This window comes from Streptomyces canarius (genome assembly GCF_014650735.1).
In the GTDB taxonomy this organism is placed as follows: Bacteria; Actinomycetota; Actinomycetes; order Streptomycetales; family Streptomycetaceae; genus Streptomyces; species Streptomyces olivaceoviridis.
On record NZ_BMVN01000005.1, the window covers coordinates 1 to 56,405 of the forward strand.

General features: G+C 71.3%; 48 protein-coding genes and 7 pseudogenes. 22 read left to right on the forward strand and 33 right to left on the reverse strand.

Translation table 11 applies throughout. The features are described from left to right. Positions 1-173: 173 nt before the first annotated feature. Positions 174-1,178, forward strand: a pseudogene (locus IE294_RS08935) (IS110 family RNA-guided transposase); the annotation flags it as partial. Positions 1,179-1,257: 79 nt separating this feature from the next. Here the strand turns inward: IE294_RS08935 and IE294_RS08940 are convergent. After that, complete coding sequence (locus IE294_RS08940; RefSeq protein ID WP_189884119.1) at positions 1,258-1,689, reverse strand: DUF5958 family protein; 432 nt, start codon at positions 1,687-1,689, stop codon at positions 1,258-1,260. Positions 1,690-1,718: 29 nt separating this feature from the next. Beyond that, positions 1,719-2,091: pseudogene (locus IE294_RS08945) on the reverse strand (transposase); the annotation flags it as partial. Positions 2,092-3,651: 1,560 nt separating this feature from the next. Between IE294_RS08945 and snpA the strand changes: the two are divergent. From snpA to IE294_RS08970, 5 genes are all read left to right on the forward strand, one after another. Next, a complete protein-coding gene (gene snpA, locus IE294_RS08950) occupies positions 3,652-4,416 on the forward strand; it encodes a snapalysin (protein WP_189884121.1) in 765 nt (254 codons plus the stop codon). A gap of 1,033 nt (positions 4,417-5,449) precedes the next feature. Beyond that, positions 5,450-5,728, forward strand: a complete 279-nt coding sequence (locus IE294_RS08955) for a GlsB/YeaQ/YmgE family stress response membrane protein (RefSeq protein ID WP_189884122.1) — start codon at positions 5,450-5,452, stop codon at positions 5,726-5,728. 296 nt (positions 5,729-6,024) lie between these two features. Next, positions 6,025-6,561 carry a cysteine hydrolase family protein gene (locus IE294_RS08960; RefSeq protein WP_189884124.1) on the forward strand — a complete coding sequence of 179 codons (537 nt, stop codon included), beginning with the start codon at positions 6,025-6,027 and terminating at the stop codon, positions 6,559-6,561. Positions 6,562-7,099: 538 nt separating this feature from the next. Then, positions 7,100-8,326: an MFS transporter gene (locus tag IE294_RS08965; RefSeq protein ID WP_189884126.1), complete on the forward strand. Its 1,227-nt coding sequence runs from the start codon at positions 7,100-7,102 to the stop codon at positions 8,324-8,326. A 49-nt stretch (positions 8,327-8,375) separates the two neighbouring features. Further along, the gene (locus IE294_RS08970) at positions 8,376-8,957 is read left to right on the forward strand and encodes a TetR/AcrR family transcriptional regulator (RefSeq protein WP_229917059.1); all 582 of its coding nucleotides are present in this window, start codon (positions 8,376-8,378) and stop codon (positions 8,955-8,957) included. Between the two features lie 144 nt (positions 8,958-9,101). Here the strand turns inward: IE294_RS08970 and IE294_RS49600 are convergent, their stop codons facing one another. The 4 genes and pseudogenes from IE294_RS49600 to IE294_RS08990 form a co-directional block, all read right to left on the reverse strand. Further along, positions 9,102-9,299 carry a lipocalin-like domain-containing protein gene (locus IE294_RS49600; protein WP_189884128.1) on the reverse strand — a complete coding sequence of 66 codons (198 nt, stop codon included), beginning with the start codon at positions 9,297-9,299 and terminating at the stop codon, positions 9,102-9,104. Between the two features lie 115 nt (positions 9,300-9,414). Next, positions 9,415-9,618: pseudogene (locus tag IE294_RS49605) on the reverse strand (lipocalin-like domain-containing protein); the annotation flags it as partial. Continuing rightward, entirely contained in the window at positions 9,615-9,824 is a 210-nt protein-coding gene (locus IE294_RS47390) for a hypothetical protein (RefSeq protein ID WP_229917060.1), read from the reverse strand. The pseudogene IE294_RS49605 and the gene IE294_RS47390, both read right to left, overlap by 4 nt. A gap of 67 nt (positions 9,825-9,891) precedes the next feature. Then, positions 9,892-10,070: pseudogene (locus tag IE294_RS08990) on the reverse strand (preprotein translocase subunit SecY); the annotation flags it as partial. Positions 10,071-10,370: 300 nt separating this feature from the next. On the opposite strand from IE294_RS08990, the gene IE294_RS08995 reads away from it, so the two are divergent. Both IE294_RS08995 and IE294_RS09000 read left to right on the forward strand, forming a co-directional pair. Further along, the gene (locus IE294_RS08995; RefSeq protein ID WP_189884130.1) at positions 10,371-11,054 is read left to right on the forward strand and encodes a hypothetical protein; all 684 of its coding nucleotides are present in this window, start codon (positions 10,371-10,373) and stop codon (positions 11,052-11,054) included. 120 nt (positions 11,055-11,174) lie between these two features. Beyond that, positions 11,175-11,789: a TetR/AcrR family transcriptional regulator gene (locus IE294_RS09000; protein ID WP_189884132.1), complete on the forward strand. Its 615-nt coding sequence runs from the start codon at positions 11,175-11,177 to the stop codon at positions 11,787-11,789. A gap of 292 nt (positions 11,790-12,081) precedes the next feature. Here the strand turns inward: IE294_RS09000 and msrA are convergent, their stop codons facing one another. From msrA to wrbA, 4 genes are all read right to left on the reverse strand, one after another. Further along, positions 12,082-12,597 carry a peptide-methionine (S)-S-oxide reductase MsrA gene (msrA, locus tag IE294_RS09005; RefSeq protein WP_189884134.1) on the reverse strand — a complete coding sequence of 172 codons (516 nt, stop codon included), beginning with the start codon at positions 12,595-12,597 and terminating at the stop codon, positions 12,082-12,084. A gap of 188 nt (positions 12,598-12,785) precedes the next feature. After that, entirely contained in the window at positions 12,786-13,157 is a 372-nt protein-coding gene (locus tag IE294_RS09010) for an SgcJ/EcaC family oxidoreductase (protein WP_189884136.1), read from the reverse strand. 51 nt (positions 13,158-13,208) lie between these two features. After that, complete coding sequence (locus IE294_RS09015) at positions 13,209-13,511, reverse strand: muconolactone Delta-isomerase family protein (protein ID WP_189884138.1); 303 nt, start codon at positions 13,509-13,511, stop codon at positions 13,209-13,211. A gap of 258 nt (positions 13,512-13,769) precedes the next feature. After that, entirely contained in the window at positions 13,770-14,381 is a 612-nt protein-coding gene (wrbA, locus tag IE294_RS09020; protein ID WP_189884140.1) for an NAD(P)H:quinone oxidoreductase, read from the reverse strand. A gap of 473 nt (positions 14,382-14,854) precedes the next feature. Here wrbA and IE294_RS09025 point away from each other — a divergent pair, with 473 nt between their 5' ends. Then, complete coding sequence (locus tag IE294_RS09025; RefSeq protein ID WP_189884142.1) at positions 14,855-15,268, forward strand: hypothetical protein; 414 nt, start codon at positions 14,855-14,857, stop codon at positions 15,266-15,268. Positions 15,269-15,754: 486 nt separating this feature from the next. Here IE294_RS09025 and IE294_RS09030 read toward each other — a convergent pair whose 3' ends face one another. Continuing rightward, complete coding sequence (locus IE294_RS09030) at positions 15,755-16,384, reverse strand: nucleotidyltransferase family protein (RefSeq protein ID WP_189884144.1); 630 nt, start codon at positions 16,382-16,384, stop codon at positions 15,755-15,757. Between the two features lie 102 nt (positions 16,385-16,486). After that, complete coding sequence (locus IE294_RS09035) at positions 16,487-17,266, reverse strand: hypothetical protein (protein ID WP_189884146.1); 780 nt, start codon at positions 17,264-17,266, stop codon at positions 16,487-16,489. A gap of 134 nt (positions 17,267-17,400) precedes the next feature. Between IE294_RS09035 and IE294_RS09040 the strand changes: the two genes are divergently transcribed. Continuing rightward, on the forward strand, positions 17,401-17,613 hold the full coding sequence (locus IE294_RS09040; RefSeq protein WP_189884721.1) for a hypothetical protein: 213 nt from the start codon (positions 17,401-17,403) through the stop codon (positions 17,611-17,613). Here IE294_RS09040 and IE294_RS09045 read toward each other — a convergent pair. Together IE294_RS09045 and IE294_RS49610 are read right to left on the reverse strand one after the other, a co-directional pair. Then, positions 17,594-17,734 (reverse strand): annotated as a pseudogene (locus IE294_RS09045) (IS5/IS1182 family transposase); the annotation flags it as partial. The gene IE294_RS09040 and the pseudogene IE294_RS09045 overlap by 20 nt on opposite strands. A gap of 85 nt (positions 17,735-17,819) precedes the next feature. After that, a pseudogene (locus tag IE294_RS49610) lies at positions 17,820-18,026 on the reverse strand (TetR family transcriptional regulator C-terminal domain-containing protein); the annotation flags it as partial. A 1,009-nt stretch (positions 18,027-19,035) separates the two neighbouring features. Between IE294_RS49610 and IE294_RS09055 the strand changes: the two are divergent. Beyond that, complete coding sequence (locus IE294_RS09055; protein WP_229917061.1) at positions 19,036-20,259, forward strand: aminotransferase class V-fold PLP-dependent enzyme; 1,224 nt, start codon at positions 19,036-19,038, stop codon at positions 20,257-20,259. 82 nt (positions 20,260-20,341) lie between these two features. Here the strand turns inward: IE294_RS09055 and IE294_RS09060 are convergent, their stop codons facing one another. Beyond that, positions 20,342-21,106, reverse strand: coding sequence for an SDR family NAD(P)-dependent oxidoreductase (locus IE294_RS09060; RefSeq protein WP_189884148.1), 765 nt, complete (start codon positions 21,104-21,106; stop codon positions 20,342-20,344). A 217-nt stretch (positions 21,107-21,323) separates the two neighbouring features. Here IE294_RS09060 and IE294_RS09065 point away from each other — a divergent pair, with 217 nt between their 5' ends. Then, the gene (locus tag IE294_RS09065; RefSeq protein ID WP_189884150.1) at positions 21,324-21,911 is read left to right on the forward strand and encodes a TetR/AcrR family transcriptional regulator; all 588 of its coding nucleotides are present in this window, start codon (positions 21,324-21,326) and stop codon (positions 21,909-21,911) included. Positions 21,912-22,624: 713 nt separating this feature from the next. On the opposite strand, the gene IE294_RS09070 is transcribed toward IE294_RS09065, so the two are convergent. Together IE294_RS09070 and IE294_RS09075 are read right to left on the reverse strand one after the other, a co-directional pair. Beyond that, the gene (locus IE294_RS09070) at positions 22,625-23,473 is read right to left on the reverse strand and encodes a class I SAM-dependent methyltransferase (protein ID WP_189884152.1); all 849 of its coding nucleotides are present in this window, start codon (positions 23,471-23,473) and stop codon (positions 22,625-22,627) included. Between the two features lie 66 nt (positions 23,474-23,539). Beyond that, positions 23,540-24,856: an arginine deiminase gene (locus IE294_RS09075; protein WP_229917062.1), complete on the reverse strand. Its 1,317-nt coding sequence runs from the start codon at positions 24,854-24,856 to the stop codon at positions 23,540-23,542. 456 nt (positions 24,857-25,312) lie between these two features. Here IE294_RS09075 and IE294_RS09080 point away from each other — a divergent pair, with 456 nt between their 5' ends. The 6 genes from IE294_RS09080 to IE294_RS09105 are packed head-to-tail and all read left to right on the forward strand — an operon-like array spanning position 25,313 to position 34,563. Continuing rightward, entirely contained in the window at positions 25,313-26,449 is a 1,137-nt protein-coding gene (locus IE294_RS09080; protein ID WP_229917063.1) for an acyl-CoA dehydrogenase family protein, read from the forward strand. Position 26,450: 1 nt separating this feature from the next. Further along, the gene (locus IE294_RS09085) at positions 26,451-29,399 is read left to right on the forward strand and encodes an amino acid adenylation domain-containing protein (RefSeq protein WP_189884154.1); all 2,949 of its coding nucleotides are present in this window, start codon (positions 26,451-26,453) and stop codon (positions 29,397-29,399) included. Beyond that, positions 29,392-30,219 carry a thioesterase II family protein gene (locus IE294_RS09090; protein ID WP_189884157.1) on the forward strand — a complete coding sequence of 276 codons (828 nt, stop codon included), beginning with the start codon at positions 29,392-29,394 and terminating at the stop codon, positions 30,217-30,219. The genes IE294_RS09085 and IE294_RS09090 overlap by 8 nt, the downstream gene beginning before the upstream one ends. Further along, positions 30,216-32,222: a primary-amine oxidase gene (locus tag IE294_RS09095; protein ID WP_189884159.1), complete on the forward strand. Its 2,007-nt coding sequence runs from the start codon at positions 30,216-30,218 to the stop codon at positions 32,220-32,222. Before IE294_RS09090 ends, IE294_RS09095 begins: the two co-directional genes overlap by 4 nt. Continuing rightward, entirely contained in the window at positions 32,219-33,130 is a 912-nt protein-coding gene (thpD, locus tag IE294_RS09100) for an ectoine hydroxylase (protein WP_189884161.1), read from the forward strand. Before IE294_RS09095 ends, thpD begins: the two co-directional genes overlap by 4 nt. Continuing rightward, positions 33,127-34,563, forward strand: a complete 1,437-nt coding sequence (locus tag IE294_RS09105; protein ID WP_189884163.1) for an aminobutyraldehyde dehydrogenase — start codon at positions 33,127-33,129, stop codon at positions 34,561-34,563. Before thpD ends, IE294_RS09105 begins: the two co-directional genes overlap by 4 nt. A gap of 23 nt (positions 34,564-34,586) precedes the next feature. Here the strand turns inward: IE294_RS09105 and IE294_RS09110 are convergent, their stop codons facing one another. From IE294_RS09110 to IE294_RS09120, 3 genes are all read right to left on the reverse strand, one after another. After that, positions 34,587-35,429, reverse strand: coding sequence for an EamA family transporter (locus tag IE294_RS09110; RefSeq protein WP_189884165.1), 843 nt, complete (start codon positions 35,427-35,429; stop codon positions 34,587-34,589). Positions 35,430-35,762: 333 nt separating this feature from the next. Continuing rightward, the gene (locus IE294_RS09115; protein ID WP_229917064.1) at positions 35,763-37,070 is read right to left on the reverse strand and encodes an aminotransferase class V-fold PLP-dependent enzyme; all 1,308 of its coding nucleotides are present in this window, start codon (positions 37,068-37,070) and stop codon (positions 35,763-35,765) included. Positions 37,071-37,168: 98 nt separating this feature from the next. Then, entirely contained in the window at positions 37,169-38,437 is a 1,269-nt protein-coding gene (locus tag IE294_RS09120) for an MFS transporter (RefSeq protein ID WP_189884167.1), read from the reverse strand. 88 nt (positions 38,438-38,525) lie between these two features. Here IE294_RS09120 and IE294_RS09125 point away from each other — a divergent pair, with 88 nt between their 5' ends. Then, positions 38,526-38,999, forward strand: a complete 474-nt coding sequence (locus IE294_RS09125; RefSeq protein ID WP_189884169.1) for a winged helix-turn-helix transcriptional regulator — start codon at positions 38,526-38,528, stop codon at positions 38,997-38,999. 20 nt (positions 39,000-39,019) lie between these two features. Here the strand turns inward: IE294_RS09125 and IE294_RS09130 are convergent, their stop codons facing one another. The 9 genes from IE294_RS09130 to IE294_RS09170 form a co-directional block, all read right to left on the reverse strand. Further along, on the reverse strand, positions 39,020-39,538 hold the full coding sequence (locus IE294_RS09130; RefSeq protein ID WP_189884171.1) for a hypothetical protein: 519 nt from the start codon (positions 39,536-39,538) through the stop codon (positions 39,020-39,022). Between the two features lie 16 nt (positions 39,539-39,554). After that, a complete protein-coding gene (locus IE294_RS09135; protein WP_189884173.1) occupies positions 39,555-41,261 on the reverse strand; it encodes a DUF885 domain-containing protein in 1,707 nt (568 codons plus the stop codon). A gap of 70 nt (positions 41,262-41,331) precedes the next feature. Next, positions 41,332-42,594: an ATP-grasp domain-containing protein gene (locus IE294_RS09140; RefSeq protein ID WP_189884175.1), complete on the reverse strand. Its 1,263-nt coding sequence runs from the start codon at positions 42,592-42,594 to the stop codon at positions 41,332-41,334. Further along, on the reverse strand, positions 42,591-43,916 hold the full coding sequence (locus tag IE294_RS09145; RefSeq protein WP_189884177.1) for an ATP-grasp domain-containing protein: 1,326 nt from the start codon (positions 43,914-43,916) through the stop codon (positions 42,591-42,593). Before IE294_RS09145 ends, IE294_RS09140 begins: the two co-directional genes overlap by 4 nt. Continuing rightward, complete coding sequence (locus tag IE294_RS09150) at positions 43,913-45,298, reverse strand: ATP-grasp domain-containing protein (protein ID WP_229917065.1); 1,386 nt, start codon at positions 45,296-45,298, stop codon at positions 43,913-43,915. The genes IE294_RS09145 and IE294_RS09150 overlap by 4 nt, the downstream gene beginning before the upstream one ends. A gap of 66 nt (positions 45,299-45,364) precedes the next feature. Beyond that, the gene (locus IE294_RS09155; RefSeq protein ID WP_014677206.1) at positions 45,365-46,117 is read right to left on the reverse strand and encodes a hypothetical protein; all 753 of its coding nucleotides are present in this window, start codon (positions 46,115-46,117) and stop codon (positions 45,365-45,367) included. A gap of 46 nt (positions 46,118-46,163) precedes the next feature. Beyond that, positions 46,164-46,466, reverse strand: a complete 303-nt coding sequence (locus IE294_RS09160) for a 2Fe-2S iron-sulfur cluster-binding protein (protein WP_189819445.1) — start codon at positions 46,464-46,466, stop codon at positions 46,164-46,166. Then, complete coding sequence (locus IE294_RS09165) at positions 46,463-47,491, reverse strand: NAD(P)/FAD-dependent oxidoreductase (protein WP_189884179.1); 1,029 nt, start codon at positions 47,489-47,491, stop codon at positions 46,463-46,465. The genes IE294_RS09160 and IE294_RS09165 overlap by 4 nt, the downstream gene beginning before the upstream one ends. Positions 47,492-47,757: 266 nt before the next feature. Further along, positions 47,758-48,828 (reverse strand): ParB/RepB/Spo0J family partition protein, encoded by a 1,071-nt coding sequence (locus tag IE294_RS09170; protein ID WP_229917066.1) that lies wholly within the window; start codon positions 48,826-48,828, stop codon positions 47,758-47,760. Between the two features lie 737 nt (positions 48,829-49,565). On the opposite strand from IE294_RS09170, the gene IE294_RS09175 reads away from it, so the two are divergent. Next, entirely contained in the window at positions 49,566-50,678 is a 1,113-nt protein-coding gene (locus tag IE294_RS09175) for an IS701 family transposase (protein WP_189884181.1), read from the forward strand. A 154-nt stretch (positions 50,679-50,832) separates the two neighbouring features. Here IE294_RS09175 and IE294_RS09180 read toward each other — a convergent pair whose 3' ends face one another. The 4 genes from IE294_RS09180 to IE294_RS09195 all read right to left on the reverse strand — a co-directional run bounded on the left by IE294_RS09180 (position 50,833) and on the right by IE294_RS09195 (position 54,138). Beyond that, positions 50,833-51,414 carry a TetR family transcriptional regulator gene (locus IE294_RS09180; protein ID WP_189884183.1) on the reverse strand — a complete coding sequence of 194 codons (582 nt, stop codon included), beginning with the start codon at positions 51,412-51,414 and terminating at the stop codon, positions 50,833-50,835. Between the two features lie 404 nt (positions 51,415-51,818). Then, positions 51,819-52,586: an SDR family NAD(P)-dependent oxidoreductase gene (locus IE294_RS09185; protein ID WP_189884185.1), complete on the reverse strand. Its 768-nt coding sequence runs from the start codon at positions 52,584-52,586 to the stop codon at positions 51,819-51,821. 62 nt (positions 52,587-52,648) lie between these two features. Next, positions 52,649-53,518: an NAD(P)H-binding protein gene (locus tag IE294_RS09190; protein ID WP_189884187.1), complete on the reverse strand. Its 870-nt coding sequence runs from the start codon at positions 53,516-53,518 to the stop codon at positions 52,649-52,651. Continuing rightward, on the reverse strand, positions 53,515-54,138 hold the full coding sequence (locus IE294_RS09195) for a ScbR family autoregulator-binding transcription factor (RefSeq protein ID WP_189884189.1): 624 nt from the start codon (positions 54,136-54,138) through the stop codon (positions 53,515-53,517). Before IE294_RS09195 ends, IE294_RS09190 begins: the two co-directional genes overlap by 4 nt. 91 nt (positions 54,139-54,229) lie before the next feature. Here IE294_RS09195 and IE294_RS09200 point away from each other — a divergent pair, with 91 nt between their 5' ends. Continuing rightward, on the forward strand, positions 54,230-55,240 hold the full coding sequence (locus tag IE294_RS09200) for a ScbA/BarX family gamma-butyrolactone biosynthesis protein (RefSeq protein WP_189884191.1): 1,011 nt from the start codon (positions 54,230-54,232) through the stop codon (positions 55,238-55,240). Between the two features lie 35 nt (positions 55,241-55,275). Beyond that, a pseudogene (locus IE294_RS47395) lies at positions 55,276-55,473 on the forward strand (MerR family transcriptional regulator); the annotation flags it as partial. Between the last annotated feature and the right edge of the window lie 932 nt (positions 55,474-56,405).

The window sequence follows — 56,405 nt, forward strand, 5'->3', positions numbered from 1 at the left end:
GCCGCTCAACGATCCCCACACTCGCAGACTACCGAACGAGCCAAATGAGATGGCGTCTTAGGGGCATGACCGCCGAACCCGTCCCGGGCGAGGCAGGCTCCTCGTAACGTGGATGCTGGCACGCTGATGCCGCAGGTGAGGCCGGGGAGAGCACGACCATTGCGGAGAGGCACGTGATCGACACCAGCGACATCGACGTCTATCTCGGTCTGGACGTCGGCAAGGGCGAGCATCACGCGACCGTCCTGACCCCGGCTGGCAAGCGGGTCTTCGACAAGCGCCTACCGAACACCGAGCCGAAGCTGCGCGAGCTCTTCGGCAAACTGCAGGCCAAGCACGGAACCGTGCTGATGGTGGTCGACCAGCCCGCCTCGATCGGCGCGCTTCCGCTCGCCGTAGCCAGGGAGACCGGCTGCCATATCGCCTACCTGCCCGGACTGACGATGCGTCGGATCGCCGACCTCTACGCCGGCGAATCGAAGACCGACGCCCGCGACGCCGCGATCATCGCGGACGCCGCCCGCGCGATGCCGCACACCCTGCGGAGTCTGGCCCCGTCCGACGAGATCGTCGCCGAGCTGGAGATGATCGCCGGCTTTGACGACGACCTCGCAGGTGAGGTGACCAGGATCAAGAACCGCCTGCGCGGCCTGCTCACCCAGATCCACCCGCCCCTGGAGCGGGTCCTGGGCCCGCGACTGGACCATTCGGCCGTCCTCACACTGCTCGAACGTTTCGGCTCCCCAAGCCAGTTGCGGAAAGCCGGTCGGCGACGACTGGTGACACTGCTGCGGCCGAAGGCGCCCAGGATGGCCGAGCGTCTGGTCGAGGACATCTTCGCCGCCCTGGACGAACAGACCGTCGTCGTGCCGGGCACCGACGCCGCCGCGCTGATCATCCCGAGCCTCACCTCCTCGCTCAGCGCGATACTCGACCAGCGCAAGGCCCTGGCCGCCCGCATCGAGGAACTGCTGGAGGCACACCCTCTTTCCCCGGTCCTGACCTCCATGCCCGGCATCGGGGTCAGGACCGCAGCCCGCATCCTCATCGACGTCGGCGACGCCACAGCCTTCCCGACCGCCGCCCACCTGGCCGCCTACGCGGGCCTGGCCCCGGTCACCCGAAGCTCCGGCTCCTCCATCCGCGGCGAACACCCCTCCCGTCGGGGTAACAAGCAGAAGATCAAGTTAGCCGAGCGTTTTGCGTGGGCGGGTCATTGAGTTCTGACCAGTCCAGCCAGAGCCGCAATGGCCGGCGCTACGGCTGCTCGGTTGCCGCCGGCAGGTTGTGCCATGTGTGTCCGCAGGCGCCTTTGCAGTACGTCTCGCGGCGACGAGTGTCAGCAACGGCGAACACGGAGACGAGGACGCGGAACGCCTTGACGTATTCGGCTGAGGGAAGACCCGCGAACCCGTAGCGGGGCGGATCCATGCAGATCATTACCGAGGGGTTGACCGTGGGTTTCACACCGGACCGCGCCACCCCGGCACGGCCGTCGGCAGCTGTGATGTGCGCCTGCATCGCATAGCCGGCGACTTCCCGCAAAACCTCCTGCTGGCGTGTCGGGGTGAGGCCGGAGAACCAGCCCACACCAGCGTCCAACGTGCGCAGCCCCTGGGCGATCTCGTTGACCACCCGCTCGGTCTCGCGCCGGAAAGTGCGGCCGTCGTCGCTGCTCGGTTCGGTCACCGCTGGATGATTTCACGAGACCAGTCGCGGGCGAAGGACCCGTAATCCCCCGTCGCCAGTGCCGTTTCAGGAGGTCCCCTACTCAGTCCCCTGTCGTCCACGACCACAACGGCGTCCGGATCGCCGAGGTTGTCTACGACGTACCGGCGCACGTCATCGAGGGCCTCATCGGCGTTCCACTCGATCCCGTTCCACATCCGCTGAATACGGTCCGGACCCGCATCGCCGGTCTACTCCGCGAGCGTCAAGCCGTTCCTGCGCTGCGGCGGAGCGACCAGCCCCCGCAGATAAGCCAGAGCCGACTCCCTCCGCTCCGACCTGCTGAAACGGTGCACGAACCGCTCATGCACCGCACCCAGCTCACGCGCCCACAACCTGACGCGCAGCGAGGTCCCCACCCACAACGACACCAACGGCCGACCTGGCCACCAGTCACGGCAAGCACCGTTGCAGTACTGGCCCACAGCCGGACGGGCGGCACCGGGACGGTGCCGCCGCGCCAGGTGAACGAGGACGCTGATACTGCCGTCGGCGCAGGTGAGGGTTGTGAAGGTGAGGTCGAACAGGTAGGGCTGGATGTGGTTGCGAACCCACTGGACGTACTGCTCGATGCTCACCTTGTCGGGGTCGATGCCGACCAGCTCGCACGTGATGTCCCGCATGCCGCACGCGGTGCGCTCGTATCCGGTGCGGTCCTTGTCGAACACCTGAAGTCGGGCGAGCACGTCCTTCACAGGCAGGGTGACGATTACGCCTGGCGCGGCGGCCGGGGCGGCGCACGCGGCCGCGAGGGCGCGTGCGGCAACGAGGCTGGCGTGTTCCCGGGCCGGGCGCAGCCACACCCACCCTCCGACGCGAGGGGAAGCGGGTCCCACGCGGAGGCCACGGCACGCCTCGGGCCCTGGCGTGTCTGCTACGGGAGGCGTGTGCCGGACGCTCAGCGACCCTGGCTCTGGCGTCGGGGACGGGTGCGCTGCGGGGCGCGGCGGGAGCGTCGTGCAGGCCTGCGCCGGCTTTCGGTCTCGGTGGGGCCGGCAGCGGGTGAGGAGAAGCCGCTGGGAACGATCGGAGGGGCGGCGGGCACGGCCGGGGCGGCTGGGGGTGGGGCGGCGCGGGCGAGGACGGTGACGTGCGCCAGGAGCGTCGCAGACTTCTTCGGCGTTCCAGACGCGGCCGACGGTGGGGTCGTGGCGCAGGATGAACAGCACCGTGCCCGCGCAGTGGGCTGGGGTGTCGGGACGGGCGGCGCAGTGCTGCGAGCCGCAGTGGCACCAGGCGTGGGGGCGGACGGTGGCGGCCTTGGCGTGGGCGGCTGGGTGCCGGGCGGCGAAGGCGCGCAGGGCCGCGCGGTCTTTGGAGCGCGGTGGCATCCAGCAGGTAGCAGTGCCGCCAGGAGACGCTGGCGGAGCGGTCACTGTGTCCGGTGCTCCGGACGGTCCAGCTCCGGACGGTCCAGCTCCGGACGGTCCAGCTCCGCCCGGGGACGCGCTCGGTGGAAGTGTCGCTGAAGGCCGGTCGTCACGGCCGTCCGTTCTCGTCGGTCGATGGATGTCGATCCGTGACGTCGGTCACGGCGATCCGCCAATCAACCAGCGTTCTTAGTAGACGTGGCGTGGACGATATTTTCGGTTTTGTTCACTTTGGCCTAGATGTGCATCCTGTCGCGCGTCCTGGAACTCCGCCCGGTCGACCCACATGCCAGCTACGCCGTCCTGTACGGCTTCTGACGTCGTGACAGCTTGTCCTCCTGTCGCCATGTCCTGACCGGGGGGCCTACGCACCGCCCTGGCGAGATCCTGGGCCTACGAGGCGACGTAGTGGCGGGACCCCGTTGCGCACCCTGTTGAGCCGTTCTAAGAATGACGGCCCACAGGACGTCGCCGCAGTTGAGAACCGGTACTCAGGCCGACTCGACGGCGCACTGCGGCGATCGACGTCACCGAGTGAGCAGGAGCCCCCCGCGTGAAATTCTCCCGACCGTCCCCGAGACTCCTCTCCCTCGCTCTCGGCCTGGGTCTGGCCTCCAGCGCGCTGGGCGCGGCAGTGCCGGCGAGCGCAGAGCCGGCCGCCACCCCGCCCGCTTCAGCCGGTACCTCCGTGGCGCGGTATGACGGGTCGGCCGAGGAGGCCGTGAACAACAAGGCGTTTTTCGAGGCTGTGCTCAAGTCGGTCGCCGAGAAGCGCGCCGCCCAGCCCGGCGCGCAGGCAGTGACCCTCTACTACGACGCTTCAAAGGCGCCGAGTTTCCGTTCACAGATAGCGAGCGCGGCCTCGATCTGGAATAGCTCCGAATCCAACGTCAAGCTCGAAGAGGCTACGAGCGGTGCCGACTTCTCCTACTACGAGGGCAACGACCCGCGGGGGTCCCACGCCGACACCAATGGCCACGGAAGAGGCTACGTATTCCTCGACTACGCCCAGAACCAGCAGAACGACTCGATCCGCGTCGTCACCCACGAGACCGGACACGTGCTGGGACTGCCGGACGACTACAGCGGGCCGTGCAGTGAGCTGATGTCGGGCGGCAGCCCCGGCCCGTCCTGCACCAACCGATACCCGAATTCCACCGAACGCGCGCGTGTCGACCAGCTGTGGGCCACCGGACTCGCGCAGGCCCCGGGCACGGGCGACCAGCCTGCTGGGGACCCGAGCGCCGCACCGCCGGTACGGATTGTGACGCCGGGCAACGGTCCGTGGCGCCCGATCCACAGTACGCCCTGGAGTTGATCACGTTCCCAAGCGGGCAGCGGCCCGCCGTCAGACGGCTTCGGTCACATACCCAAGACGGTCGTCTGACTGTTCTTGTCGGCCGCGAAGAAATCCGCCCCGGCCGCCAGCGTCTCGTTGGCCCGCCTTCGGGTCGTCCTCGGCGGTGCTTGCCCCACCACGGCAGGATCGCAGGCCAGTCGTTGAGCCCGCGGTCTGGACGCTTCCGCATCCGCGGCCTCCCGTCATCCCAGCCCCATCCGCGTGCCACTCGTCGTCGATCTTGGCCATGCTGTTCGAGTCGCCATTGGCCGCAGTTGGCCGCTGAGAGGCATAATCTCCCCTCGGCGCTTGCCAGTTACGAGAGTTGGGACTCACGTCTGCCTCCGCGGTAGGACCTTGCGGGGCCCGGTGCGGTGGACGTGTCCTCGGCGAGCGGGGCCGGCCTCGGCTCGGACGGGACGGTCGGCGGCTCGGCGGCTCGGCGGGCTCCGGCGGCGGGGCCGGAGACTCGGGCACCGCCAACGTGGGCCTCTCCTGGTTCGGCGTGGAGGTGGCCGGCGGGTTCTGCGCGGCCGCCTGGGTGGACGACGTCGGTTGGGGCTCCGGCGGCGGGGCGTGGCGGAGTCCCACTGTCTGGCCGTCATCCACAGGGGTCGGGGGCGCCGGCGACGTCCCCGCTGGGGTGGGGCCACCCGGGTCGGCGGCTGGGGCGGACGGCTCCGCACAGGAGCACTACGGCGCCAAGACGCCGCCACGGGCAGGGCGAGGTGGTGTGCCGTGCGGGATGGGTGCTGGGACCGGTGAGCCAAGCCGCACGTCCGCGAAGATCCGCACCTCTCGGGGTTGTCATGGTGGACATGGCGCGAGGAGCACCGACTCCGGCCGATCAGCGAGTGATCCGTGAACCGGCCGCGAAGGGGTCGGTGGGCACGGCAAGCCAGCCGCGTCTTTCACTCCAGGAGCCGCAAACCGAGATTCCACGTTTGTATGAGCGCGGACGGTACAGACGAGGAGCTAACACAGTCTTTATGCAGCGAGACGGAGACACATCATGGGCATCCTCGCGTGGATCATCATCGGCCTGCTCGCCGGCGCCATCGCCAAGGCCCTCATGCCGGGCAAGGACCCCGGCGGCATCATCGTCACCATGCTCATCGGCATCGCCGGTGGCCTGCTCGGCGGCTGGCTCGGCAAGGTCGTCTTCGGCGTTGACTCCGTCGACGGGTTCTTCGAACTCTCCACCTGGATCGCCGCGATCGTCGGCTCCCTCATCCTGCTCGCTCTGTACCGCCTCATCGCCGGCAACCGCCACTCGCACCGACACGCGTGATCCACTGACGCCGCACCCGGTCGAGCCTCTCCAGATGGCTCCCCCGATCCGCAGGGGGAGCCATCGGCGTGTACGAGCCGGCCGGGCGACAGGAGGCCACGGGAGGGACACGGCAGTACGACCGGCCCACGGGCGTGGGCGGGGGATGCCGCTTCCCGCAGCGGGCCCTTCGCGCGGTCCGCTCTCACGACACTTCCGACGGCCACACTCTTCCACGGACCCAGGACGGTGAGCCGTCCGCCTCTTGCACGGTGTGCAGAAGTTGGCTCGCTGCCCATCGGTGGAACCCTGGTCGTATGAGCAAGACTGCGCTGATCGTCATCGACATGATCAACACCTACGACCACAAGGACGCCGACCAGCTCATCCGCTCGGCAGAACCGGTCGTACCGGTCTTGACCGATCTACTGCGGCGCGCACGTGGTCGCGGGGTACCGGTCATCTACGTCAATGACAACTTCGGTGAGTGGCGTTCACATCACGGCGAGTTGCTGGAGCGGGCTCTGGCCACTCCTCACGCCCATCTCGTCGAGCCTGTGAAGCCCGATGCGGACTCGCTCTTCGTCCTCAAGGCCCGCCACTCCATCTTCTTCGAGACACCACTGCATTACCTGTTGCAGCAGCAGGGTATCGACCGGCTGGTGCTCACCGGACAGGTGACCGAACAGTGCGTGCTGTACTCAGCCCTGGATGCTCACATCCGGCACTTCGAAGTCATCGTTCCGCACGACGCCGTCGCGCACATCCACGAAGACCTCGCTCAGGCCGCACTGCGGATGATGGAGCGCAACATGGGTGCGCGGGTGTGCGGAAGCCGGGAACTCTGGGTGTGAAGCCAGGGTGCCAGGACTGATCGCCTGATTCTCACCGTCCCGCACGCCGCCGCAGGTACGCCCCGGCGCCCAGCGCGGAGCGACTGCCCGGTCACCGAGGGCAGGTCCTCCACCCCGCGCACACCCGCGCGTCCCCGGACATGGGCCCGATGAGGGGGCCACGAGGTCGACACCGGTGATCGTGTCTACCAGGTGTGTGATCACGGTGACCGATGTCTTCGACGCCGCGGAAGAGGCCGTCCACCGCGCCTTCCGGCGGAGATCAGTGACGCGACGCGCCACAGTCCCGCGGTCCTCCCGAACGGGTGCACCCCGCTTCTTTGCGACATGTCTCACGGTCCAGGGCTCCCGCGCATCAGACAGATCTGTCTACTATGAGGTGGGTTCGTTTACCAGACCGAGAGTGAGAGTCATGAGAAGCACGACGCAGCGCCCCGCCTCCGAGGGCATTTCGGTCAGGCGGTCTAGGGCTCACGGAGCCCCGCGACGCAGGGGCCTCGGGCCCATCGCCTCCCTCGGGCTCCTGTCCTCGATCCTCGTGTCGCTACTGGCCTCGTCCAGCGCGCCGACCCCCCTCTACGCGCTCTACCAGGCGCGCTGGGGGTTCTCGCCCATCACTGTCACCGTCGTCTTCGGCGTCTACGCGGTGGCCGTGCTGGTCGCGCTCCTGATCTTCGGCAAGATCTCCGACCACGTGGGCCGACGGCCGGTGCTGATCGTGGCCCTGATCGGCCAGACGGCGGCCATGGCGACCTTCATCACCGCCGGTGGCGTGGACGCACTGCTGGCCGCCCGCGTCGTCCAGGGGCTGAGCACCGGGGCGGCGGTCGGCGCGCTCGGCGCCGGAATGCTCGACCTCGACGCGCGCAAGGGCGGTTTCCTCAACTCCTTCGCGCCCACGATCGGAACCGCGAGCGGTGCCTTGGTCTCCGGGCTGATCGTGCAGTATCTGCCGGCCCCGACGCACCTCGTCTACTACGTGCTTCTCGGTGTGTTCGTCGTGCAGGCGCTGGCCGTGACCGGCCTGAACGAGACCGTCGGCCGCAAGCCGGGCGCGCTGGCCAGCATGGCCCCGGAGTTCAAGCTGCCCAGGTCCGCTCGCGCGTCGGTGGCGATCGCCGCACCGGTGATGTTCGCCGTGTGGGCGCTGACCGGTCTGTACGGCGCGCTCGGACCGGCTCTCACCCGCACCCTGGTCCACTCCACCTCCGTGGTGTGGGGCGGCCTGCCCCTGTTCGTGCTCGCCGGCTCCGCCGGTCTGGCCGTCGTCCTGCTGCGCAAGGCGGCGACGCGGAGCGTCATGCTGATCGGCATCGGTTCGCTGGTCGTCGGCGTGGTGATCACCCTGGTGTCCATCGGCTCCGGAACCGGCGGCACCCCGTCCGTGATCGGGTTCTTCATCGGCGGCGCGATATCCGGTTTCGGCTTCGGCAGCGGGTTCCAGGGGGGCATCAGGCTGGTCGTGCCGCAGGTGGAGCCGCACGAACGAGCCGGGGTTCTGTCCCTTCTGTATGTCGTGTGCTATTCGGGGCTCGGTGTGCCGGCGGTGATCGGCGGGGTCCTGGTCGTGCACGGCGGCGGACTGGTGCGGACGTCCTGGGAGTACGGCATCGCCGTCATCGTGCTGGCCCTCGCGGCCCTGGCCGGTCTGGTGCTCAACGGCCGCCGGGCGGAGCACGTGGCGGTCGTACGCCCGGAAGCCGGTTCCCTCTCCGTCTCCGATCCGGAGGCGGCATCGCTGGCACAGACCAGCTCCCAGGGGTGAGACAGGGGCCGCGCTAGAATAGACAGGTCTGTCTGAGAGGGTGGTGGTCATGGCGGCCAGGACCGCGACCAAGGTGTCCGCACGTGAGCGCCTGCTTGAGGCTGCTGACGAACTCTTCTACCAGCAGGGCGTGCAAACGGTCGGCATCGACCGTGTCATCGAGCATGCCGGTGTGGCGAAGGCGTCCCTCTACAACACCTTCGGCAGCAAGGAAGGGCTCGTCTGCGCCTATCTGGAGCAGCGCTTCGAGCGCGCGCGGAGTCGGATCACCCGTACCCTGACGCGCTTCCGCACTCCTCGTGAGCAGATCCTCGGTGTCTTCGACGCGCTGGGCGAGGCCTTCACCGACCCGGGGTACAACGGGTGCGCGTTCGTCCGGGCCAGCGCCGAGACGGCCGAGGACAGTGCCATCCGCCGCACCGCTGAGCACTATCGGTCCTGGGTGCGCGAGCTGTTCACCGAACTGGCCACCACATGCGGGTACGCCGAGCCTGAGGAGCTGGCCCGACGACTCCTCCTGCTCTACGACGGTGCGGGTCAGGCCGCGCGGATGGATCGTGATCCCTCCGCCGCCACGACCGCCCGCGGTGCGGCTGCGGCCCTGCTCGACGCGGCGCCGCTCGTCGGCTGAGGACGGCCACACCCGCTGTTCTCCGACGCCTGCACGGGGTCCTGGGCCACGGTGACCCTGCGGGCGGAGGCGGTCCCATGGCCGGCCCCGCCCTCCCCCGCTGCCTTACCCCGCCCTCGCCCGGGCCAGCGACGAGGGGCGTGCTCACCGGTACCTCAAGTACGAGCACGTGGGAGCGGAGATCCGCCTGTGCCAGGTGATTTCGGCCGTGCGCTCCGCACCCCAGAGCCGGGTGGGAGTGGCGACGGCGAGCCGGAGGGACGGGCCCACGCAACGCACCGTCCGCACCTGGGAGCGCCCGATCCAGTTCGGGAAGAGGCTGGTGGTGACGTGGTGCTCCACGGTGGTGGGTCCACGACCTCGAACGGCCCGCCGTAGGAGACGTAGCCGGCCGCCGCCCGGGCCAGTTCGTCGGCCTCCGCGTCTTCGAGGCGCGCCGACCTGAGGGGCGAACGTCGCCGCGCCCCAGATGGGCTGACATGTGGCCCTCCGGGGTGTAGACGATCAGGCCGTACGGGGCGGGTCCGAGGGGATGGATGATCTCCCCGTCGGCACTGCCGGCGGTGTACGACACGAGTTGCCAGGTGCCGAGCAGTCTGCGGCGCACTTCGTCGTGGGCCTCGCACTCGTCGTCCGCGGCGGCTTGGTCGATGACGGTCACGGAAGGACTCCTTTGCTTGTGCGGAGCGAGCGGCCCCCGTCCGGTGGGCGGACGGGGGCCGTCGGGACGGTTCGGTCCTGGGTGAGTTCGCCGTCGACGACCCGCCACAGGTGCAGCGGGTTCGCCTCGCGCAGCGGCTGCGGCAGAAGGTCGTCGGGGAAGTTCTGGTGGGTGACCGGCCGTACGAACCGCTCGATCGCGCCCATGCCCACGGAGGTGAAGCGGCTGTCGGAGGTGGCCGGGAAAGAGCCGCCGTGGGTGGTGGCGTGGGTGAAGCCCAGATGCGGCGAACCCCGGCCAGGTCAGTCTGTCGAGGACGTAGCCGAAATACTCGGCCGTGGGCCGGCCGGCCTGGATACCGGGGACGAATCCCCCGGCCTGTCTGATGTTCCCCGGCACTTCCTCCGCGTTGAACGTGACGTGATCGCCACATAGAAGAAGGCGAAGATGACGGGGACCACACCGGCTGGGTTCACCTTCAGCGGGATGCACGGTTGCCCGCCGTGGTCCAGCAACCGGAGAGCAGCCTGGCGCCGGCCCCGACAGACACGTATCGACGCGGAGGGCGAACCCCGTGGAGGCACCGGCCGACACGTGGAACAATCGGCGCCCCTGACACCCCGTCCCTGGGCGGTGAGCGGCGGCGCGCGGGTGGGGCGAGGTCCTGAGCGGGATGGTCACCGATGTACGGTCGGACCGGCGGAGGGGCACGGCGAGGGGCCGAAGGAACCGAGAGGGCGGGAGCGGGCGGGATGACGAGGTCGCGGCATCCGGAGTCGTCCGTCCCGACGTCGCGCCGGTCTCTGCGTCGGCAGCGGGTGGCCGAACTGCGGGCGCAGGGCCGGTACGGTCCCGAGCTGCGCGATGTCCTCCCCTCCTTCGTCGGCCTCGGCCTGGTGCTGCTGACGCTCGTGCTGCTGGCCGGCCGCCTCAGCCACGCGTTCGGGGTCACCGGCCTGCTGATGTGCGCCCTCCTGTCCGTGACGGCCGCCCCGGCGGGCCTGCGCCTGCGCCGGAGGGCCCTCCGCCGGCGCCGCGGCCGTTACACCGTCCAGGAACTCGCACGGCTGGACGACCGCGGGCTGGTGGAGGCCACCACGCGCATGCTGGAGCGCGACGGCTGGAGTGTGGCCGATCTGAGCCTGCGCAAGGGGGACATGCATCTGTACGCCCGGGATCGTCACGGTCGCGCGCTCGACGTCAGGTTCCGTCCCGCCGCGACGGCCGACGAGGACGCCCGCTGGCCGGAGACCGTGCGGGAGACGGCCCGGCCCGGCGCGGAACGGCCCGGCCGGCTCATCGTCCACCGCGGCGCCTTCAGCCAGGCCGAGGCGCGCTGGGCCTCCCGACAGACCGACGTCCACCTTGTGGACGGCCGCCGGTTGCGCCGCTGGGCGGCCGGCACACCGCTGGACAGCCTGGGACGCCGCCGCTGACGGGCACGGAAGCTGTGAGCCCGAACCGACCAGTAGCAGGCCGGGTCACCAAGTAGGCGGGACGGGCGGCACGCATGTGGTCGGCCGGGCCAAGTAGTCGGTCGGTCGTATAATGGCGTCATGGGACGGACAAGTGACGCCAGGAAGAAGATCCTCGACGCTGCCCAGTCACTCATCGAAGCGCGTGGCTACTCGGCGCTGGGCGTGGCCGAGATCTGCAAGGCCGCCGGGGTGCCGAAGGGCAGCTTCTACTACTTCTTCGAGTCCAAGGAGGCTCTCGCTCTGGCCGTCCTCGACGAACACTGGGAGGCCCAGCGCGCTGACTGGACCCGGGTTCTCCAGGGCGAGGGCGAACCGCTGGCGCGGCTGCGCCGGCTGTTCGCGGAGACTGAGGCCGGCCTGCGCGCCGGGCAGCAGAGCTGCGGGACCGTCTCCGGGTGCATGTTCGGCAACCTCACCCTGGAGCTGAGCAACCAGACCGAGCCCATCCGTGAACGCCTCCAGCGCATCTTCGATGCCCAGGTGGAGATGGTCGAGAAGGTCGTCGCCGAAGCCCAGGAGCGTGGGGGGGTCACCGTCGGCAACGCACGAGAGGCCGCCCGGGCGATCGTCGCCCAGCTTGAGGGCCAGGTGATGTTCGCCAAGCTCTACAACACCACCTCGACGCTCGGCGCGCTCTGGGCCAACTGCCTGGCGCTGCTGAACGCCCGGCCGGCCGTCCCGGCCGCGCCCTGACGGCACGACGGGGCCGGAGGTCCAGGTACGGCGGCGGCCCCTGATCCCTGCTGGCCAGGGGCCGCCGCCGTCCCGCCGGACACCCTCGCGCCGGGCCGGGAGACGGCGTACCGGCCGCTGCGCGCATGGCACCGCGCCTCTCTCGCCGGTGACTGACGACCGGTGATGTTCCGCGACGTCGGACAGCCCTGACTCCAGGGGTGCCGGACGCGAAGACGGCCGCGGGACGAGCCCAACCGGCTCGTCCCGCGGCCGTACCGCGTGGAGGGCGGCCTCACCGCCCCGTGGTGTGTCAGACTTCCGCGCGCTTGGGCAGCCGCCAGTTCGGGCGCGGGAAGTGGCAGGTGTAGCCGTCCGGGTAGCGCTGGAGGTAGTCCTGGTGCTCCGGCTCGGCCTCCCAGAACGGACCGGCCGGCACGACCTCGGTCACCACCGATCCGGGCCACAGCCCCGACGCCTCGACGTCGGCGATGGTGTCGAGCGCGACGCGCCGCTGCTCCTCGTCGAGGTAGAAGATGGCGGAACGGTAACTGACCCCGATGTCGTTGCCCTGCCGGTTCTTCGTGGTCGGGTCGTGGATCTGGAAGAAGTACTCCAGGATCGTGCGGTAGTCAGTGACGGTCGGATCGAAGGTGATCTCGATCGACTCGGCGTGGTTCCCGTGGTTGCGATAGGTAGGGTTGGCCAGGTCGTCGTCGCCGCTGTAACCGACCCGGGTGCGGGTCACACCGGGGAGTTTGCGGATCAGTTCCTGCATGCCCCAGAAGCAGCCGCCGGCCAGCAGCGCCCTTTCCTCGACGTCGGTCATCAGTTCTCACCCTTCCCCTCCCCCGGCGACCGGAGGAGTTACAGCACTACTATGACGCATAGCTCGTCACCTGTCAAACAGGTGACGCATTCGCTCCCTGCCGACGGCGCCGGCCAAGGCCGGGCAACAGGCCGGTGCTGCCGGTGGCGTGCACTCGCGAGGCAGGGAATCGCGGCGCGGGGAGCGCGTCAGCCGAGCCTCGTCACCTGATAGTGGGAGATGTACCAGCGGTCGTCCACCCGCTTGAGCACGACACCGAGAGTGACGTGGATGTCCGGCCGGTCGGTGAAACCGAAGTCCACGTCGAGATACCCGAGCAGGACGTCGTCCGCGAGGCTCCGTGTCTCCAGCACACGGTACTCGGCCGCCAGCCCGATCGGCTGGGAGTCGTAGTACCTGAAGACACCCTGCTGGCCGACGCTGTAGGGGTGGAGCCCCTGGAAGATGGCGTCCTCGGTGAAGAGCGCCGCGACCTTCTCCGGCTCGTGCGCGTCGACCGCGGTCTTCCACTGGTCCATGACGCCGCGCAGCACGGTTTCCTGTGCTGCTGTGCCGCTCATCGGTTCTCTCCTCTTGCCGGCAGGGCGCGCGGTGGATGCGCCCCATGTGGTTCAGGCGGTGAGGCCGGTGGGGCCCGGGTCGTTCGGGTGGGGCTTCAGGGCGGTGATCTCGGCGGTCATCCACGGCCACAGGGGCAGGGTGCCGAGCACCTTCTCACGCAGGTCGGCCTCGTCGTCCGCGCGCCACACGCCGACGCTGCGCAGTTCGCCGACCGGGCGCCACAGCCGGAAGAGGTGTCCGGTGGCGGCCAGTTCCCTGGCCCGGACGGATTCGGCCGCGCGTCGCCGGTCGACCTCGGCGGGGTCGGTGCCCTCCGGCACGGTGGTGGTGAGCACGACCAGGAATTCCCTCATCGTCGTTCGTCCTCTCTGGGTTCTGCGGGGGTGCGGGGCGGGGCTGCGGGCTGCGGGGTCTGGGTTGTGAAGTCCGGACTGTGGAGTCTGGGCTGTGGAGCAGAAGAAGCCGCGCACAGGGAACATGGTCGGCCAGCCACCGCCGGACGACACGGCATGTGCCCGGCACCGTCCTGTCACATCCCGCCCCGTCGAGGCCGTCCCGGCGGCCTGTCGGCGACCATGCGGCGACGCCGACAGGTACGTCCGGTGGTCCGGTCAGGCGGCGGCCTGGAGGGCTGCGGCGATGCGCACGACGCGCTCGGCCTGGATGCCGGCGGCGAGACGGGTGACCTCACCGACGGGCTTGGTGCCCTGGCCGTCGGCGTGCGAGGTGCCGTAGGGGTTGCCGTCGACGAACTTCTGCGGGTCGGTGAAGCCCGGCGTGACCGTGATGCCGCCGAAGTGGTGGACGGAGTTGTAGAGCGCGAGCAGGGTGGACTCGTGCCCGGCGTGATCCGTGGCGGTGGAGACGAAGCCGCTGTACACCTTGTTCGCGAGCTTGCCCTGGGCCCAGAGGCCGCCGAGCGTGTCGATGAACTGCTTCAGCTGCGAGGAGACGTTGCCGAAGCGGGTCGGCGTGCCGAAGATGACGGCGTCGGCCCAGTCGACGTCCGCCGGGGTGGCCTCGGGGATGTCGGCGATGGCCGCGTGGTGGGCGGCCCAGGCCGGGTTGGAGTCGATGGCGGCTCTGGGAGCGAGCTCGGCCACCTTGAGCAGACGGACCTCGGCGCCCGCCTTGACACCGGCGTCGTGCAGCTCCTTGGCGATCTCCGTGATCGTGCCGGTGGACGAGTAGAAGACGATGGCGAGCTTGATCGGAGTGGACACGGGATTTCTCCATTTCGAGGAACGGCGGCAATCAGTCGAGCCGACCGGGCATCCAAGCTAGACGACCGGTCTACTATCGTCAAACGTCACCCGGGGCACGCACGAGCCAGCGGGTCCGCAGGTGCCGGTTCCGGACCGTTTACCCAGGTCAAGAGGGGCATGTTGGGCTTGAGGATGGTGGTCCGTTACCGCGTGAGGGGGCTGGACGGCGGGGACTTCCCCGGTTACAGACGACGCGTTGGAGCCGATCACGCAGCCCGTTCGAGATCCTTCACATGAGGTCGACGTGGGTCCTGGCTGGCGGCAGTTGGTGTTCGAGTGCCATCAGGCGGTTGCCGCGGAGTTCCCGGACTGCGAGCGGGCGGCACAGGGCCGCCCTCCCGGATCGGACGCCGAGGCGTGCAAGCAGCGGAACGCGGTCGACCGATGCATCAACCGACTGGGTCCGCGGGCTGGCCGTTGATCATGCGCGGATGAGCCAGAACGAGGTCGAGGCGCTTCGGCAGGCTGGCCGCAGCATCGGCCATGTCGAGTTCGCCGAGCGGATGGTGCGGGCGCTGAGTGAGGGGCTTCGAGCCTTGGAAGCCCTCCCGCATGACGACGAGTTCTGGCACGGCTGGGCCAACGATCACGCCATGACCCACAAGTTGGGCCCTTTCGCCGCCGAACGGCTGGACCGCGATCCCACAGATCCGACGGCGCGGTGGGCCCTTGTGGCGCTCGCGCTCGCCCACGGCGCCCATGACGGTGGGCTGTCCCTGCTAGGACCTCAGATCGCCGCCGATCCGTCCGTCGGTGGCGGACGCGCTGGCCATCGCGGACTGGGTCGGGCAGGAAATCGGGTTCGATCTCACTGCCGAGCTGCGCGAGGTGTGTGCCAGGGCTGACCTCGACAGGCTGGAGTCGCCGGCCCAGGCGGAGGGAGGAGACACAGCACAGGCTGCGTTGCGCGCTCTGGAACTCCGTCTTCCTCGATCCGATCGCGGTTGAACGCACGTGACGCCGGTCAGAAGTTGAGTCGTTCGGCTTCGGTGACGCGGAAGCGGCAGGACTCGGTGCCGGTCTGGACAGGGGCGCGGCGGAAGGTGACCGGTCGGCGACGGCCGGGCAGCGGCGTGGGGCGTCGAAGGTCTTGTTCCACTCGGCCCGCGGGGGGGGCACGCCGAGGGCGGTGGCCTTGGCTTTGGCCTTGCGCTCTTCGCGCTCGGTGAAGATCTGGAACAGCCGGTCGGCAGGGGGTCGGCCTCGGCCGAGGCGGGACTCTCGGACGGACTTGAGAAGCGGGCGCACGCAGACGCCGACCTGATGCCGGGCGGCCGTGAGCAGGACGGCCAGCGGCTGTACCCGGCCGTCGCAGGCGGGGGGCTTGGTTGTCAGCTTGTCGAGGCAGGCGTCAGGGTGGTGGGCTCTGAAGGCCAGTCGAGCACGGTCAGCTCGGGCCACTGCTGCCGCCAGCGGGCGGTTTTGGTCTCGTACACCTCGCGCGGAGCAAGCACTGGATTGGGCCGGACGACGAGATTGAATACGTCGGCAAGCCCATGCGGTGCATAGACGCGCCACTGCCCGTCCCGTTCCAGGCGAACGCCCAAGCAGCAGGTAGTGGCAGCGAAGCTGTCGATGGCAGCCTCGGTGGAGGCGTAAGGAGCACACGCGACGCCGAACTTCTGCTCGTACCAGAGGTGGACACGGGCCTCGTTGCGGACCTCGACCTCTGCCGGCAAGCCGGCGAAGGCATCGTCGGCGGCCTTGATCACGGCGTCCTCCGCCTCCCACGACAGATCGTGGTCGTCGAAGTAGAAGACGTCGTAGTCCTTGATCCCGCTGGTGGGGTGCCTGTCCGTGACCACGTTCCAGACGGTCTGGAACAGGCAGCCTGCCGTCAGGTACCAGCCCGGCAGCGCCATTCGGGCCGTGCGGTTCAGCACCTCCACCAGCACCTCGTTACGGGACAGCACAGACCTGAGGGCAGCGAGCTGCTCGTCGAGCGGGAGGCGACCGATCATCGCTCATGCCTACCACGCGGCAGGCCAACGGCGCCTGCCTTCAGCCATCAAGGCCCTCTTCGTGGCAGATGGAGTTCGGGCGGCGATGTGGGTCGCACCCGCTCAGCCGGCCGAAACGTTCTGTGTCGCCTCGCGTGCTTCGGTGAGGGCTCGCTGCCTGAGGTTGCCGCCGAACAACTGCATCGTGGTGGCGGCCAGGATGTCATCCCTGCCGATGGTTCGCCCGTCCCCCCTGCGGGTGGAGGGGGCCCGGAGGGAATCCTTGAGGAACGTGGGTGGGGCCGGTTCGCCCGACATCACCGGGGTGACCGTACCGAAACGTTTGACCCCGCCCTCGCGGACAATCATGGCCGCGTCCCGGGCGATGTCCGTCAGGAACACGCTCGCGATTCCGTCCAGGTCGCGGAGCATCGCCGGGACGGCCGTCGTCCCCCGGCTCCGCAGCAGCTTCCTGACCCCGGCCTCGAACCTGTGGGCGCCGACCACAGCACTCCATTTGCGCGACCTGCCGCGCTGACGAGAAGGCACGATGACACCCTCGGCGTCGTACAGGACACCGGTCAGCCCGTGGAACGTCGGGCTGTGGTCGTACCACTTGTTCCCCACCTCAAGCTCGACGTTCCGGTCGATCGCCGAGAGCAGGTCACCGGGAATCAGCTTCTTCCGGGCCTCCTCCGCCGCCGCTCTCCTCGCGCCGTCGATGATCTCCGTCAGCACTGTCCGCGTCACCGACGCGGCGGCCCACGCGGCCGACCGGGAGACGTGCATCGAGGTCACGTCCCTGAACACCGCTTTGACGAGAGAAGGCTTGAACGGCGAGACACCTATGACCGAGGCGGTCCCGGTACCGCTGCGCTCAGGGCGTGCGGGCTGTGTGGCCATCGGAAGAAACGCTCCCTGCTGTCGGAGTTGTCAGAGGCCCACACTTCACCACGCAGACCGCTCTCTGCCCCCATCCTCCGTCGAAGCGGCACCCGGTCAAGGGCCTGACGGACGCATCCGCGACGGCCGGGCCGGTGATCAGCAACCTCTCGCACGCCCTCGTACCGCGGCACCTGCGTCCCCCGTCCGGCTGCACCCCGCTCTCCCTGGCCCCTGCCACCGAGGAGGAGCGGCCGGTGAAGTGCACGCAGGACGACAAGTGGGCGGCCAACCTGCGCGGCGGCGAAGGCGTTCCACGCCCGTGGGGGGACTTGAACGTGCCACCCAGAGCCTGCGGCAGCGGATGAGGGTGCAGGTGATGCCGGTGAAGGCCAAGGAAGTGGCCGGCTTTGCGTTCGTAGCGTCGGTGGAGGCGGCGGCAGCCGGCGGGCCAGGACGCGGTTCTCTCCCGACCCATCGGTGGCGGCCGGGCCAGGGCCCAAGCGGCGGGAGCTGCCGCCCGGTGCAGCCCCGCTGACGGCCCCCGCCTTACGGGCGGCAGGGCGGTGTCCGCCGTGTCGAGGGCGCTGTCGAAGTCGCCGGCCTGGGCATCTGTGAGCGCCTGCTGGATGTGCTCGGTCCAGCGGCCGAAGCCACGCTGGACGGCCGAGCGGATCTCCTCGTTGTGATCCGCCATATCCGCACCAAGGTTCCCGGCCAGGCAGCCGCGGACGACTCCGTTGCGGTCGCTTCTCCCGCTGGGGGCGTGCCGGCGTCCGATGGGCGTACGCGGTCCTCACCCTCCTCTCCGTCCTCGCCCTCCTCGCGGTCCTGGTCGCCCACCGCGCTCGTCCGGCTCGCGCCCGCGGCCGTGCCCGGCACGCCCCGACTCACGCGGCGGCGCCGAGCGACGGGTCCGGCTACCTGCGTATATGACTCCCAGCCGGCCGACCGGGTCGAAAACGCGCCGGACGCGCCGCGTCACAGTTGACCGGCGAGCCACTGAAGTGTGCGGTGAACGCTCTCGGCCTTCCCTCCCGGTACCCCGTGGCCCGGCACACGTGTGGCCCGGCGCAGCGGCCCTGTGCCACGGTCCTCCCCGTCTCTCCCTGTGGCCACGCGGGGGCACTCCGGCAGGCGATGAGCAGCCGTGCGCTGCCGCGGCACACGCCCGAGCGGCGGCGGGACGGCCGTCGCGCGAGCCGCGGCCGGGGCGCCCGGCGTCGTCGAGGCTCGTGCGACGCGTCCTCTGCCTGGCGTCGCATGAATGCGGGCAGCCGGGGAGCACCGTGCCGGCCTCGGTCGCGACCGTGGGGGCCGTCGCCGTCCCCGGCGACGGCCGGTCCGGCCAACCACCTCCAGGGGCCCGCTGGTACGGCGGCCACGCCCGTTCCACCCGTCACTGGAGAGGTCGAGCCGCCTCGGCGAGTGCACCGCAAGAGCCGCTCTGGGGTCAACGCCCGTTCTGGGCCGGCGAAGCCGACAAGGCGCTACTGCGACCGGTGGTGGCACGCACCAACGCCCCCTGCTCGGCCCATGAGCCGCTGTGCGGATGGTGGTGGGCGCACCTGCTGGAGGCGGGACGAGGCGCCCCGCGCATCCGGATCAGCTCGGCCGCCGGGACCACGGCAAGGTGCCGACCGGCGCCGGAAGCGGCGTGCTGCGGTTCGGCGCGTCCCTCACGCGGCTGACGCGCGGGGCGGCTCGCAGGGCGGAATGACGGGGATCCGCACGCTGACCGGCACCCCGGGGAGAACCGCGCGCAGCGAACCGCGTACGGTGCGGGGCGGGTGGCGACACGCGTGGTGGTGGGCGGCGAGGAGGCGGTCCACGGCACGCGTACGATCCTCACCCGCCGCGCCACCCACACCACACCGCACCGGCCCGGAAGGACGAGCCCCGTGCTCACGTCGTACGCCGCCCACTTCGACACGCCCGCCGGGTACCTGGACTTCGCACGTTTCGGACCGCCCTCGCGGGATACCGTCGCCGCCGGCGCACGGGCCGTGGCGGAATCCGCCACCGCCGACCACACCACCGTGGACGCCCTGATGCGTGCGGAAGAGGCCGCGCGGGACACGGCCGCCCGCCTGGCGGGCACCGACGTCCGGCACACCGTGCTGCTCCCGAACACGTCCACCGGCCTGTTCCACGCGGCTCTCGGCATCCGGGAAGGCGTAGTCCTCGCGCCGCAGACCGACTTCCCCGCCAACCACTATCCCTGGCACCGCGCCGCGCAGCTGGGCCGGGCCACACCACGCTGGCTCGACCCGGCGCCCGGGGCCGGTGTCACCCCCGACCTGGTCCGCACCGCGTTGACCGATGACGTGGTCGCCCTGTCCGTGAGCGCCGTGGACTTCCGTACCGGCTTCCGCACCGACCTCGCGGCGCTGCGCGAGGCGATCGGTCCGGACCGGTTGCTGATCGTGGACGGCATCCAGGCATTCGGCGTGGCCGCGCTGCCCTGGGACGCGGCCGACGTACTGGTCACGGGCGGTCAGAAATGGCTGCGCGCGGGATGGGGCACCGGCTTCGCCACGCTGTCCGACCGGGCGCTGGAACGTCTCGACCCCGTCCTCACCGGCTGGACGGGGGTCGAGGACGCCGGTCTCTTCGACGGAACGGCGCACCCACCGGCCCCGGACGCGCGACGGTGGTCGATCACCCATCTCAGCCCGGTGACGGCCGCCGCGTTCGCGTCCGCGCTCGCCCTCGTGGAGCGGCACACCGTAGCGGCGATCGAGGGCGCGATCGCCGCGCGGATCGCCGAACTCTCCGACACCGTCCAGCGGTGCGGTGGCCGCGTCCTCTCCCCCGCCGACCCGGCGCGGCGAGCGGGCATCCTCTCCTTCACCATGCCGGGGCACGAACCGTCCCTCGTGGCGAATGCCTTGCACGCCGAGGGGGTCACTCCGACAGTGCGCACCGACTCACTCCGTTTCTCCCCGCACGCCTCGACGCCGCCGAAGGTTTCCGAGCGGGTCGCCGCCGCGCTGTCGTCGCTGCGGAGCTGAGCCCGCCGGATCGGGCCCGGACCCGTCGGATGGGGGTCGCCGGTCCGGGTGAGCGTCGCGCGGCGCGCCCGCGGGCCGCCGGCTACCAGGTCTGGTCGCCGGCGCGGACGAGGATCTCGTTCACGGCGACCCGGCGGTCCCGGGTGACGATGTAGGCCACGGCGTCGGCGATGTCCTCGGGCCGGAGCGGCTCCATGCCCGCGATCTGGCGCTCGACGGCCTGCCGTACGCCGTCGCGCAGGTGCGTGCCCAGTTCGGTGTCCACGGTGCCGGGCTCGACCACGCTCACCCGCACGTGCTTCGGGCTGAGCTCCTGCCGGAGCGCCTCGGTGAAGCCGTTGATCCCGAACTTGGTCAGGTTGTAGACGGCGGTCCCGGGGCGGGCGACCCGTCCCGCGGTGGAGCTGATGTTCACCAGATCGGCCACTGACCGCGGCGAGTCCTCCGCCGCGCGCAGGAGATGCGGCAGCGCGGCATGGGTGACGTACAGCAGGCCCTGCACATTCACCTCCAGCATGTGCTCCCACTCCTCCAGCGGAGAGTCCACGGCCTGCCCGACGCCCATGAAGCCGGCGTTGTTGACGACCGTGTCCAGGCGGCCGAGCTCCGCCACCACGCTCTCCAGCGCGCTCGCGGCCTGCTGCTTGTCGGTGATGTCGGCCTCCACCACCAGGGCCGTGCCACCCTCGGCCCGCAGTGTGTCCGCGAGCGCCTCAAGTCGTGCGCGCCGCCGTCCCAGCACGGCGACGGCCGCGCCTTCCGCGGCGAGGCCGCGCACGGTCGCCTCGCCGATGCCGCTGCTCGCACCGGTCACCAGGGCCACCGTGTTCTGTAGTCGCGCGGTCATGCGTCTTCCTCCTCATAGGGGTGGTCGGGCAGGTCGCCCTCGGATGCCGGCGACACGGGAAACGGGCAGCGAGCCGGGCGTCCGCCGTAGTCCGGCGTCGCCCCTCGCCCCTCGCGCGAAGGCACGGTAACCTCGTAACCGGAACCGGTTCCGCATGTACTGCACGCAGACTAAGCGGAACTGGTTCCGCTTGCAAGGGCGAGGGGAAGGAAACAGGTTGACCGGGAAGGGCACAGACGGCACCGGACGGCAGGACAGGCCGCTGCGCACCGATGCGCGACGGAACGAGGACCGGCTGCTCAGCGCCGCGGCAGAGGCGTTCGCCCGGGAAGGCACGGGCGCCTCGGTCAAGGACATCGCCCGCGCGGCCGGCGTCGGTGTCGGCACGCTCTACCGCCGGTTCCCGTCCAAGGAACTGCTGATCGAGGCGACGTACCGGCATGAAGTAGAGGTGCTGTGCGCAGCAGCGCCCGAACTCACCGCTTCGCTGCCCCCGGCGGAGGCACTCCGGGCCTGGATGGAACGCTTCATCGACTTCATGGCGGCCAAGCACGGCATGGCCGACGTACTCCGAGTGGTACTGACCGACGAGGGCGAGCGGCTGACCACCCGCGCGCACCTCACCGAGGCGGTCCGTCACCTCCTCGCCGCCGGGGCGAGTCAGAACGTCACCCGGTCACAGGTCGAGGCGCGTGACGTCCTCATGGCTCTCGGCGGCATCAGCGTCATGGCCGACACCGAACAACAGCCCGGCCTGGCCCAGGCGCTGATCGATCTGCTCCTGCACGGCGTCCTGACGCGCTGAAGGACGGCCGCCCCGTCCCGCCACACGGGGTGGGTGGCGGGAGTCTGTCAGCAGATACGCATGGCCGCCGGAGGGGTTGGCTCACGGTCTCCCCGTACTCCTCGCGTACTGCCGAAGACGCGGACCGGAGCGACGGCGCGACGGTGGCGAGACCCGTGCGGCCGGCCCGACGTGTACGGCGATTCACCGGCTCGCCGCGGACTCGGCGCTCGCGTGTCTCCTCGCATCCCTCAGGTGGCGACAACCGCCTGGCGGAGCTTGCGGCCAGAACCAGGAGGTGGGCGTGAAGTGAACAATGGGGCGGGGACGTCGACCGCGCCCACCGTGCGGTGTGAAGGCGGTAGCCGGCTTCCACACCGCGTGAAGTCTTCGGCTCGCTGATGTCCAGGCAGTGAGTGGGGACAGCGGCGGCCACGATCCGGTCGTCCAGGCCGGGGTCGCGGCGGCGGCCTCGCAGGACGAGGGCGAGGTGGCGGCGGGCTTCGGCGAGCAGGTGCCGTCGGTCATCGCGGACACCGTCGCGGTGACGTCGCCGGCCGTCGGCGCCATGCCGGCCACGGCGGCGACACGGGCCCGAACCGCCGCAGCCGCGGCACGGACGTACCGAAGGAGGGAGTTGATGACGTCGGCGGCCACCCCGGAGGGGAGCATCGCGCTGGTCTGCCACCAGGCGCGCAGCCGCGGTGGGCAACCGCCGCACGTGGACGCCGTGGTCAGACCGCTGGTTTCACCGCCTCCACGAGCAGGTGGTAGCCCAGGTGGTTGAAGGGCGGTATCTCGCCGAGGAACCGCTCGATCCGGTCGACGAACGAGCGGACGGAGGCGTCCCGCAGGACCTCGTCCGCGAGCCACGCGGCCAGGGGCGAGTTGCCACGCATCCTGGTGACGGTCATCCCGGCGCCGGCGAACAGCGCCGTCAGGTCCTGCGGGCTGAAGCTGTACCAGGGCGCGAGGTAGTCCTCGCCGCTGCGGGTCCGAGTGAACTGCAACTGCTTGGCCGCGACGTCCGTGACGTCGACCGAGGCGAACCGGTCGCCGGTGAACATCTCCTCGAACAGGGCGTTCTTCACGCCGAGCAGCATCCGGCCGCCGGGCCGCAGCACGCGGTGCACCTCGGCGAAGACGGCCGGCCTGTCCTCCAGCGGCAGGTGCATGAGCGCGAGCATGCTGGTGACGGTGTCGAAGGAACCGTCCGGGAAGGGCATGTGCGCCATGTCGCCTTCGCGCAGGTCCGCGGTCAGGTCCCGTTCGCGGAGCTTGCCCGCCGCCATCTCCAGCATCGCTTCCGACAGGTCCAGCCCGCTGACCTGGGCGCCCAGCTCCGCCATGGGCACGGTGAAGCGGCCGGTGCCGCAGCCGATGTCCAAGACGCGTTCGCCGGGCTGGATCTTCTCCAACAGGAAGCGGTGCTCGGTGGTGGTGAACAGCTCGTCGCACGGGCCGAGTCCGGGGATGCGCTCGTCGTACTCCTCGGCCACCCGGCGGTACACGGACCGGACTTGGTCCTTCTGCTGTTCGGCCTGGTCGGCGAGGGTGCGAGGGCGTTGGTCGTACGTCGTCATGTGTTCCTCCTCGGAACAGGAAAACGGGAGAGCGGGAGGGTGAGGACGGGAAGGACGGGTGCGGGGTCAGGCTTCCGGCGGGTCGCGGAGCAGGGGGCAGGACAGGCAGTGCGGACCGCCTCTGCCCCGGACCAGCTCGGCGCTGGGGGTGGTGAGCACCTCGATGCCGGCGGCGGCCAGTTGCTCGTTGGCGACGATGTTGCGGTCGTAGGCGATGACAGTGCCTGGGCGGACGGCCAGGACGTTGGCGGCGTCGCTCCACTGCTCCCGCTCCGCGGCGACATCGGTGCGCTCGCCGCCGGCCGCGATCAGCCGCACTGCGGGCAGGCCGAGGGACCTGGCCAGCCCGGTCAGCGGGTCGTCGACGCTCGCGGCCACCACCGCCCCGTCCCGGTCGAGCCGCAGCATGAACCACCGGCACGCGCTCAGATGCGGGCCGCTGGCCAGGAAGGTGTCCCCGTCGACCATGGTCAGCACCGTGTCGAGGTGCATGCACTGGCGGGCCCGTGGCAGCAGGACGGCGAACACGTGCCGGGCCTGCCCGGATGCGAGCAGGGCGCGGGCCAGTTGCTCCGCGGCGGCGGCCGTGGTGCGTTGGCCGACGCCGACGAGGACACATCCGGGGCCCGCGAGCAGGACGTCGCCGCCCTCCACAGGTTCGCCCGGCCCGGGGACGGCCAGCGGATGTGCTCCGGCGGCGCGGGCGGCCGTCCCCAACAGCAGTCCCTCGGCCCGCCGTGCCGTGCTCGCCATGCGGTGGGCGATGTGACGCCGGCCCAGCCAGCTGCTGCTGTCCCGGACGAAGAGGGAGTTCACCAGCGGTGGCAGCACGAATGCGTCGGGGGAACGAGTCAGGGTGCTGAGCGAGGCCGCGACCGCGCGCGGGTGCTCCACCGCCAGTTCCCGCACGGTGATGCCCGCCAGTAGCAGTCCGGCCCGGTCACGGGGCGGCACCGCCTGGCACATGGCGTCCACCGCCGCGGCGACGGGCGGGCCGAGCCGCTGGGCGGCCACCACCGCCCGCGCCATCGGCCGGCCGGCGCCGGGTTCCGCCAGGGCGGCGGCCAGGACCGACTCCAGCTCCACCACATCGACGCCGTGGCTCCGCAACAGCCCGGTGAAAGCGTCGTGTTCCGCCTGGGCACGCTGTACCCAGGGCACGTCGTCGAAGAGGAGATCGTGACAGTTACCGGGGCCGAGCCGGCTCAGTTCGGCTCCCGGGCGGTGCGTGAGGACCCGGCGCAGGACGCCGGTCTCGTTGTCGACGCACGTGTCGCGCAGGGCCTTCAGGGCCGGTGGTCGGGCGGGCTTCGGGGGCGGGCCGCTCGTGGGTGCGCGTTGCCGCGGGCGATGGTTGTCGAAGAGGGCAGGAGAACGCCTCATGACCGCTCCTGGGATGAGGGAGGGGTGACCGGGGCCGGCCGAAGAAAGCTCGCGAAAAGCAGGCGGCGCATTACCCCGGTCGTGGAAGCGGTGCCGTGTCCGGCCAACGTAGGGAAAAGCATGTGCACGCGTCAACGGTCTGTCCCGGGAATGATCTAGGACGAGCGCGCGAAATGCCGTTGAATCCCTCCTGGGGACGGCGTTGACCTGTGTGAAGTCGCCTGGTCTGAAGGTTGTGTGAAGGCATTCCGTTCACCTGCTCGAACATCCTGGAAAAAAGGCGGCGCAAAGTCGCGGGTTTGAATTTTGTACACGGGGAACAGCGTGATGGCGGCCTCTGCGAACGACGTTGCACAGCCCTTGACACACGGCCCAGCGACGTTCTCACACTGGGGGAAAGGCAGGACTGCCGACAGGACACCTATCGAGTGGGAATCTCTCGTGACCGGTTCGCTCATGCCCGTTGAGAACTCCGATTTACGCAACGAAGTACGGCATCTGCTGGCGGAGCCGGAATTACGCGAAGAACTGAACGGCATATGGAGAACACCGCCGCATGGGGAGTGTCCGGTCCCCCGGCTGACCTACCGAGAATTGGGCCGCCGTGGACTGCTCGCCCCGCACTGGCCGCCGGAGTACGGCGGCCGCGGCGCCGGTGTGTCCGCCGGCGCCGCGGTGGCCGAGGAACTCGCCCTGCACGGTGTCCCCGACAGCGCGCGGGTGAACACCATCGACAACGCCGGCACCACGCTGCTGTCGTTCGGCACCGAGCGGCAGCGCCGCCGCCACTGCCCGGAGATGGCCGCGGGCCGCGTCATCTTCTCCGTGCTGTACACCGAACCGGACGCCGGCAGCGACCTCGGCGGCATGGCCACCCGCGCCGAACGCATCGCGGGCGGCTGGCGGTTGACCGGCACCAAGACCTGGAACGCCACCACGGCGAACGCCCGGTACGGCATCTGCGCGGCACGTGTCGCAGGCGGCGGGGACAACGCCTACGCGGCCACCGCCCTGTTCGTCGTGCCCCTGGACCATCCCGCCGTGCGGATCGAGGCGTTGCCGACGGTCAACCCGGAGCCGTTCTTCACCGTGCACCTCGACGGCGCCGAGGTGGACGACGAGGCGTTGATCGGCTCACCGGATGCCGGATGGTCGATGCTCACCGAGGCCCTGGGGCTGGAACGCACCGGCATCTGCTTCGCCGGGCGGGCCCGCCGTTGGCTGGACCAGCTCGTCCGCGCGCTGGAGGCGCGCGGCGGACCGGGCGGCGCGTATGAACTGTCCCGGCTGGACGCCGAGGTGACCGCGGCGCGCCTGCTGGGCTGGCGGGCGGTGGCCGACCTCTCGGACGGGCGGCTGGGCGCCGCTGCCGCTGCCGCGGCCAAGTGGTGGAACAGCGAACTGGCCCAGAGGGTCGCCCGGCTGGCGTGGGAGCTGCTCGGCCCGCAGGGCTCTCCCGCCTTCCCCGACCTGATGGTGGCCGTCCGCGAGGCACCCGGGCTGACGCTCGCCGCCGGTACCTCGGAAATGCAGTTGTCGACCGTCGTCACTGACCTGCTGGACGGCGGCGACCCGTGGGAGGAGCCGATCTGACATGCCTCGTCGCAGTACCTGGCAGCAGCAGCTGCTCCGGGACTTCACCGCCACCCTCGACTCGTGCGACCCCTCCCGCGTCACCGACGTACGCCGCGCGCTGGCGCGGGACGGCTGGACCGGCGCCTGTCTCCCGGTGGACGACGGGGGCTTGGGGCTGACGGCCGCCGACGCCGCCGCACTGGCCGAGCACTTGGGTCTCGCCCTGGGCCCGAGCGACCCTCTGGACGCCCTGGCGGCGCTCCCGTTCCTCACCCGCGCGGCATCCGGACTGGTCCGGGAGGTCCGCACGGGCGCGTGCGGCGTCGGGGTGGCCGTACCCTGGCCCGACGCCGGCGCCCAGGGCACGGGCCACCATGCCCACCCAGCCGGACTCGACGGCCGGAGCGGTGGACACGACGGCCGGACGACCGCACGGAACAGCCACACCACCCAGTTCCGCGGGCCGGCCCTCTTCACTCAGGAGCCACCGGACCTCGTCCTTCTCCCGGCTGCCGGCGCGCCGGACGTCGTGACCGGGTGGCGGCCGGCCGGCGCGACGCCGTACCCGACCCCGGGCGACACGCTCATGGCCGTGGCCACGGACGGCCCCGGCACCGCCTACCCCGGCCTGGCGGGCGCGTCCGCCGGTCCGCTGTGGGCCGGGTGCGCGCTGCTGCGCAACGCCCACCTGCTGGGTCTGGCCCGCGCCGCGCTCACCCGGGCCGTCGACCGCGCCCGCGGGCGGTCGCAGTTCGGCCGCCCGATCGGCTCGTACCAGGCCGTCGCCTTTCCCCTCGCCGCCCAGCGCGCCCGGCTGGAGGGGCTGCGCCTGGCGAACGACGCGCGGCTGCGCGAACTCGACGCCGACGGACAGGGCATCAGCCCCGAGCGGGCCTGGCGGGCGCTGGCCGGCGCGCTGGCTCTGACGGCCGCGGTCACCGCGCTGCTGGAGGACTGCGTGCGTCACGCCGTGCACGTGCACGGGGCGTACGGTCTGTACGACGGGAGTCCCGTCGCCGCCTGCCACCGCCGCCTGATGACGGAGACGGCGCGCTGGGGACCGTACGGGCAGCCGGCCGGCCCGTTCCTCTCGCCGTCCGCGGCGGACCCCGGTCCTCGCGGCGAGCCGGCCCCGCGCCGGCTGGCCCGACTGCGGGAACCGGCGAGCGTACGCAACACGGAGGTGCGGTATCCGGCCGGGCGGTGTGTGCACGAGTTGTTCGAGGCAGCCGCGGCCCGCCATCCCGGTGCGGTCGCCGTCCGCAGCGCCGAGGGCGACCTCACCTACGCGCGGCTGGACGCGGACGCCGAGCGCCTGGCCGAGGCCCTGTCCCGCCGCGGCATCGGCGCCGGTGACCTCGTAGGGCTGCACATGGAGCACGGTCCCGGAGCGGTGACGGCGATCCTGGCGGTGCTCAAGGCGGGTGCCGCCTATCTGCCGCTCGATCCCGCCCATCCACCGCAGCGGAACGCCTTCGTGTCCGAGGACGCGGGCGCCGCCCTCGTCCTGGGCGAAGCCCGGCTGCTCGACCGTCTGCCGCCGCTGCGCGTCCCGGTCATGCCCCTGCCGGAGCCGGCCCGGAACGCGGCGGGTCTGCGGAGCGCGAGGCGGCCGGCGGCTGCCGACTCGCTCGTGTACGTCCTCTACACCTCCGGTTCCACCGGTACGCCCAAAGGGGTCGAGGTCGAACACCGCAATCTGACCAACCGGCTGTACTGGGACGCCGCCACGTTCCCGCTGCACCCGTCGGACGCGGTCCTGCACCACACGTCCCTCGGCTTCGACATCTCCGTGTGGGAGATCTTCGCCCCGCTGATCTCCGGCGCCACGCTCGTCGTCCCCCCGCCCGGAGCGCTGCGCGACCCGCACCGGATGCTCACCCTCATGCGGGACACCGGCGTCACCGTGCTGGCCTGCGTCCCCTCCCTGCTGGACGTGCTGCTGGACGAGGACGATCCGGCCCTCGCCGACGTGACCGGCCTGCGGTACGTCTTCTGCGGCGGCGAGAGCCTGCCGCCGCGGCTGGTCGACCGGTTCCACGCGCTGGGACTGCCGGCGGAGCTGCACAACTTCTACGGCCCCAGCGAGTGCACCATCGACGTCACGTCCTGGCAGTGCCGTCCCGGGGCCGGTGACGCGCCGGTGCCGATCGGAACGCCGCTGGCCAACGTCCGCGTGCACGTGCTGGACGAGCGCGGCGAGCCGGTGCCGCCCGGCCGGCCGGGCGAGCTGTACGTCGGCGGGTCCGGTGTGGCCCGCGGCTACCGCCGGCGCCCCGGCCTGACCGCGCGGCGCTTCCTGCCCGACCCGTTCGCCGGCCGGCCCGACGCGCGCATGTACCGCACCGGCGACCTCGTGCGCATGGACCGGGACGGGGTCCTGCACTTCCTCGGCCGGACCGACCGCCAGGTGAAGATCCGCGGTCACCGCGTGGAACTCGACGAGATCCAGCACGCCTTGGAACGGCACCACGGCGTCCGCGCCGCGGCGGTCCGTGCCGTCGACGACCGTATCGAGGCCCATGTCGTCGCCGCGGACGGCACTGCCCCGGACACCGCCGGCCTGACCCGGCACCTGCGCCGCACCCTGCCCGCCTACATGCTCCCCGCGGCCTACGGCTTCCTGCCTGCGCTGCCCGTCACCGGCAACGGCAAGACCGACTACGCCACGCTGCCGCGCCTGCGGCCGGAGCGCCACGAGACGGAGACCGGGAGCGGCGGGCCGGACGCCCTGGAGGACGCGCTCGCCGGGCTCGCGGGCCGGCTGCTCGGCCGGGACCGGCTGGATCCGGGCGAGGACTTCTTCGCCGCGGGCGGCAGTTCGCTGCACGCCGCCCGGTTCGTCTCCCGGGCACGCGCGGAACACGCCCTGGACGTCCGTCTGGAGCACTTCCTCGCGTCCCCCACCGTCCGGGACCTCGTCAAGAGCGCAGCGCACGCACGGGAAGGCGACCACTCCGATGACTGACCGACAGCCCCGCACCCGGCGCCAGGAGGGGCCTGCCGACGCCCGGATCCGCGTGTTCTGCTTCCCGCACGCCGGGGCGGGCACCGGCGCCCACCGCGCCTGGATCACCGCGCTCGCCCCCGACATCGACGTCCACCCGATGGTGCTGCCGGGCCGGGACGGGCGCTACACCGAGCCGCCCCGCTCCAGTGTGACGGCCCTCGCCCGCGGCTGTGCCGACGACGTGGCCGAGGTCCTGGACCACGCGGCGGACGACCGGCCGTACGCCCTGTTCGGGCACAGCCTGGGTGCCGTCACCGCCTACGAGACCGCCCGGGTCCTGCTGCGCCGGGGCAGGCCGCCGGCGATGCTGGTGGTCTCGGGCAGCGAACCCCCGCACCGCCTCACTCCGCCGGCCCGCCCCTGCCACGACCTGCCGGACGACACCTTCCTCGCGGAGGTGATCCGGCTCGGCGGCACCTCACCGGAGATCCGTGAGGAGCCGGAGCTCCTGCGGCTGATGCTGCCGGCGCTCCGCGCGGACTTCGCCGCCGCCGAGACCTACCGGCACCGCCCGGGCGGTCTGCCGCTGCCGATCCCGATCGCCGTCTACGCCGGCGCCGAGGACATGACGCTCGTACCGCGCCGCCTGGACGACTGGGGCCAGCTGACCCGCGTCCCCGTCGTGCGGCACCGGCGCTTTCCCGGCGGCCACTTCTACCTCGACACGGGCCGCCCGCTCGCCCTGCAAGCCCTGCGCCACGACCTGATGCAGGCGGCCACGCCGTACCACGCCCCGCCCCGGACCCCGACCGCCCACCTGTCCAGGAGGTCCCTGTGACCGTCTCCCCGGCCACGACGACCGTGGCGACGCGGCATCCGCTCCAGCCGCTGACCGCCGACGAGATCCGCCTCGCCGCCACGCTGCTGAAGTCCCGGCGCCAGCTCACGGCGGACGTGCGTTTCGTGATGATGTCGCTCAAGGAGCCGGACAAGGACCGGCTGGCCGACGAGGATCCGCAGCGCCGCCCGCCACGCGAGGTGAGCGTCGTCCTGCGCGACCGGCGGCACCGCCGTACCTACGAGGCGGTGGTCTGTCTGGACACCGAGGAGGTCACCCTCTGGCGCCCGTGTCCCGGTGTCCACACCGCCATCACCGAGGAGGAGTTCGCGCAGTGCGACGCCGCGGTCCGCGCGGACCCCCGCTGGCAGGAGGGCATGCGCCGGCGCGGTTCCGGGGACTTCTCCCTCGCCATGGTCGACGCCTGGCCGACCGGCCACACCGGCGACCACCCCGACTGGCCGGGACGGCGGCTGTCCTACGCGCTCACCTTCCTCCGCGCCCGTCCCCGCGACAACGGCTACGCCCGCCCGGTCGAGAACCTGGTGGCGCTCGTGGACCTGGACTCGATGGAGGTCCTGGAGGTCACCGACCGGGGCGTGGTGCCGCTGCCGCCGCTCTCCGGGAACTACGACCCGGACGAGCGCGCCGACGATGGCAACTGGCCGCCCGCCGTGCGTGAGCGCACCGACTTGAAACCGATCGACATCACCCAGCCCGAGGGGCCGAGCTTCACGGTCGACGGGTACGCGGTCCGCTGGCAGAAGTGGCGGCTGCGTCTCGGCTTCACCGTCCGTGAGGGCCTGGTGCTGCACCAGCTGGGATACGAGGACAAGGGCCGGGTCCGGTCGGTGCTGCACCGTGCTTCCCTCGCCGAGATGTACACGCCGTACGGCGACCCCGGCTTCACCCACTACCGCAAGAACGCCTTCGACGAGGGCGAGTACGGCGCCGGGTTCATGGTCAACGCCCTCGAACTCGGCTGCGACTGCCTCGGCGAGATCCATTACTTCGACGCCGTGGTGCACGACCAGGACGGCGAGCCGGTCATGCTGCCCCACGCCATCTGCATGCACGAAGAGGACATGAACATCGCCTGGAAGCACACGGACTTCCGCACCGGCAGGGTCGTCACCCGGCGGCAGCGCCGACTGGTCATCTCCTCCTTCGCCGTCCTCGGCAACTACCAGTACGGGTACTTCTGGTACCTGTACCTGGACGGCACGATCGGCTTCGAGGTCAAGCTGACCGGGATGATCTCGACGGGGGCGTTCTCCGGCCCCTGCCCGCCGTACGGCGCGGCGGTGGCGCCCGGTCTGTACGGCCCGCACCACCAGCACTTCTTCTCCATGCGCCTGGACATGGCCGTCGACGGATCGCGTAACTCGGTGTACGAGGTCGACTCGGTGCCGCTGCCGATGGACGAGCACAATCCGTACGGCAACGCCTGGCGCACCGAGGCGCGCCTGCTGGCCACGGAGCGGCAGGCCGAGCAGCGCACCGCGCAGGCCGCCACCGGCCGCTTCTGGAACATCGTCAACCCGCGCCGGCGCAACGGCCTCGGTGAGCCGGTCGGTTACAAGCTCGTCCCGTCCTCGGGTCTGCTGCCCATGCAGCCCCGGGGCAGCCAGGCCTGGCACCGGGCCCGCTTCACCTACGGCCACCTCTGGGTCACCGCGCACGACCCCGCCCAGATGTACGCCGCCGGCGACTACCCCAACCAGCATCCCGGCGACGGAGGTCTGCCCGAGTACGTGCGGGACGACCGGCCCACGGCCGACACCGACATCGTGTTGTGGCACACCTTCGGCGAGCACCACGTCGTACGGCCCGAGGACTGGCCGGCGATGCCGGTGATAGCCACGGGGTTCACGCTGCTGCCGAACGGCTTCTTCGACGGCAACCCCGCCCTGGACCTGCCCGCGCCCGACGCCTGCCGGGCCGGCTCCTGCCACGACCCACTGCCCGATGACCGCACTCCGGAAAGGAACAGCGCACCATGAGCACGACACTGACCGACCGCTATCCCACCCGGCTGCTGGAACCCGGTCCGCGCGTGCCCCGGCACGATCCGGTGGTGTGGGGTGACCCGGCGGACGGGCCGCTCTCCCCCGGTGAGTGCACCGACTTCGCCGACCGCGGTTACCGCCATGCTCCGCAGCCGTTGTTCGGCCCGCAGGAGGTGAACGTTCTGCGGCAGGAAGCCGCCCGGCTGGCCGCCGATCCAGCCCTGCGCGCCGACGAGCGCACGGTGGTGGAGGAGGCCTCCCAGGAGGTTCGCTCCGTCTTCGAGGTGCACCGCGTCAGCCCCGCCTTTGCCCGGCTGGCCGCGGACCCGCGCCTCGCGGACGTGGCCCGCCAGCTCCTGGGCTCGGAGGTGTACGTGCACCAGAGCAGGGTGAACTACAAGCCGGGCTTCACCGGCGGACCCTTCTACTGGCACTCCGACTTCGAGACCTGGCACGCCGAGGACGGCATGCCGCGACCGCGCGCGCTGAGCGTCTCGATCGCCCTGACGGAGAACTTCCCGTACAACGGCAGTCTGCTGATCATCCCCGGTTCGCACCGCACCTTCGTGCCCTGCGTCGGCCGCACCCCGCCCGGCCACCACCGCACCTCACTGCGCACCCACTCCCCCACCGTCGGCATGCCGGACCAGGACGCGGTGCGCGAGCTGGCCGAGGAGGCCGGGGGGATCGACCAGTTCACCGGGCCGCCCGGGTCCGCGACGTTCTTCGACTCCAACTGCATGCACGGCTCGAACGGCAACATCACACCCTGTCCGCGCTCCAACATCTTCCTCGTGTACAGCAGCGTCGAGAACACGCTCGGGCCGCCGTACGCCGCACCCGCTCCCCGGCCGTCGTACATCGCGTCCCGGGACTTCACACCCGTCGGGGAGGCCCGGTGAACCTCGGCGAACCCTTGCACAACTTCGTCGGCGGAGCCCGGCGTCCGGCCCGCACCGACGAGACCACGCCTCTGGTGAACCCGGCCACCGGGCGCCCGGCCGGAACGGCTCCCGTCTCCGGCGAGGCCGACATCGACGCGGCCGTACGCTCCGCCCAGGACGCGTTCGAGCGCTGGCGGGACACCCCGCCCGGCGAGCGGCAACGGGCGCTGCTCAGGATCGCGGACGCCCTGGAGGAGCGGTCCGCGGAGTTCGCGGCAGCGGAGACGGTCCACACCGGCAAGCCACTGCGCCTCGTCGTGCGCGAGGAGATGGTCCCCCTGACGGACCAGATCCGGTTCTTCGCGGGGGCCGCCCGGATGCTGGAGGGCCGTTCCACGGGCGAGTACCTGCCCGGCCACACCTCCTCGGTCCGCCGGGAGCCGGTCGGCGTGTGTGCCCAGGTGACGCCCTGGAACTACCCGCTGATGATGGCGGTGTGGAAGTTCGCCCCCGCCGTCGCGGCCGGCAACACCGTGGTGCTCAAACCCTCGGACACCACCCCGGTGACCACGCTGATGCTGGCCGAGCTGGCGGCGGAGTTCCTGCCACCGGGCGTCCTGAACGTGGTCTGCGGCACCCGGGAGACCGGGAAACGGCTGGTAAGGCATCCCGGGCCGGCCATGGTGTCGGTGACCGGCAGCGTGCGCGCCGGCACCGACGTGGCCTCGGCCGCCTCCGCCGAAGTCAAACGCGTCCACCTGGAACTGGGCGGCAAGGCGCCGGTGCTGGTCGCGGCCGACGCGGACCTGGCGCACGCGGCGCGGGGCATCGCCGAGGCGGGCCTCTACAACGCCGGCCAGGACTGCGCGTCGGCGTGCCGGATCGTCGTCGACGCCTCGGTGCACGACGCGTTCGTGGAGCACCTGGTGCGCGAGGTCAAGGAGCTGACGCCGGGACCGCCCGACGCTCCCGGCGCCTGGTTCGGACCGCTCAACAGCGCGGCGCAGCGGGACCGGGTCCGGGGCTTCCTGGAGCGGCTGCCCGCCCACGCCCGTACGGTCGCCGGGGGTTCGGCGCTGCCGGGTGAGGGGTTCTTCCACGAGGGCACGGTGGTCACGGGGCTGCGCCAGGACGACGAGGCGGTGCAGGAGGAGATCTTCGGGCCCGTCCTGACCGTGCAGGCGTCCGCCGACGACGAGGAGGCGCTGCGCATGGCCAACGACGTGCGGTACGGCCTGGCCTCGTCGGTGTGGACGCGGGACCACCGCCGTGCCGTGTCCATGGCCCGGCGCATCGACGCCGGCATCGTCTGGATCAACTGTCACATGCCCACGGCCGCCGAGATGCCGCACGGCGGCTTCAAGCAGTCCGGGTACGGCAAGGACCTGTCGGCGTACGGGCTGGAGGACTACACGCGCGTCAAGCACGTCATGACCTACACCGGCACCTGACGTGACCGGTGCGGCCGGTGTGTTCAGCGCAGGGCGATGAGCGCGATGGCGGCGGCAGCGCACACCAGTCCGGCGGCCTGCCACCGCGTCAGCCGCTCGTGCAGGAAGACCAGCGCCAGCAGCACGGGGATGGCCGGATAGAGCGCCGACAGCACGGTGGCCACGGCCATCAGCTGGTGCCGGGTGGCGGCCAGGTACAGGATGATCGCGACCGTGCCGACCGCACCGGCCGCGGCGGCCACCGCCGCCGGCCGGCCGGGCATCGTCACCGGGGACCGGTAGAGGACGAGCACGGCAGCGATGACCAGCACGGAGGCGACCCGGCTGACGACGACGGGCCACAGGCCGCCGCCCGCGCCCACCTGAGCCATCGCCAGGAACTGCACTCCGAAACCGGCGCTCGCGGCCAGCGCGGCCGGCACGCCCGCAGTCCCCGACGGACCCCCGCCCGGGCTCGGTCCCGCCTGGGAGACGAGCCAGAGCGCGGGCACCGCCGCCGCGATGCCGACCCAGGCGGCAGCGGCCGGCCGTTCGCCCAGCAGGGCCACCCCCACCAGGACGGGAAGGGCGACGGCGCCCACGTCGCTGACCGGGACGACGACGCTCATCTGCCCCTGGGACATCGCCCGGTAGAGGAAGGCGACCCCCACGCCCGTGCCGACGCCCGAGAGCGCCCCGAACCCATAGTCACCCGCCGTCGCGGAGCCGCCGGCGGACGACAGGGCCGCCACCAGCGCAACCGCGGTCCCGGCAAGCTGTGCGTACAGGGCCACGGTGATGCCGTCGACCCGGCGGGAGACGAGCCCGTTCGCGAAGTGGGTCACTCCGAAGCAGAGCGCAGAGGCCAGCGCCAGCGTCTCACTCACGGGCCCTCCCCGCGGGCGGCTGCGGACTCTCCCCGGGCGGTAAGGCATCGGCGCGCACACACATACCGAGCGCCCTACCCGGGATCCCCACGATGATGACACCCGGCTGACCGGCCGCTGCCCGGCGTCGATGAAGGACGTCCCACCCAGGCAGTCCCGGCTGTGCCGTCGAGCGTGCCGCAGCGGTGGGCGAGGTGTCTCCCGCTCCCCCGCTGTCCGGCCCGAGGGTCGCGGCGCAGCCGGCGCGCCGGGATCGGCTGGGGCCGCGGACCGCGACATCCGCACCGGCGGCAGCAGGGCCCCCGTTCTGCCCGGCTCCCGGGCGCCGGACCGCTAGCCCTTCAGCGACCGGATGACGTTCAAGGCCAGGTCGATCTCTTCGGGGAAGTTGACGATCCCCGCCGACAGACGTACGTGGGGAATCCCGTACGGCGTGGCGTTGGCGATGACCCGGTTCTCGCGGAGGATCCGTGCCACCTCCTGCGGTGCGTGACCCTCCACGTCGAAGGTGACGATGCCCGCGGACAGCTCGGGGTCGAGTGGCGTGTGGAGCGTCACGTGCTCCATGGCGGCCAGGCCTTCCTTGATCTGGCTGTTCAGCTCCGCGATCCGGTCCTGGATCCGCTTGCGTCCGATCTGCCGGACGAAGCGGAACGCCTCGGCGGCGGCCCACTGGTGTTCGTAGGAGAAGAATCCGCCCGGACTGACCCATGCGGCTTCCGTGGGGCCGGCCGGCCGGCGGTCCTGGCGCCACGCCGCGGAGGTCTCCTTGCTCATCAGGCTGGGAATCGTCGGCTGGAGGAGCGCCCAGTTCTCCGCCTTCGCCCACATGATCCCGGTCCCGCGCGGTCCCAGGATCCACTTGTGCGTACCGGCGGAGAAGAAGTCGCAACCCATCTGTGCGACGTCCTCGTCCGCGACGCCGAACCCGTGGACCCCGTCCACCACCAGCAGGATGCGGTCGGCTTCGTCGCGGTTCCGGTTCAGGTCGGCGATGGCGTCGGCGATCCTGGACATCGGCAGGCGCACGCCGGTGTTGGAATGCACCCAGGCCACACCGAACACACGGGTGTTGGGGCGCACGGCGGCGCGCAGCCGGGCGATGGCCTCGTCGGCGGAGAAGTCGAACGAGGAGTCGTAGAGCGGGATCGAGCGCATGGTCGCGCCCCACTTGTCGGCGGCCAGGCGGATCGCCTCGTGGTGCGGGTAGAACTCGTGCGTGGTGGTCAGGACCTCCTGGCCCGGCTTCAGCCGCAGGCCGTTGTAGGTCAGGGCCAGTCCCATGGTGGTGCTGCTGGTCAGGGCGATCTCGTTGGCCTGCCCGCCGACGTACTCGGCCGCCTCGGCACAGACGGTACGCCACAGCATGTCCTCTTCGCGGGCGAACATGTTGTCGTCGAGGAAGCTGTGCGGGTTCTCGTCGAACGCGCGCCGGTAGTTCGTGATGGCGTCACGGACGGGCGTCGGATTCGAGGCGAGGTAGAAGTTGGACAGGTGCACGAGGTCGGGCGACAGGAGGAACTGCGCACGGACGGATTTCCAGTCGCCCGGATCGAAAGGCTGGGGCGCGGTCTCCGGCGTGACCTGCGAGACGCTCGCGATGTCGGAGTCGACAAAGCTTGCCGGGTTCGTAAGGGACACGATCACTCCTCTTGACTGTGACTGGGCTGGATGTGTGCGGGCGCCGGACCACGGCCCGGACCTGCCGGTCGCACATGGGGGTCGAGCCGGGGGAGTTCTCAGATGACCTCGGAACGGTCCGCCATCGGGCCGACCTGCTCCGTTTCGCTCCTCTGCTCCTCCTCCTCGCCGCGGTGCGCGTCCGCCGTCTCGACGCCGGCCTGCGCGGTCCGGGAGCGCCGGCGTGCGTCGGTTGCCCAGACGATCAGCGCACAGGCCGCGAACACGGCCCCGAGGAGGCTGGAGGCGGCCCAGCCGTGGGAGGAGAAGACGGAGGTGGTGGCGGCTGCGCCGAGGGCGGAGCCGAGGGAGTAGAAGACCATGTAGCCGCCGATGACGCTGCTGGTGCGGTCCGGGTGCGCGGTGGTGAGCACGTGCTGGTTGCTCACGTGCACGACCTGGACCGAGAAGTCGAGCACCACGATGCCGACGGCGAGCAGCCACAGGGACCAGGACAGCTGCGCGGTCGCGGCCCAGGAGACGATGAGCAGCACCAGCGCGAGGCCGCTGATCGGGATCGCCCGTCCCGCGTCCGCCCACCGCCCCGCACGTGCCGCGCCCAGGGCGCCGGCGAGTCCGGCGATGCCGAACAGTCCGATCTGGCTCTCGCTCAGGTGCCACGGTGCGTGCGCCAGCGGCAGGGACAGGCCACTCCACAGGGTGCCGAACGAGGCGAACAGGAAGAACGCGATGAGACCGCGCGTCAGGAACAGACGCTGCCCGAACAGCCCGCCGAGCGAAACGACGGCCTGTCGGTAGCCCGCGGGCCGTCGGGAGCCGTCCTCGGGCGGCAGCGCGCGCAGGACGAGGGCGGCGAGGGCCAGGGCGAGCACGCCGAGCACGGCGTACATGCTGCGCCAGCCCCACACCTGCGCGAGCACGCCGGTGACGAACCGCGCGCCCAGGATGCCCACCACCACACCCGACGTCACGACACCGATGTTGCGTCCGCGCTCGGCGGGCGGCGAGACCGTCGCGGCGTAGGCCACCGTGGTCTGTACCACGACCGCGAACATGCCGGCCAGGGCGAGCCCGGCGAAGGCCGTCCACGCGGCCGAGGCCGCGGCCGTCACGAACAGGCCCGCCGCGGTGACGGTCATGTGCACCGCGATGAGCCGGCGCCTGTTGGCGACCACGTCGCCGAGCGGCACGAGCAGCACCAGGCCGACCAGATAGCCGAACTGGCCGGTGGAGACGATCCACCCGGCGTGCTGTGCCGACACCCCGAGGCTGTCTCCCATGGGCGGCAGCACCGTTTGCGCAGCGTAGATGCTCGCCACCGCGACACCGCACACGGTCGCGAGGAGTAACCGTCGCCAGACGTCCATCGCACTCCTTACAAAAATGAGTAGCAAAGTGAAACTGTTTCGACCGTAGGGCATGATGGTCTCAATCCGCAACTCATCGGGAGGTGTCATGCCGCGCCCCTCCACGGGCACTCCGAGCCCCGCCTGGACCGATCCCGACTGCCCGGTGGCCCGCACGCTCGACCTCGTCGGTGACCGGTGGAGCCTGCTGATCGTCCGGGACGCGATGGACGGCGCACGGTCCTTCACCGAGTTCCAGCAACGGACCGGCATCGCCCGCAACATCCTCACCGACCGCCTGCGCAAGCTCACCGCCCACGGAGTCCTGGCCCAGCAGACCGCGCCCTCGGGCCGCCGCCTCCAGTACGTCCTCACCGACGTCGGCCGCGATCTCTTCCCCGTCCTGCTCACCCTCCGCCAGTGGGGGGAGCGCCACGCCTTCGCACCCGGCGAGGCGCACTCCACCCTGGTCGACCGGCAGGGCGCCCGTGTGCCGGACATCAGGCCGACCGGCGCCGACGGTGCCCTCCTCGACGCCGACACCACTCACGTGCGGAAGACCGGCGGCGAACGACAGCGGTGAGGCGACGGCCGGCGAGACGGTCAGCGCCTGTGCTCGGGCACGCGCGGCGACGCGGTGCGCCCGGCCGGTTCACGGGCGGCACCCGCAGGCCAGACGACCTCCACGGCGATACCGCGGGCACGGGCGTAGGCGACCATGTGGGCGGTGGCGTCCTGCCCGCTGGACGGTGAACCGTCCCAGACGGCCAGCAGCCGGGTGCAGCCGCTGACCAGCCGTTCGTCCGCGCTCACACAGGCGTCCCGGTCCAGCGGGTCGAAGGGGAGCATCCGTATCCGCCCGGCCAGGGCCAGCAGTTCCCGGTGCGCCCGCCGGTCGTGGAACGGAGCGTCGGCGAAGGCATCGCCCCGTTCCGGGAGCAGGACAACCAGGCGCCGTCCCACCTCGTGCACCACCCGCCCGAACGCCAGGGGCAGTCCGGCGCCGGCGCGTACCAGTGCCGTCGCGTCGGGCGGCAGGCCCCGCAGGCGTTCCCGCAGTTCGGCCCGCACCAGCTCCCAGGTGGTCGGGGTCAGGTCGGCATGTCCCACTGCCGTGATCATCCCATCGCTCGCTTTCTCACCGTGCGGTGCGCTCCGCTCGTATCCGTCCCGTCCGCGCCTGTTCAGCGGGACGGTCCGCGCGTGTCAGCTCCGCGCGCAGCAGGTCCAGGCCCATCGGGCCCAGGTTCAGCGCGTGGTGGTGGAACCGCTTGAGGTCGAAGGCGGCGCCGTCGCGGCGGCGGGCCGCCTCCCGCGCCTCCAGCCACACCTTCTCTCCCAGCTTGTAGGCGAGGGCCTGCCCCGGGCGTCCCAGGTATCGGTCGATCTCGAACTCGACGAACCCCGGTGGGCCGAGCCCGCAGTGCTCCGTGAGGAACGCGCGGCCCAGTTGAGGCGTCCACCGCTCGCCCTCGTGGAACCCGGTGCCCGCGGGGATGCGGAGTCGCAGGTGCAGCCCGATGTCCAGGACGACCCGTGCGGCACGCAACAGTTGCCCGGTGGCCAGCATCCCCAGCCGGTGGGCCGGGTCGGCGAGGTATCCGAGTTCGTCCATCAGCCGCTCGGCGTACAGGCCCCACCCCTCCACGTGCCCCGGGTGCAGTTCGCACGACAGCCGCTGGAACCGGTTGAGCACGGAGGTGTTGAGCGTCGTCACGCCCAGCTGGAGGTGGTGGCCCGGGACGCCCTCGTGGAACATCGTGCCCGGCACGGTCCACGTCCGGATCGGTGCGCCCGGTTCGGGCCTGGTCCACCACACCGTGCCGGGACGCGACAGGTCCTCGCTGGGCGCCAGGTAGAAGGCGGGCCCGTCGGCGGGGCCGATCCGGCAGTCGATCCGCCGCAGCGGCTCGGGGATCGCGAAGTGTGTCCCGTCGAGGTCGGTGATGGCGGCGTCGGCGAGTTCCTGGAGCCAGTCGCGGAAGCGCGCCCTGTCGGTCATCTGGTGGCGCGGGTCCTCGTCGAGCGCCGCCAGCACGGCCGGCACCGGTTCGCCGGGCGCGATCCGTGCCGCCGTCACCGCCATGTCCCGCTGTACCCGGCCGAGTTCCTCCCAGCCCCAGGCGTAGGTCTGCCGCAGGTCCAGCCGGGTGCCGAGGAACTCCCGCACCCCGAGCCGGTAGCGCTCCTCGCCCACCGCGTCCAGCTCCGGGGCGTGGGCCGCGAGCTCCCGCGACAGGTACGCAGCCATCCGTGCCAGCGCGTCGTTCGCAGCCGTCACGGCCTGCTCCAGTGCGCCGCGCAACACCCCGTCCCCGTGCCCGGCGGGCAACCCCGCCAGGTACTGCCGCATGTCACGGCACTCCCGGGCGTTGCGGATCACCTGGCGGTACGGTGCCACCCGGCCCCGGCGCCGTGCCGCCTCCAGACTCTCCCGCAGCCCCGCCAGCGCCTCCGGTACGGCCGCCAGCCGTGCCAGCAACACCTCCCACGCGGTGTCGCGGCCCTGATCCAGCAGACCCACCGCTTGCCGCACACGCTGGACGGGCCCGTCGAGGGTGTCCAGCAGCGTGCCGTACGCGTCGGTGTCGGCCAGCGCCACCTGCGTGGCGAGCCGCTCACGCAGCACCGCTGCGGCGACGCGCTCCGCGTCCCCGGCCACGGGCGTGTCCTCGACCGCCTTCAGCATGCGGCGCGCCGACGCCGCCCGCTCCTGCACCGCCTGGGGGCCGAAGTCGGTCAGACGGGTCTCCTGACCGGCGATGCCCATCGCCGCGGCGAGGCAGGGGTCCAGTCGGGCCAGCTCGTCCACGTACTGATCCGCGAGATCGTTCAGTGCCGTCATGACCGGGACCCGCTTCGCGACGGCAGCCCGGCAGCGGTGACGGCCACCGCGCACGACAGGTGCTGGGTCCTCATGCCGGCACCTGCTCCGACGTCGTCCGAGCGGCCGGCCGGGTGCGGACCGAGAGCGAGGCGAACAGATCGGCGATCCAGCGCCGGCCGCCCTCGGGGGTGTCGCCCGCGACGATCCCCGCGAGCACCGTCTCGCCGGACTGGTAGGTGATGTGGTCGGGCAGCGGCGAGCCGGGCGGCAGTTCGTTCCAGGCGACCACGGCCGGGTCGTCCCGGAACGCCGCCGTCCCGTCGAGCCCCTGGAACTCCCTGCCGGCCAGGTGGTGGCCGGGGCAGACGAACCAGCCGTACAGGCGCCGGTCGGCGGGCGGCTCGGGGATCGTTCCGGTGACGCGCTCGCCGAGCAGCGCGCGCAGCTCGTACGAGGGGAGGTGGACGCCGGTGGCCAGCTCGACGGTCGCCACCACGTCGGCGCCCCCTACCCGGTTGCCGACCTCCAGGAAGACCAGTTCCCCCCGGTGCGCGATCGCCTCCAGATGGAAACTGCCGTCCTGGATGCGCACCGCCGCCAGGGCGCGGGACACCCAGGCGCGCTCCTGCTCGGACAGGGCGAGCTGGAACGACCCCAGTGGCCCGCCCTGCGCGTACTGGAGGCAGGTGCCGACGTACTCACTGCCGCTCAGGACCAGTACTTCGCCGCCCTGCACCAGGCCGTCGAAGTGCCTGATCGGCCCGGCGACGAACTCCTCCACCTCGAAGTCCGCCAGGCCGCTGCCCGCGTCGAGCCCGGGGATGCCGGTGCGGCCCCCGGTGACGGCTGCGGCGGCCTGCCGGGGCGTGTCGAAGACGAGGACGTCCTCACTGGACGCACCGCGATGCGGCTTCAGCACGGTCCGGCCGTCCCAGGGGACCCGGCCGTCCAGGTCGAGGAAGCGGGGCAGCGCGAGGAAGCGGGGCACGCGCAGGCCCGCGTCCTCGACCGCCTGCTTCATCAGGACCTTGTCCCGGGCCAGGGCCACCTGGTCGGCCGGCGCGCCGGGCACGCCCAGGTACTCGCGCAGCAGGGCGGCGTCGAGCAGCTCGTACTCCGACACCGAGATGACCCGGTCGAAGTCGCGGGGCCGGCGTGCCAGCCAGTCCCGTGCCTCCTCGAAGGCCGAGCCGAGACCCGGACGGCTCACCCGCTCGCAGCGCAGGTGCGGTGGCAAGGTGGCCAGCGCCTGGTCGGTCCCGAAATAGGTGACGTCGTGCCGGTCGTGGGAGATCCCCCGGTGGTATTCGATCTTGAAGTAGGGCACGCGGTGCAGGATGAGGATCTTCATCGGGTCTTCCTGAGGGAGGCGGGAGAGCGAAGGGCGCGGTCCAGGGCGTCCGACCACGCCTGGCGCAGTGCGTGGACGACGGTGCGGATATCGGTACGGCCGCCGCGCAGGACGACGCAGCCCTGCGCCGCGAAGTCCGCGTTGTCGCGGGCGACCGCGTGCAGGTCGCGGCGCTCGGCCGACAGCCAGGAGAACTCCGTGGCCGTCAGTTCCCCCTCGGCCAGGCCGAGGCGTTCCGCGGTGACCTGGACGGCGTCCGCGAACGGGTCCGCGCCGGACAGGACGTCGCCCGGACGGAACGAGCGGTCGGTGGCGACGCCGAGCAGCACGGTCGCCGCCGAGCACCCGGGCACCAGCTCCGGCCTGCCGGCGGCCGTGCCGAAGGCCGCGTCGACCCAGCGGTGGTGCAGATCGATGCCGTAGACCCAGCGGGCCAGCGACCAGATCTTCATCCCGCCCGGTCGCCGGTTGGGCTCCACCACCGCGGCGCGCAGCCCGTCGTCGCTCAACTTGATCTCGTTGTGGAAGGGCCCGTCACACTGCCCGACGAGCAGGTTCGCCTGCCGTCCCGCCCGTTCCAGCGTCGCGCGCTCGTGCTCGGCCACCCGGGCCGGCAGGACCTGGGCGATCTCGACGGGGTACCGGCCGAGCGCGCTGATCTTCTCCGTGAGGAACGCCAGCGACCCCAGTCCGTCGAAGGAGTACTCCCTCCGGTACGGAATCAGCTCCTCGCAGATCACCCCGCCCTCCAGGTAGGGGAGGACCTCGGCGAACACCGCCGTGAGGTCGTCGCCCGGCCGGACCACGACGACGCCCCGGTTGTTCCCCTCGGCGGTGGGCTTGACGACGAAGCCCCGGGGGTGATCGCGGGCGAATCCCCTCAGCTGGTCGAGCGAGGCGATCTCGGCGAACGCGGGCACCATGATCCGTTGCGTCCGGAGCAGGTCGGCCACGCGTGCCTCGGCGAGCCGGTAGCGGTACTTGGAGAACGCGCCCTGGGCCGGCCGCGACGCGTCGACCGGGACGCCCAGCCGCTCCAGCAGCTCGGCCCCGCTGTGTACGGCGTTGTCGGAGAAGACGATGCCCGCCCTGATCCGCTCGCGCCGGTCACCGAGCAGCTTCTCGCCCATCTCGGCGAAGTCGTCGCGCAGCGGGTCGAGGTCGATCACCTCGTCGGCGATGGAGCGGTCGGCCTCGGTGGGGTCGGCGCGGACGAGGATCACCGTCGCGCCGTGGTGGTCTCGCGCGTGGTCCCGCAGGTGGCGGACCTCGTCGATGCGGCTGAGGTTGTAGTCGACGATGAGGAGGATCGGCCTGGTCATCCGCGCTCCCTCTCGTACACGATCTCGATGGCGTGCTCGGAGGCGGGCAGCAGCCAGGGCAGGACCGCATCGCGGTCCGCTCGGTCCATGCGCCAGAGCACCTGGCCGAGGAACACTTCGCGCGAGGACGAGTGCACGACGTCGCCGGGCTTGAGCAGGACGTGCGACACGACGGGCTCCAGGGGGAGGTCGTCGTTCAGAGCGACCGATCGGATCGTTCCGGGCTCGGCGAAGAAGACCCGGAAGAACGTCGCGTGACGACCCCGCGTCGTGCCGTCCGCCGCGAACGACAGGCTCTTCAGCGCCGTGCCGAAGTCGGCGGGCCCGCCGGCCGCGAGCAGGCAGTCCAGCCAGAGGTCGAGCAGGCCGGGGCCGCCGGTCAGCGCCGCCACACTGGGCGAGATCAGGCTGCCGCCCACCCGCGGGTTGACCTCGATCAGATCCCAGCCGGACGCGGCGTGCCTCGCCTCGATGTGGAAACAGCCCCAGTCGAGGTCGAGGACGTCCAGCACGCTCGTCACCCAGCGGATCCCGGCGGCGATCTCCTCCTGCGACAGGCTGGTGGGCGGGCTGACACAGGCGTTCTCCAACACGGTCCCCGCCGTCTCGGTGACCTGGCACTTCTCGTGCACGGCCACGACGTGCGGCTCGGCGTCGACGGCGATCACCTCGAAGCTGAACTCCCTCCCCGGAACGTAGTCCTCGACGAGGAACTCCATCGCGCCGGTGACACCGTGACCGGAGCCGGCTGCGGGGCTGCCGGAACCGGGCTGGGCGGTGAAGGCGCTGGAGTAGACCGTGTCGGACCGGGCCTCGGTGGCGATGCGTTCCACCTCGGTCCAGGTCGTGTCGGCCGTGAGGGGAAACGTCCCGAAGGAGGCGATGCCGCTGACCGGCTTCACGAAGTAGCGACCGCCCGCGCGTTGGCGTGCGGCGAGTGTCTCGGGAGTGAGGGCGGACGCCCGGCCGCGGCTGAGCCCGGCGTCGGCCAGCCGGTTGCGCAGTGTCAGTTTGTCCCGCAGGTCCAGGACCTGCTTCTCGTCCAGGTCCGGCACACCCAGTCGGGCGTTGGCCAGCGCCATCAGATGCCGGTAGCCCTCCCAGACGGTGAGGCAGCACTGCACCGCCGCACCCGCTGCCTGGAGGTGGTCGAGGTAGTCCTCGACGTCGCGGGCCGTCAGGACGTGCCCGCCGGTCACCCGGACGTCGGCGGCGAGGTCGGCCAGCGCCGCCGGCCTGGATGCCTGGTGCTGCGGTTCCGGCAACGAGCTGAGCACATAGCCCTTCAGCCCCCGCGCCGTGACCGTGCCGAGGAGGTCCTCCATGAACGAGAACCCGACGTGGCTGAGCAGCAGCACTCCCCTGGCGTTTTCGGTGCTCATTCCGGCCTCCTTGCCGGCAGGCGGGGGCGCGGCGCGTCCGCACCGCGCCCCCGCTGGGATCGGATCTCAGGCCGGCTGCTTCTCGGCCCCGGCGATGGTGTCCAGGTAGAGCTCCTCGAAGTACTGCGCCAGGATCTGCTGGTGCTCGCGGAGGTACCGCTTGAACGCCTCGATGTCGTCCTGGCTCCGGAGCAGGTGCCGGACGGCCGCCCACACCTCGCCGGGGTGGTCGTCGTTGATGTCGGTGTGCGAGTGGTTGATCTGTCCGCCGATGTTGGCCTCGCCGACCGACTTCTTCAGCGCCTCCAGCTTCCTCGGCTCCAGCTGCACGTTCACGTACTCGACGAGGTAGGAGTACGCCACCACGCCCAGCGGGCCCTCGTGGTCCAGGAGGTAGGAGAAGTAGCCGGTGAGCAGCTTGGTCGACAGGTAGGGCTCGGTGGCCAGGAACTGTTCGCGGGACACGCCCGCCTTCTCCAGGTCGGCGATGAACAGCTCGTCGTGGAGCATCTCCTCCTGCTCGTAGTTGGCCCAGACCTGCGCCGCCTCGGGGCTGGTCTTGGCGATCTCCACCAGCGCCTTGGCCTCGGACACGCGCAGCATCCGGATGCGCCAGGCGGTCTCGATCAGGTTCCGCCTGTAGTACGCGGAGTCGACGTTCTTCCCCTCGAGATGGGCGGCCTCGGGGACGTTGGCGTACCACTCGAGGACCTGCTGGTCGAGCTGCGCGTCGATCTCGGCGCGCAGCTGGGCCGCGGCAGTGCTGCTGAGGAACGGGGTACGGTCCCCGTAGCCGACGTTGGTCACGCGGTTCGGCATGGTTCACCTTTCGGTTCGGACGCTCGGACTCTTCGTGCGAGCGGATTCAGATGTCGTCGGCGACGCGAACGGTCGCGTCGCCCCGCAGCCGGCACTGGCAGGCCAGGCGGTGGGTGCCGCCGGTGCGGCCGAGGTCTTCCAGGAAGTCGAGTTCGTCGGGGTCGGGTTCGCCGAGGGAGCCGAGACCCTCCAGCACCTCGATGACGCACGCGCCGCACGATCCGGAGCGGCATCCGAAGGGGATGGGCCGCAGCTGCGGCACCTCGTACTCGACTTCGGTGAGGGGAGATCCCGCCGGCAGCAGGACTTCGGTTCCCGCCGGAAGGATGGTCAGTTTTTTCAGGTTCATGACAGGTTTGGGGCGTCGATGTCGGTGGAGTGCTCCGGTGCGAGGCGCGATCCGGGGCGCAGCCCGACCGCCGCGTGGTTCGCCGCGGTCGCCGCCTCACCGAAGGCCACCGATATGAGGGGAACGCGACCCTCGTAATGGCAGATGTCGCCGACCGCGTACACTCCCGGAATATTCGTCCGCATCGCTCCGTCGACCAGCACAAGGCGATTACTCATCCGGAGTCCCCAATCGGCGATCGGGCCCAGGTTGGTGATGAATCCCAGCGCTCCGACGAGAGCCTGTGCGGGCAGTTTCCATTCGCGCTCCTCGGTGCGGACCCACACTTCTTCCAGATTTCCGGTTCCATTACAGGCCGTCACCTGCGCGTCGGTCACCACTCGAACGCCCGATGCGTACATCTGCTTGACGCTGTGCTCGTGGGCGCGGAAGGCCGAGCGCCGGTGCACGACCGTGACGGACCGTGCGATCGGCGCGAGGGCGAGAGCCCAGTCGACCGCGCTGTCGCCGCCGCCCACGATCACCACGTCACGGTCCCGGTGCTCCTCGGGACGCGGCACGTGGTGGGCCACACCACGCCCCTGGTAGGGCCCCAGGCACGGCAGGGTGCGCGGGACCGAACGGCCGAGTCCGGCTGCGATCACGACGGCTCCGGCACGCACCAGCCCGCCGTCCTCCAGCCGTATCGCCCAGCCCCTGCCCTCCTGCGGCACCAGGGAGACCGCCGTCCGGCCGAGCAGGTAACGCGGGCGGAACGGCTCCACCTGGGTGATCAGACCGTCGACCAGTTCCCGGCCCCGTACGGCCGGAAGGCCGGCGACGTCGTGGATCCTCTTCTCCGGGTACAGGGCCGCGACCTGTCCGCCCGGCTCCGGCAGCGCATCGACTATCACGCTGGAAAGTCCTCGGAAGCCCGCGCAGCAGGCGGTGTACAGACCGGCCGGCCCTGCGCCGACTACAGCCACGTCCGCGCTCGCTTCCGCGTCGGCCACGGTCGTCTCCACTCGAACCCCCGCTCGGTCCATCCTGAACTCCAGGTATTTCTAGCGTTCGGTCGAAGAACTCTGCTGCCCCATTCCGAGGGCCGGTCGTCCGGGTGACACGAAGGGAATTACCTTCCTGCCGCTCGGCGTTTTCCTGTCGATATCCGGCGCTGTTGCCGCCGAACTGCATCTCATCATTCGCCGGCCCTGATCTGCCGTCAAGAAATGGATTCGAAACTCCGCCCGCCGCTATTCGCGGGCCGCACGGGGCGGGACCGCTTCCGCTCCGGGCCGGACGGGCGGCCCGCTCACCGCCCCGGGCGTCGCGCCTCCGGTGCGCTCTGCTGTTCGTCCGCGTCGATGACCGCCTGGCCCAGAGCGCTGGCGAACCGCTGCCACTCCCGGGCGTAGGAGTTGGCCAGGTCCGCGACGGCCACGGCGCAGTGCGGCGGCACCGCGGCCAGCAGCTGCCGCCCTGCTTCGAGATCGGGCGCCCGCTCGTGGAGCCAGCGCAGCAACGCGCGCCCGGACTGCGTGAACCTCAGGGACGGGTCCTTCGCCAGGCTCTCGATGCGCCGGGCCCGGCCGCGTCCTGTGCACCGGCTGCTCACCGGGTCGCCCGCGGGGGACGGGTCCCGGGCTTCGCGCGCGGTGCTCCGGTCCGGCGGCCGGGACTCCTGCTCGCCCCGCCGCATCCGCTGCCGGATCTCGCACGCCGTGCTGATCGACACCCCGGCGGCGGTGGCCGCCTCCTGGAGCGTGGCGGCGGGGTGCTCGGCGAGGAACGCGCCGACCGCCTCCCGGCGTTGCGCCGCATCGAGCGGACGAGAACGGCCGTCCGCCCCGACCCGGACCTTCGACTGTGGAACTTCCTCACTCGAAGCACGGCGGACGGCGCCCACGGTCTTGGGCGACAGCCGGGTGATGCGCGCGACCGCCCGGTCCGACAGATCCGGGTGCTGGGCCAGGATGCGCCGGGCCGCGGCTTTCCTGTCCTGGAGCGTCAGGGGCAGACCATGGCTGACGTTGGCCGCCACGGAGTGGATGAACACCTCACTGGCCGGCCCGTCCAGATACCGGACCGGGATCATCTCGTCCCCGCGCAGCCGGGCGGCCCGGAGCCGATGCATCCCGTCGACCACGCGCAGGGTGTCCCGGTGCACCAGTATCGGCTCGATGTCGCCCTGCGCGAGGACGGCGATGTGGTCCTGGCTGAGCCCTTCCAGACGTGGCGAGTCGGCATCCACCAGCGAGGCGACGGGCGTCAGATGGACGTCGGCACATGATGCCGAGGTCGTCGGGGCGGGATCCCGGGCCGTCGTCCGCGACCGGTCCGGCAGGCGTGTGGGGGGCGGGTTGTCCACAAGGTCTGAAGGCACCGAAGATCTGCTTTCTGTCGTTTTCTGCATGTGGGGCTGCAAGTACCGAGGAGAACGTCATCGGTTCCGGTGAGCGTGATGCACGGCACAGGGGTGCCGTGCGGTGGAAGACGGCGGAGCGGATCTCGCAGCGAGGGCGCGGACCGTCATGACGTGGCGGAGTCCCCGCCTGGTGGCCGGCCGGCGAATCGGCGGGACCGGCACGGCACGTCCGTCAGCCCCCGGAGGGCCGGCGTGCGCGAAACGGCGCCTCGTACGGCTCCGCCCACCGTCGGCCTGCCCGCGCCGTACAGCCGCAGACGGGCTCGGCGGATGCTCCTGGTGTCGGCTCGTGCAGCAGTGTCATCGGGACTTCCTCCCAAGCGACGTACCGCTGTCCCCGATCGATGTGCGGCGGCCTCGCCGCCGACTGCGGGGGATCAACCGACGGCGAGGCCGAGTCAAGCATAAAGAGCGATATTCATGTGAGTGGGCGGGGCGGCCGTGGCGCCACTTGGCCAAGTCCGCCCGTACGAACCCTCTCAACTCTGCTGCACCGGTGGGGACTTCCGCAGCCGGCCGGCCCCGTCCTCGAACTGGCTCGAATCGTCACGTGGGCCGCACCCCTCCTAGCCTTAGATAGATAACGCTATTTATGCTGGGCTCGGCCTCGCCGTCGGTTGCATCCCCCGTCGTCGGCGGCGGGGCCGCGCACACGCATCGTGGAGAGCGGTACGTCGCGTGGAAGGGATGTCCCGATGACAGTGCTGCACGAGCCGGCGCCGCCGACCCTCGCCGAGGGCGCCCAGGGCCCGTGTCTCCGGTCGTTCGTCGAGACCGTCTTCGACCATCTGCCCCGAGCAGACCAGCGCAGGTGGGCGGAGCTGCACGTGCGGGCACTGCTGAAGACACCCGGTAAGAAGTCGTTGCGGCGGCTGGCGGAATCCGTCAGTGACTCGCCGACGGCCTCACAGGCTCTGCACCAGTTCGTGAACGCCAGCCCCTGGGACTGGATGGCGGCACGCCGGAACCTCCTGCGCCGGGTGGTACCGACCGGCGAAGCGGTGACGGCCTGGACACTGGCACCCGCCTTCATACCCAAGCGCGGCGAGTACTCCGCCGGGGTCCACCGCAGGTTCGACCCGGGACTGGGCCGGCTGTCGAACTGCCAGCTCGGTCTGGTGGTGCTGGCCACGGGCGAGCACGGCCCGCTGCCCGTCGACTGGAGCCTGTACATTCCTCGGACCTGGACGCGGGCACGGCGGTCGAAGGTGCGGGTGCCGGACGAGGTCCGCGGTCCGCTGTGGTCCCAGGCCGCGGATCTCCTGCGACGAACGGCCTCGCTGTCTCCTGGCCGATGTGCTCCTGTCACGGCCGACCTGTCCTGGCTGCCGGACCGCGAGGCGTTCCTCGGTCACCTCACACAGAGCGAACGGCCCTTCGTGGTGGAGGTCCCCGGCACGATGCGCGTCGTGCACGCGCCGTCCCCGTCGGCCGGCTCCCCACCGCTCACCGTGCGTGAACTCCTCACGGAGCACGGCGACGTGACCGCGGAGGAACGGCAACGCGTCCTCACCCTCCCGGTGTCCCCGTCCGGTCCGCCGAGCGGACGCGTCCGGTTGCGGTTGCTCGTCCAGCACCGGCGGGACGACTCGGCACAGTACTGGCTGACGAACCTGGTCGACCGCCCGCTGCCCGACCTGGGCCCGCTGATGCGGCAGCCGAGTCTGGCGGCGGGCGTGGTCAACACCCTCCACGAGGACTTCGGGCTGCGGGACTTCGAGGGGCGGTCGTTCCCGGGCTGGCACCACCACACCACACTGGTGTCCGCCGCGTTCGCCTACTCCCGGCTCCACGGCCGCCTCTGCTGACCCGGTCCCGCAACCGGCCGCGCGGGTGAGCGCCGGGAGCCGCTGCCGCCCGGCGGAACGGGCGTCCCGCCCCACGCGGGAGCGCCGCCCCGGGGCACGGCCGTGGTCGGGAGCGCGTCGCCCGCCCGAAACAGTGCCTGGCGGCACGGCAGGCTCAAGACATGTGCGGTGCCAGGCCGCCGAGCACGGCGCGCCATACCTCCGCGATGTCGGCAACCGCCGGACCGCCCTCGGCCGCGGCCCTCCGGGACTGTGCCGCCACTCCTTCCATCACGTACATGATGAGGTGCGCCGCGGTCGCCGGCCGTACGTCGGCGGCCAGCTCACCGGCGAGGGCGGCCTCCTCCAGCAGTCGCAGGACCTCCGCGCGGAAGGCACCGGGCCAGTCGGAGCGCACGTGGCCCTCCTCGACCAGCCGCACGGCGGCCCGGGTGACCACGGCGGTCTGGAGTGCCGTGGCCACCCCGAGCGTGAGGGAGGACAGGCCGTCAAGGGGGCGACCGGTCGCGGAGTTCGCCGTGCTGAGGCGCTCCAGCTCGACGATGCCTTCCTCCACCACCGCCGACGCCAGTGCCGCCTTGGAGCGGAAGTGGAAGGTGAGGGCCCCGAGCGTGACGTTCGCTTCCACGCAGACGGAGTTGAGCGTCGTACCGTCGTAACCGTGCCGGTCGAAGTGGCGCGCTGCTGCCAGGACGAGGTTCGCGCGGGTGCATGCGGCGCGTTCTCTGTTCTTCATGGAAGGGCCTCGGGGAGTCAGGACGTCTGTGAGAGTGCGGGCCGGCCCACGGACAACGGATGCGGTGGGGCCGGTCGGGCCGGTCAGACGCCGGTCGGCGTCACGGCGGGCGGTTGCGCGGGCGTCTCCCGCCGAGCCCGTCCCGCCCGCCCCGCCGGGGGCGGCGTCGTGGGGCTTGTCGCGCGACGCGGACCCCGTGCCGGCTTCCTGTCGGCCTTCGCCATGACGAGGCCTGTCAGGTCTCCCATGTACCGTCCCCAGGTTCGGCTGCCCGTGGCCGCGGGCGGAGCGGTCCCGCGGCGGCGGCTCGACGGGCGCTCCGACCCTATGGTGAGCACCGGGTAACCGGCACGAGAACGAGGAGAACTCGGAGCGTTTCGAGCAAGTCCGCCGCTGCCGTGCGGCTAACGGGCCGTCCATCCCCCATCGGCTGCGATGACGGCGCCCGTGGTGAACGACGAGCGGTCCGAGCACAACCAGGCGGCAGCCTGGGCGATTTCCACGGGGTCGGCCAGGCGCTGCTGCATGGCGCGCTCGGTGAACGGCTTGAACAGCGCGGGCGTGTCGGAGAGCACCTGGTCCATCAGCTCGCTCCGGGTGCTGCCGACGGCGAGTGCGTTGACGCGGATGCGCTGTTCCGCGTACTCGTCGGCCGCGGCCCTGCTCAAGCCGATGACGGCGTGCTTGGCTGCGATGTAGGGGGCGGAGGCGCCGGTCGCTCGCATCCCGGCGACACTGGAAGTGTTCACGATGGAGCCGCCGCCGTGTTCGAGCATCACGGCTATCTGTGCCCGCATCGCGTTCCACACGCCTCGGGCGTTGACGTCCATGATGCGGTCGTACTCCGCATCGTCCATCAGGTGCATGGGCGTACCGGTGGAGGTCCACCCCGCGTTGTTGAAGGCGGCGTCGAGCCGGCCGTAGGTCCGCAGCGCCGTCTCCACGGCCGCGTGCATGTCCTCCGCGCGGGTCACGTCCGCCACCACGGCCGTGGCTTGCCCGCCCGCTGCGCCGATCGCGGCCACCAGTTCCCGCAGCCGGTCCGCGCGGCGGGCGGCCAGGACGACGCGGGCCCCTTCCTGGGCGAAGAGCTCCGCCGCCGCCGCACCGATGCCGCTGCTCGCTCCGGTGATGAGGACCGTCTTGCCGTGCAGCAGGCCCTGTGAGGGCATGGGTCTCCTTGGCGTGGGTGGGTTCGTCGGGCACGGCTCTCCGTGGCACGGCAGCCGCCCGCTCACTCGAAACGGTCCTTGTGACCGGTCGCCCACTGGGCGAAGGTGGTCGCGGGCCTTCCGGTCAGCCGCCCGACCGTGTCCGTGGTGAATGCCTTGGCACCGGCCCGCTGTCGCTCGGCGCTTGCGAGGAGAGCGTCGGCCATCACCGGTGGGTACCTGCGTGTATAGGTGGCGTGGGCCTCCTCGCGGGAGAGCTCCCGGCAGGTGAGGGGGCGTCCGAGCACCTCGGCCAGCACTGCCGACTGTTCGTGGGCCGACAGCGACTGCGGGCCGGTGACCTCGTACGACTGGAAGTGGTGCCGGCTGTCGCCGAGGACGCGTGCCGACACCTCCGCGACGTCCTCGGGCGCGATGCACGCGTTGCGGCTGTGCGGGTGCAGCGCATACGTGGTGCCGCTGCCACGGATGCTCGACGCCCACGCCAGGGCATGCGACATGAACGACCGCGGCTGGATCATGGTCCACGGGATGCCGCTCGACTTGATGCGGTCCTCGTTGGTGCGCTGCCACTCGGTGATCAGATCGTGCGCCGCGGCGTCGCGCACCGCCGCGGCGGAGAGTTTGACGATGTGTCCCACCGAAGCCCTGTCAGCCGCGCGCAGGATGTTGCGGTCGTGTTCGGGCCGTGTGGGGTCGTTCGTGACGACGAACACGGCGTCGGCACCGCGAAAGGCGTCCACGAGGCCGTCCACGTCGCCGTAGTCACAGGTGACGTGCCGGACGCCCGACCGCTGCCCGGTGGGACGGGGCGTGCGGCTGGTCAGGGTGAGGCGGTGACGGGGCGCCAGGTGCGTCACCATCAGCGAAGCGATCTGCCCGGTGGCCCCGGTGAGGACGACGTGCCGGGACGCGGCCGCTGTCACGGTCACTGGGCGGGCAGACGCGTGGGGCCGACGTGGATGTCGCGCAGCACCGCTTCCGAGGCGATGCTGGGCAACAACAAGTCCCACATGTCGCAGACACGTTCCATGAGGTCGTCGCGCTTGGTCGCGAGATCCGAGTAGATCTGCATCCCGGTACAGGCGCCGACGACGAAGCGGGCCAGCCGGTCGGTGTCGACGCCGTCGCGGAGTTCACCGCTGGACCGGGCCACGTCCAGGTGACTGCACATCAGCGTGCGCCACTCCTCGAAGGAGGTGGCGTCGTTCATGCCGTGGCTGCCCTGTTCGGTGGCGAGACGGACCCCTGCGCGAAGGACCGGATCGCGTTTCATGCGGTCCGCCCACACCAGGGTGATGTCCACCAGGCGCTGCAACCCGGTCGAGGTGAGGCGGGGCTCTATCGTCGTCGGCTGGGCGTTCATCAAGGCTTCGGCCAGTCCCTGCTTGGAGCCGAAGTGGAAGTAGAGAGCACCGAGGGTGAGTCCCGCCCGTTCCACGATCTGGGTCACGGACGCCTTCTCGTAACCGGCCTCGTCGAAGACCTCTGCCGCCGCCAGCAGGACTCTCTGGCGCGTACGGGCAGCCTGCTCCGCCTTGGCAGTCGGCACTGGCGATCACTCCTCGACAGACATAGATAGTGTCATTTATGTTAACCGCATCGCTGTCGAGCAGGCCATCGATACGGGGGGAAACGTCGGCATGTCCCACTTACACGGCTACGGAAGCAGCGGACCACAGGCCATCGGGAAGGTCCCTCAAGAACTCGTCCACAAGCACGCGGCCACCGAAGTGCTCCTGACCGGCTGGACCACTCACGACGGCGACCGGCACACCGTCCGGGCCCAGTGGCCCCGCTTCCACGCCTTCTACCGGCCTGGCAACCGACGCTTCGACTCCTTGCTCTTCGTCGAGACCGTGCGCCAGACCTTCCCGCTGCTGTCCCACGTCGCCTACGGCGTACCCTTCGGCAGCCATCTGGTCTGGGACGACTTCAGCTTCGAGGTCGAGCCACGGGCCATGCTGATACCGCGTTCCCGGGCCGACGTCGTCCTGGACATCACGTGCTCCGACGTCCGCATGAGGAAGGACTGCCTGGTCTCGATGACCATGCACGCGGCCGTCCTCCTGAACGGCCGTCACGTCGGCACCGCCCGCACCCGGTTCACCAACCACTCCCCGGCCGTGTACCGCCGGTTGCGCGGTCGATGCGACCTCGGGGGTGAGCACCGTTCCCTGCCGCTTCCCCCTGCCCTGCCGCCCGCCGCGGTCGGGCACGTCCTGGCCGGGAACGTGGTCCTGGCCGAAGCGGAAGACGCGGGCCGTTGGCAGTTACGCGCCGACCAGGACCATCCGGTGCTGTTCGACCACCCCGTCGACCACGCCCCCGGCATGCTTCTCCTGGAAGCGCTCCGTCAGGCCGCTCACGCGGTCTCCCCGTCCACCGGCAGCACGGTGACAGGGATGTCCGTGTCCTTCCAGGGCTGGGTGGAACTGGACAGCCCCGCCTGGGTCTCGGTCGCGTTCCTGCGCCGCAACGCGCTGAAGGCGGTCATAGAACAGGACGGCAGGACCTGTCTGAGCGGCGAGGTCGTCTTCGAGACGGACCCGGCCCGGCCCCTGGAACGGCCGTCCCCGACGCCGTCACCGGTCCCGACCGCCGACGGTGGTCACGTCGCGCCCGACAGCCGGCGTCCGGTGCTTCCCCGGTAGGCGGCCCTGCTCGTAGCGCTCCGGAGGAGACTCGTATACGGCATGGCCCGGGCAACGAGGCGAACGGCTGCATTTCCTCGACGCACACCAGCACCGTGTCGAGGCACAGATCCAGGCGCTGGAGGAGCGTCGCTCGGGTAATCGCCTGGAAGGTCGGCGTCTACGCCGGACACCTTGCCCGCGGCGAGGCCGACGGACTGTGGGACCCTGCGGTCTGGGACAAGGAGGCGTGATCGCGTCCTGTCTGCCCGCCGATGCCGTCGACAACGCCCTCACCCGCGCAGCATCCGGGGTCCGCTGCGGCCCGCCCGGGCACCCACGACAGCCCGGCGGGCCGAGCGTCGCAGGCACCGGGGCAGCAGTGCCGTACCGACGAGGAGTTGCCAGGCCGTCGGCGCGTACCCGAGCGGGGAGGGGGCAGGCCGTCGGCGCGTACCCGAGCGGGGAGGGGGCAGGCCGCCACCGCTGCCAGTCTCGCCGTGCCCGCAGCCCCACGCCAGGTTCGTCGAAGGAGTCCGGCGTTCCTCCGGCCGGGGTCGCAGGGCGCGGCACGGCGCATGGGGCGGCGAGGGCCGGCGGGACCGGGCCGGAGGCGGATCTCCTCCAGGTCGACGCCGAAGACCAGGTGCCGCGCGTCGGGTGCGGTCGCCTCCACGTCGCGGCGCACCAAGCTGTCAGGGTGAGCCGAACCGGTCGGTCCCAGCAGGACTGCCCACCGCATGCCGGGTGGGCGATGAGCACCAACACCCGCAGCAGACCTGCCACTTGGCAGCCGGACAGAAGGCCGGCGCGCCGCGACGACGTCACCGCCGGACAACCGCGGCGCCTGAGCCGTCCACACCAGCGTCACAACCGCGAGCGCCCCGCGGCCCCCAGGGCAGCTCCCGCCACGAGCACGTTGCGTCGCCCCGCACCCGTCTCCTGCCTCCTCGTCCGGTACCCGGGCCGGCGCCGCCTCAACGCTGCGGCCGGCCGGGCCCTGCGGGCAGGGCGCACGACGCCGACCTCCTGCGCCCCCGGGCCGCCGCCACCGAGCAGCTCCTGCTGCCGCTCCCCCGGCGCGGGGCGGCCCCCGGCCGCTGCGCCGCCGACGCGACGTCGGTGTGACCGCCTCGCACCGGGCCTCGACAGGCGAAACCCCAGGGCGTCACCGATCGCTTCCACA

What these genes read in the sequence shown, in the direction of transcription:
- IE294_RS08955 (WP_189884122.1), top strand. Translation starts at nt 5,450, where the DNA reads ATGGGCATCCTCGCGTGGATCATCATCGGCCTGCTCGCCGGCGCCATC.
- IE294_RS08960 (WP_189884124.1), top strand. Translation starts at nt 6,025, where the DNA reads ATGAGCAAGACTGCGCTGATCGTCATCGACATGATCAACACCTACGAC.
- IE294_RS08970 (WP_229917059.1), top strand. Translation starts at nt 8,376, where the DNA reads ATGGCGGCCAGGACCGCGACCAAGGTGTCCGCACGTGAGCGCCTGCTT.
- IE294_RS47390 (WP_229917060.1), bottom strand. Translation starts at nt 9,824, where the DNA reads ATGGGCGCGATCGAGCGGTTCGTACGGCCGGTCACCCACCAGAACTTC.
- IE294_RS08995 (WP_189884130.1), top strand. Translation starts at nt 10,371, where the DNA reads ATGACGAGGTCGCGGCATCCGGAGTCGTCCGTCCCGACGTCGCGCCGG.
- IE294_RS09000 (WP_189884132.1), top strand. Translation starts at nt 11,175, where the DNA reads ATGGGACGGACAAGTGACGCCAGGAAGAAGATCCTCGACGCTGCCCAG.
- msrA (WP_189884134.1), bottom strand. Translation starts at nt 12,597, where the DNA reads ATGACCGACGTCGAGGAAAGGGCGCTGCTGGCCGGCGGCTGCTTCTGG.
- IE294_RS09010 (WP_189884136.1), bottom strand. Translation starts at nt 13,157, where the DNA reads ATGAGCGGCACAGCAGCACAGGAAACCGTGCTGCGCGGCGTCATGGAC.
- IE294_RS09015 (WP_189884138.1), bottom strand. Translation starts at nt 13,511, where the DNA reads ATGAGGGAATTCCTGGTCGTGCTCACCACCACCGTGCCGGAGGGCACC.
- IE294_RS09025 (WP_189884142.1), top strand. Translation starts at nt 14,855, where the DNA reads ATGAGCCAGAACGAGGTCGAGGCGCTTCGGCAGGCTGGCCGCAGCATC.
- IE294_RS09030 (WP_189884144.1), bottom strand. Translation starts at nt 16,384, where the DNA reads ATGATCGGTCGCCTCCCGCTCGACGAGCAGCTCGCTGCCCTCAGGTCT.
- IE294_RS09035 (WP_189884146.1), bottom strand. Translation starts at nt 17,266, where the DNA reads ATGGCCACACAGCCCGCACGCCCTGAGCGCAGCGGTACCGGGACCGCC.
- IE294_RS09060 (WP_189884148.1), bottom strand. Translation starts at nt 21,106, where the DNA reads ATGACCGCGCGACTACAGAACACGGTGGCCCTGGTGACCGGTGCGAGC.
- IE294_RS09070 (WP_189884152.1), bottom strand. Translation starts at nt 23,473, where the DNA reads ATGACGACGTACGACCAACGCCCTCGCACCCTCGCCGACCAGGCCGAA.
- IE294_RS09075 (WP_229917062.1), bottom strand. Translation starts at nt 24,856, where the DNA reads ATGAGGCGTTCTCCTGCCCTCTTCGACAACCATCGCCCGCGGCAACGC.
- IE294_RS09080 (WP_229917063.1), top strand. Translation starts at nt 25,313, where the DNA reads ATGCCCGTTGAGAACTCCGATTTACGCAACGAAGTACGGCATCTGCTG.
- IE294_RS09085 (WP_189884154.1), top strand. Translation starts at nt 26,451, where the DNA reads ATGCCTCGTCGCAGTACCTGGCAGCAGCAGCTGCTCCGGGACTTCACC.
- IE294_RS09090 (WP_189884157.1), top strand. Translation starts at nt 29,392, where the DNA reads ATGACTGACCGACAGCCCCGCACCCGGCGCCAGGAGGGGCCTGCCGAC.
- thpD (WP_189884161.1), top strand. Translation starts at nt 32,219, where the DNA reads ATGAGCACGACACTGACCGACCGCTATCCCACCCGGCTGCTGGAACCC.
- IE294_RS09120 (WP_189884167.1), bottom strand. Translation starts at nt 38,437, where the DNA reads ATGGACGTCTGGCGACGGTTACTCCTCGCGACCGTGTGCGGTGTCGCG.
- IE294_RS09125 (WP_189884169.1), top strand. Translation starts at nt 38,526, where the DNA reads ATGCCGCGCCCCTCCACGGGCACTCCGAGCCCCGCCTGGACCGATCCC.
- IE294_RS09130 (WP_189884171.1), bottom strand. Translation starts at nt 39,538, where the DNA reads ATGATCACGGCAGTGGGACATGCCGACCTGACCCCGACCACCTGGGAG.
- IE294_RS09135 (WP_189884173.1), bottom strand. Translation starts at nt 41,261, where the DNA reads ATGACGGCACTGAACGATCTCGCGGATCAGTACGTGGACGAGCTGGCC.
- IE294_RS09140 (WP_189884175.1), bottom strand. Translation starts at nt 42,594, where the DNA reads ATGAAGATCCTCATCCTGCACCGCGTGCCCTACTTCAAGATCGAATAC.
- IE294_RS09145 (WP_189884177.1), bottom strand. Translation starts at nt 43,916, where the DNA reads ATGACCAGGCCGATCCTCCTCATCGTCGACTACAACCTCAGCCGCATC.
- IE294_RS09150 (WP_229917065.1), bottom strand. Translation starts at nt 45,298, where the DNA reads ATGAGCACCGAAAACGCCAGGGGAGTGCTGCTGCTCAGCCACGTCGGG.
- IE294_RS09155 (WP_014677206.1), bottom strand. Translation starts at nt 46,117, where the DNA reads ATGCCGAACCGCGTGACCAACGTCGGCTACGGGGACCGTACCCCGTTC.
- IE294_RS09160 (WP_189819445.1), bottom strand. Translation starts at nt 46,466, where the DNA reads ATGAACCTGAAAAAACTGACCATCCTTCCGGCGGGAACCGAAGTCCTG.
- IE294_RS09165 (WP_189884179.1), bottom strand. Translation starts at nt 47,491, where the DNA reads ATGGACCGAGCGGGGGTTCGAGTGGAGACGACCGTGGCCGACGCGGAA.
- IE294_RS09175 (WP_189884181.1), top strand. Translation starts at nt 49,566, where the DNA reads ATGACAGTGCTGCACGAGCCGGCGCCGCCGACCCTCGCCGAGGGCGCC.
- IE294_RS09180 (WP_189884183.1), bottom strand. Translation starts at nt 51,414, where the DNA reads ATGAAGAACAGAGAACGCGCCGCATGCACCCGCGCGAACCTCGTCCTG.
- IE294_RS09185 (WP_189884185.1), bottom strand. Translation starts at nt 52,586, where the DNA reads ATGCCCTCACAGGGCCTGCTGCACGGCAAGACGGTCCTCATCACCGGA.
- IE294_RS09200 (WP_189884191.1), top strand. Translation starts at nt 54,230, where the DNA reads ATGTCCCACTTACACGGCTACGGAAGCAGCGGACCACAGGCCATCGGG.